Source organism: Oscillochloris sp. ZM17-4 (genome assembly GCF_019599295.1).
In the GTDB taxonomy this organism is placed as follows: Bacteria; Chloroflexota; Chloroflexia; order Chloroflexales; family Chloroflexaceae; genus Oscillochloris.
Map to the genome: position 1 here is coordinate 6125 of NZ_JAIEWN010000023.1, position 48063 is coordinate 54187.

The window sequence follows — 48063 nt, forward strand, 5'->3', positions numbered from 1 at the left end:
GCTTCAGCCGCCAGCCCGCATGCAAGACGTTCCGTCACACCCCCCAATACACAGCCCCCCGCCCTGCGGGTCCGAGATATGCTATACTACCTGTTGGCTCCACATATGCAGCATCGTTGTAGGTGGTGAGATGACGACCCAGGATCCCGATACTCGCGTGATACCCGATGTGACCTTTATTGTCGCGAGCCGCGAGGATCTTGAGAAGCTCTATCGGGTGATTATTGAGAATGACGATGTGACCCCGATGGACTTTGTGGTCATGGTGCTGCGCCTGTTCTTTGGCCTAAGCCTAGAGGACGCGATGCAGGTTATGATCACCGCCCATAATGAGGGCCGCGCCCTCGTCACAACGATGCCGTTTGAAGAGGCGCAGGAGCGAGTCTACAGCGCCCATACGGTCGCCCGTGAGGAGGGCTACCCGCTCACGTTCTACCTTGAGCCCGATGAATAATAGCGCGCGACGAATGACCAGCGACCAATGACGGAGTGATGCCGTCACCCGTCGCTGGTCATTTGTCTTGTTACGGAGTAGAGATGCACACCCGGCCCCGTATTGCCGTACTGCTGCTGTCTGCGCTGCTGATGCTGTCCGCCTGCGGCCCAGCGGTGGCGGCTGTCCCCCACGCCACCGTCGCACCCACCCCAACCGCCGCACCAACAGCCGCCCCCACGGCGACGCCGCCGCCCAGCCCCACGCCCATCCCCGTCTTCGCCGCCGGCTCGCAGGTGGCCGGGGTTGATGTCGGCGGCCTGAGCCTCGCCGACGCCCGCAGCCGCCTGGTCGCTGCGCTATCCGATCCGCCGCAGCCGGTTGAGCTGCGGGCCGGCGACGCATCCCTCTCACTAGACCCAGAGATGATCGGCATGGCCACGCCGGTGGATGCGCTGCTCGACACGGCAGCGGCCGACCTGCGGGCCGGTCGCCCGGCCGATGTGCCGGCCGCCGGCGGCATCGACGAGCAGACTCTGCGCACGCAGATCGCCATCCTCGCCGAGCGCGCAGCCATCCCGCCCGAGATCAGCGTGATCAGCGACACCAAGACGATCTCGCGCAGCTTCGCCTACACGCCCGGCATGGTGCTCGATGTCGACGCCGCCCTCGCCCAGGTCCGCGCCGCGCTCGCTGCGCCGCGTCCCGCCGCCACCATCGCCCTGACCCTCACCGAGAACCCGACGGTGCCGAGGGTGGGCGAGGATCGCCTGCTCGCCGAGGTCGAGTCGATGGCCGACGCGTGGGGCGGCGTGGTCGGCTTCCACCTGTACGACCTGGAGTCCGGCGATGTGGTGCGACTCAACGACAAATCGGTCTTCGCGGGGGCCAGCACGATCAAGGTCGCGATCATGCTGAACGCCTATGTACACCTGCCGAAGTTCAGCGAGAAGCAGGAGTTCTGGCTCGGCGAGATGATCAAGTACAGCGATAATATCTCGGCCAACCACCTGATGGCCGCCGCCGCAGGCGGCACCGGCACCGAGCTGGCCTTCACCGGGGCCGAGCAGATGAGCGCCATGCTCGCCGACGACCTCGGCCTGGAGAACCTCTACCTCTATATCCCCTACGAGTCGGGCGACTTCATCAAGCAGAATAAGATCACGTACAAGTGCGGCCCCAAGGACCCGGTCGGCCCGAAGCCCTACACCGAGACGGGCTGCGCCCTGCGGGCGACGCCCTACGCGATCGCCCAGGTCTATAAGGAGATCGACGCGTGCGCCAGCGGCGGGGGCGTGCTGCTGGAGAAGTTCGACCTGCTAAGCCCCAAGCGCTGCCAGGAGATGCTTGATCGCCTGGCCACCAACGGCGATAAGACCCGCATGGTGGCCGGGCTGCCCAAGGGCACCCTGGCCCAGCATAAGAGCGGCTGGATCGAGGATATGCAGGCTGACGCCGGGATCGTCAGGTCGCCCGGCGGCGACTATGTGCTGGCCGTCTATGTCTATAAGAAGCTCGCCAACGGCGTGCTGATGTGGCCCGACGAGCTGATGGCACCGACGGTGGCGGCCTTCTCACGGATCGCCTACACAGCCTATAACCCGTCACACCCGCGCACCCGCTCGCCTGCTCGCTTGCTCGCGCCCTCCGCGATCCACACGCCCCTACTCGATCTGTATCACCTTGAGGAAGTTCGTTGGCCCGTAGCGGTAGATCGGGTGGCCGCCGGTGAGCACCACCAGGTCTCCGCGCTGCACAAAGCCGCGCTCGCGCAGGGTGCGCTGGATGCGCTTCTCGATCTCGTCGAGCCGGTCGTGGGTCTCGATGTGCAGCGGCGTCACCCCCCAGTAGAGGCTGGTGCGCAGGCAGCTCTCGGCGGTGGGGCAGCAGGCGATGATCGGGATGCTCGGGCGGTAGTGCGAGACGAGGCGGGCGCTGGAGCCGCTCTGGGTGAGCACGGCGATCGCGCGCACCGGGAGCGTCGAGGCGATCGTGCAGGCGGCGGCGGCGATGGCGCGCGGGGTGCTCTGCACCTCGGGCAGCGCCCAGCGCGGCGCGGCGTTATGGTCGGAGTGGCGACCGCTCACCTCGATCGCGTCGGCGATCAGCGCCATCATCTCCACCGACTCGATCGGGTAGCTGCCGGCGGCCGTCTCGCCGCTGAGCATCACTGCGTCGGTGCCGTCGATGATCGCGTTCGCCACGTCGCTGGCCTCGGCGCGGGTGGGCCGGGGGTTCTGGATCATCGACTCGAGCATCTGCGTGGCGGTGATCACTGGGATCAGCGCGCGGTTGGCCGCGTCAATGATCTGCTTCTGCACCAGCGGCACCCGCTCGGGCGGCATCTCGACGCCCAGGTCGCCGCGGGCCACCATGATCGCGTCGGTGACGGCCAGGATCTCCGGCAGCACATCCAGCGCCTCGGGCCGCTCGATCTTCGCCACCACCGGCGTGGTCTTTCCCGCCCGCTTGATGATCTCTTTGACCTGCACGATGTCGCTGGCATGGCGCACGAATGACAGGGCTACGTAGTCCACATCCTGCTCCATGCCAAACTGGAGGTCGATCAGGTCCTTCTCGGTGGCGGCCGGCGCGCTCACCCGCACGCCGGGCAGGTTGATCCCCTGGTGCTCTTTCAGCCGCCCGCCGTGTACCACCTCCGTCTCCACCTCGCTGTCGCTGTGGCTGATCACGCTCAGCTCGATCAGCCCGTCCGAGAGCAGGATGCGGTCGCGCGGGCGCACGTCGCGTGGCAGCGACTGGTAGGTCGTCATCACCCGCTCGGCCGTGCCGATCACCGGCTCGGTTGTGATCACAAAGCGCGCGCCGGCCACCAGATCTACTGGCCGACCGCCCTCCAGCGAGCCAGTGCGGATCTTCGGCCCCTGGAGATCCTGCAGGATGGCGACGTGCCTGCCGCTCTCGGCCGCCGCCCGCCGCACCATCGCAATGCGGGCGGCGTGCTCGGCGTGCGTGCCGTGCGAGAAGTTCATGCGGGCGACGTTCATCCCGGCCTGGATCAGCCCGGCGATCCGCTCCGGTGTGTTGGTCGACGGCCCCAGCGTGGCGACGATCTTGGTCTGGCGCATACTCTCTCCTGGATTGCAGATTGCAGATTGCAGATTGCAGATTGCAGATTGCAGATTGTAGATTGTAGATTGTAGAGCGCAGCGCGCAGAGCGCAGATTACGTCCCAATCTACAATCTGCAATCTACAATCTGCAACTCCTACGGCCCCACCGTCACCAGCGGGCTGATCTTGCTAAACAGCGCGTCGCCCACCCCGGTGACGTTCCTCAGGTCATCGACAGACGTAAATGGCCCCTGGGTCTCGCGGTAGGCGATGATCCGCCCGGCGATGGCCTGGCCGATCCCCGGCAGCTCCTCCAGGTCGACGGCGCTGGCTCGGTTCAGGTCGATCAGGCCGCCGGCTGAGGCTGGCGCGTCCGAGGCGGCCAGATCGGAGGCCGCCGGCGCGCCCTCGCCCAGGCGCGGGATGTGGATGTGCTGGGCGTCAGAGAGCGGCGCGGCCAGGTTCACCCCCTCGCCGGCCGCGTCGGCCAGCAGCCCCCCGGCGGCCAGCACTGCGTCGATCACCCGAGCCCCCTCCGGCAGCCGGTAGACGTCGGGCGCGTCCACGGCCCCGCTTACGTAGACGATCAGGTCGGCCGGCGCGGGGGAGGGCATCTCAGCAGCGAGATCGGGCGCGTCGAGCGGCTCGTCGAACAGCGACATGCCCAGGTCATCGGGCGGCGGCGCGGCCGGCGCCAGCGCCCCGCGCAGGGCCGGCCCGCCGATGATCACCGCCACCCCTAGCGCCACACAGGCCAGGGCCGCCAGCAGCCGCGGCCGCCGCCACCAGATCTCCGCATCGTGCATCACGCGCCCCCTTTCGAGCGTCAGACGGCATACATCACTGCATGTACCGTCCGGGGGCGGCAAATGGTCTCACGCTCGGGCGGCGAGCGATGTTCTTTGTGTCAGAGGGCGCAGCATTGCGGCGTGTCGATTATAGCATCTCCGGGGCGGGCGGTTCCGGCGTCGGCGCAGGCCGACGCCCGGCGCGCAGCGCCTCTACGGCGCGGCTTCAGCCGCCCGCCCCGTGATACGCTGCAAGGACGTTACGCCGCACCCGCACCTCATCATTACCACGAACCACCATCGCCCGCAACCTCGCCCGCGTTTGCGGCGTCCCAGCGGGGCGTAGATTCTATCACTACGCTAACGGGCAGCTAGCGCCGCGCAGATGTGCCTGTGCTACGATGAGCCTAGCACATCACAAGGAGGCTCCTATGTCGATGAACACGAACCGTTTCACTCAGAAGTCATATGAGGCGATCGCGGCGGCCCAGAGCGCGGCCGAGCGCGCCGGCAACAGCGATGTCCAGCCCGAGCACCTGCTCTACGCCCTGCTTGACCAGGGCGACGGCGTGGTGCCCCAGGTCTTAGCCAAGATGAATATCGCCGTCGGCGCGCTCAAGCAGCAGGCCAGCGCCGAGGTCGGCAAGCTGCCGCGGGCCAGCGGCGGCAATATGCAGGTGCAGATGAGCTCGCGCTCGCGCCAGGTGATCCTGCGCGCCCACGATGAGCTCGGCCTGTTTGGCGACGAGTATGTCTCTACCGAGCACCTGCTCCTGGCCATCCTCGACCACGCCGGCGGCGGGGCCGAGCGCATCCTCAAGCAGGCCGGGCTGACCCGCGCCACCCTGCTCGATGCCCTGCGCGCTGTGCGCGGCTCCCAGCGCGTCACCAGCCCCAACCCCGAGGGCACCTACGCCGCCCTTGAGCAGTATGGCCGCGACCTGACCGAGCTGGCTCAGCGCGGTAAGCTCGACCCGGTGATCGGCCGCGACGAGGAGATCCGCCGGGTCATCCAGATCCTCTCGCGGCGCACCAAGAATAACCCGGTGCTGATCGGCGAGCCCGGCGTCGGCAAGACGGCGATCGTCGAGGGCCTGGCCCAGCGCGTCGTCTCCGGCGATGTGCCCGAGTCGCTCAAGCACAATAAGGTGATCTCGCTCGACCTGGGCGCCCTGATCGCCGGGGCCAAGTACCGCGGCGAGTTTGAGGAGCGCCTGAAGGCGGTGCTCAAGGAGATCCAGGACCACGACGATATCATCCTCTTTATCGACGAGCTGCACACCGTCGTGGGGGCCGGCGCGGCCGAGGGCGCGATGGACGCCGGCAATATGCTCAAGCCCATGCTGGCCCGCGGCGAGCTGCACCTGGTCGGCGCGACGACCCTGGACGAGTACCGCAAGCATATCGAGAAGGACGCCGCCCTGGAGCGGCGCTTCCAGCCGGTGACGGTCGACCCGCCCAGCGTCGAGGACACGATCTCCATCCTGCGCGGGCTCAAGGAGCGCTACGAGGCCCACCACGGCGTGGCGATCACCGACAGCGCGATCGTGGCCGCCGCCACGCTCTCCGACCGCTACATCTCCGACCGCTTCCTGCCCGACAAGGCGATCGACCTGATCGACGAGTCGGCGGCCCGCCGGCGCATGGAGAACACCAGCTCGCCCCAGGTGATCGACGACCTGAACCGGCTGATCGTCCAGCGCGAGACCGAGCGCGAGATGCTCAAGCGCGAGAAGGACGCGGCCAGCAAGGAGCGCCTGGAGAAGCTGGAGCAGGACCTGGCCAACCTCCACGAGCAGCGCAGCGCCCTGGAGGCCCAGCGCCAGACCGAGAGCGCCCTGCTCGACCAGATCAAGCAGCTCAAGGAGCAGATCAACGAGACCCGCTTCGCCATCGAGCAGGCCCAGCGCGAGTACGACTACAACCGCGCCGCCCGGCTTCAGTACGACGACCTGGCCCGCCTGGAGCGCGAGGCGGGCATGGCCGAGGCCGCCGCCAGCAACAACACCCTGCTGCGCCAGGAGGTGAACGCCCAGGACATCGCCGAGATCATCGCCCGCTGGACGGGCGTGCCGGTGAGCAAGCTGCTGGAGGGTGAGGTCGAGAAGCTGATCAAGATGGAGAACCGCCTGCATATGCGCGTGGTTGGGCAGGACGAGGCCGTGGCCGCCGTGGCCAACGCCGTGCGCCGCTCGCGGGCCGGCCTGCAGGACCCGCACCGCCCGCTGGGCTCCTTCCTCTTCCTCGGCCCCACCGGCGTCGGCAAGACGGAGCTGGCCCGCGCCCTGGCCGAGTTCCTCTTCGACGATGAGCAGGCCATGATCCGCATCGACATGTCGGAGTATATGGAGAAGCACACCGTGGCCCGCCTGATCGGCGCGCCCCCCGGCTACGTGGGCTACGACGAGGGCGGCCAGCTCACCGAGGCCGTGCGCCGCAAGCCCTACAGCGTCGTGCTCTTCGATGAGGTCGAGAAGGCCCACCCCGACGTGTTCAACGTCCTGCTCCAGGTGCTCGACGACGGCCGGCTGACCGACGGCCAGGGCCGGGTGGTCAACTTCAAAAATGTCGTCGTCATCATGACCAGCAACATCGCCAGCAACCTGATCCAGGAGATGACCCAGGACGGCGACAGCGAGGACGACATCCGGCGGGCAGTGATGGGCGAGCTGCGCGACTCGCTGCGGCCCGAGTTCCTCAACCGGATCGACGAGACGATCATGTTCCGGCCGCTCTCGCGCGAGCAGATCGGCGAGATCGTGACCATCCAGCTCGTCCACCTGGACAAGCTGCTGGCCGAGCGCAAGATCCGCCTGGAGCTGACACCCGAGGCCCGGGCGCGCCTGGCCGAGGAGGGCTACGACCCGGTCTACGGGGCGCGCCCGCTCAAGCGGGTGATCCAGCAGCGCCTGCAGAACCCCCTGGCCGTGCGGCTGCTCCAGGGCGACTTCGTGATGGGCGACACCATCATGGTCGATGTGGACAAGTCCGGCTACGTGTTCAAGAAGGCATCGTAGGGACGCCAGCGCGCTGCGTCTGCGTAGGGGCCGGGTAGGGACGCAGCGCGCTGCGTCCCTACCCGGCCCCCGTGCTGTCCTCGCTGGCACGGATTGTGATATGCGGGTGATACGGATCCGTGATTGTGAAGGCGCATCTTGACATTGCGCATGAACCTTGTATAGTGATGCGGCTATGTCATTATTGAGGGCGAAGTGACCACATGAGCGAGCCCACCCCAGCCTGGCAAACCGAGATCGTCGAGCTGCACGCCTTCTTCGTGGCCTGGCTCGGCGGCGCGCTGCCCGACGACGACGCCACCTTCGCGCGCTGTGCTGGCACGATGGCCCCCGGCTTCGCGATCATCGGCCCGGACGGCCGGCTGATCGCGCGGGAGGAGCTGCTGGCGACTCTGCGCGCCGCCCACGGCAGCCGGCCGGGCCTGACGATCTGGATCGAGCGGCCGGCCCTGCGCTACCGCGACGGAGCCCTGACTCTCGTCACCTACGAGGAGTGGCAGACGGAGGGCGGGCGCACCAGCGGCCGCGCCAGCACCGCCCTCTTCCGCGCCACCCCCGGCGCCCCCAACGGCATCTCCTGGGCGCACGTCCACGAGACCTGGCTCTCTGGCCAGCGCTAGCCCACCTGCCACACCCACCCATAAGCAGAGAACATCACGCCATATGCCAACTACCCACCTCCGCGTATTCCGCGGCGCACGCCTCTATCTCGCGCTCGTGGCGCTGCTCTGCGCGATCAATGTGATCCCCGCCGCCGCCAAGGAGGTGATAACTGTCACCCCCGACGCGCCGCCCCTGCCCGCGATCACGATCGCCGATGGCCGGCTCGTGGCCGGCGATCAGCCCTTCGAGATCCGCGGCGCGAACTATGTCCGGCTCACGGGGAGCAGCGCGATCTGCTCGGACATCCACTTCGGCGCCGATGGGCGCTGCCCCTGGGATCAGGCGGCCATCGACGCCGATATGGATCGCATGCAGGCCCTCGGCGTCAACACCGTGCGGGTCTTCCTGAACTACTATGTCTTCGGCGGCGCGGGCGCAGCCGACCCGGCCTATAACATCAACACGCCCCTGGAGCACCTGGACAGGCTGATCGCCAGCGCGAACCGTCGGGGGATCTACGTGCTGCCGGTGCTGATGGCCAAGTACCCCCAAGACCGCTTCACCGAGGATGGCCTGAGCCAGGCGATCCGCCTGCATATTACCCCGCTGGCCTGGCACCTGGCGAGCCGGACGGGGGTGCTCGCCTGGGATCTCTTCAACGAGCCGGATATCGGCAGCCCGGTGGATGAGCGCTGCTGGGACTGGGACAACGGCGACTTCCCGCCCTGCAAGGAGCTGGCGATCCAGCGGGCCGACTTCCTGACCCGTATCCACTGGCACCTGCGGACGATTGACCCGACCCACCTGACGACGATCGGCATGGGCTTCGCCAAGAGCTACTTCCGGCCCGCCGAGGCCGCCGAGCGCCTTGCCGGCATGGTAGACTTCTACTCGTTCCACTACTACGATAACGACCCCTATGACTCCGGGCGCTATGCCCAGCACTGGTACTATGGCCAGGGCTTCCCCGCCGACCTCCAGCGCGGGATCGATGAGCTGGCGACGATGGCGCAGGCGAAGCCCGTCCTGATCAGCGAGCTGGGGTTCCCCACGGGGCCGGGCGCCCTGCGCGACGAGGCCGCGCTGCGCCACGACCTCGCCCTGGGCCTGCGGACGTCCCGCGAGCGCGGGGCCGCCGGCGTGATCCTCTGGCCCTTCCAGCCCACTCCCGAGGAGCTGATCGGCGACCTGTTCACCGCCCCGTAGGTGCCGACCCGGATCGTGCCAGTATCTATGCATAAAATGGCCAGCACCGCTGGCCATTTTATGCATAGATACTAGTTGACTCGTCACCATGTTCGGCGTATGCTTATAGTCCGCTACCCGCCGATCTAGGGGACATAACCAATGAGCGACGGCCAACAGTACCCGACCATCGTTCTCGCCGGGGCCGACCCGGCATGGATGTTTGATATGCAGGCGCGCATCCGCACGATCGTCGGCTGGGACTACGACCTGCTGCTGACCTTCTCGGCCAGCCAGGCCCTGCGCTATGTGACGGAGCGGCAGGTGTGCCTGCTGATCACCGAGGCGATGTTTATGCGCCACGCCGAGGGCAGCGGCGCGGATCTGGCGCGGCGCGCCCGTGAGCATGTCGCCGGCATCCAGGTGCTGCTCATCCACGATGGCAACGCCTCGGCGCCGGCCTCGCCCGATATCGCCCACGCCTTGGGGCGTAAGGCCTCCCCCGAGGAGATGCAGGCGGTGCTGAGCGCCATCCTCACCCCCGGCGCCCCGAGTCAGGCTGCGGCGCTCTCATCACAGCTTTAACTGACCCTCACAGCCCGTTTATCTAGCGAGGCTATCCTACAGATGTCATCGAAAGCCTGATGCGGGGAACATTTGGCGAGCGGTGGCGAGCATCTCCTCCCTCCTTACCACTGGGGGCGCGCAGCAAAAGCTGCGCGCCCCCAGTGGGTTTTGTGCGCCCCGTGGTATACTTGGCGCATCCGCCATCGCACAAAGACACAGCCTTATGAATGCAAACGAGACAATCATCGCTGCGGAGCAGCAGTGTACCTCGGGGCTCTACCCGAAGCGCCAGGTCGCCATCGTGCGCGGCGAGGGCTCTCGGCTCTACGACGCCGAGGGGCGCATGTTTATCGACTGCGTGGGCGGCCAGGGCGCGGCGAACCTCGGCCACAGCCACCCGACGGTGGTGGCCGCCGTGCAGTCCCAGGCCGCCCGGCTGATGAGCTGCCCCGAGATCTTCCACAACGATGAGCGGGCCGCCTACCTCCAGGAGCTCGCCGCCGCGCTGCCCTTCCCGGCGCGGATCTTCCTCTGCAACAGCGGGGCCGAGGCGGTCGAGGCCGGCATCAAGTTCGCCCGCCTGCTCAGCGGCCGCCAGCAGATCATCGCCACCAAGCGCGGCTTCCACGGCCGCACCATGGGCGCGCTCAGCGCCACCTGGGAGCCGAAGTACCGCGAGCCCTTCCTGCCCCTGGTGCCCGAGTTCGCCCACGTGCCCTACGGCGACGCGGAGGATCTGGCCGAGGCGGTGGGCGCGGGCACGGCGGCGGTGCTGCTGGAGCCGGTGCAGGGCGAGGGCGGCGTGCGCCCGGCCCCGGTCGGCTACCTGGAGGCCGCCCGCCGGATCTGCGACGAGCGCGGCGCGCTGCTGCTGCTCGATGAGGTGCAGACGGGCTTCGGCCGCACCGGGAAGCTCTTCGGCTGCGAGCACAGCGGCGTCGCCCCCGACATCCTCATCCTCGCCAAGAGCATCGCCGCCGGCCTGCCCATGGGCGCGGTGGCCATCCACGCCCGCCACGGTGCCCTGCCCGGCGGCGCCCACGGCAGCACCTTCGGCGGCAACCCGCTGCTCTGCGCCGCCGCCCGCGCCGCGCTGAGGACCTACATCAAGGACGAGATCCCGCGCCAGGCCGCCGAGAAGGGCGCCTGGCTCGTCGAGCGCCTGCGCGCCCTCAACCTGCCCGCCGTGCGCGAGGTGCGCGGCCTCGGCCTGCTGGTCGGCCTGGAGCTGAAGACCCGTGTCCAGCCCTACCTCGCCGCCCTCATGGAGCGCGGCGTGCTCGCCCTCCCCGCCGGGCCGACCGTCCTGCGCCTCCTGCCGCCCCTGGTGATCTCCTACGAGGACCTGGAGACGGTGGTCGCAACCATTCGCGACGTGTTGGGCCGCCCGGCGTAGGGGCGCCGCAGCGGATGCGCAGCGCGCTGCGCCTTCGCTGCGGCGCCCCTACACGTACACATCACCATGCAAAAGATCGGCATCATCGACCTCGGATCGAACACCACCCGTCTGATCGTGATGGCCTACGAGCCGGGCAGCTGCTTCCGCCTGACGGACGAGGTCAGCGAGACGGTGCGCCTGGCCGAGGGAGTCGGCGCCTCGCGCACCCTGCGGGCCGAGCCCATCCACCGCGCCGTCGAGGCGCTCTCGATGTTCGAGCGGTTCTGTAGGAACACCGGGGTTACGCAGATCATCGCCGTGGGCACGAGCGCCATCCGCGAGGCGCAGAACCAGGATGTGTTCTGGCAGGCTCTGCAGCGACAGACCAGCCTGGACCTCCAGATCATCAGCGCCGAGGAAGAGGCCTACCTCGGCTACCTCGGCACGATCAATGCCCTGACGATCCGCGACGGGTTCGTCTTCGACACCGGCGGCGGGTCGACCCAGGTCTCCGCCGTGCGCGACCGCCGGCTGCTGCGCAGCTTCTCGGCCCAGGCCGGCGTGCTGCGCTTCACCGAGCGCTTCGTGAAGTCCGACCCGATCAGCAAGAGCGATATGCGCCGGCTGCGCGAGGGGGCGCAGCAGGCCTTCGCCGGCATCGACTGGGTGCGCGCCGGCGACGGTCTCCAGCTGGCCGGCATGGGCGGCACGGTGCGCACCCTGGCCCGCATGGACCAGAAGCAGCGCGGCTACTCGCTCGACCGCATCCACGGCTATGTGCTCTCGCGCGCGGCGCTGGCCGCGATGATCGAGCAGATGGCCGGGCGCACCCGCCGCGAGCGCGAGTCTATCCCTGGCCTCAAGTCCGACCGCGCCGATGTGACGCTGGCCGGGGCAGTGATCATCGACCAGCTGATGGAGCAGGGCGGCTTCAGCGAGCTGACCGTCAGCGGCCAGGGCGTCCGCGAGGGGCTCTTCTACCAGCACTTCCTCCAGCCCGCCGACCCGCCGATCATGGAGGACCAGCGCGCCTTCAGTATCCTGAACCTGGCCCGCCTGCACGGCTACGAGCCGGCCCACTGCGCCAAGGTCGCCGAGCTCAGCCTCTCGCTCTTCGACCAGCTCGCCCCCATCCACCTCTACGGCGCCTGGGAGCGCGAGCTGCTCGGCCACGCCGCGCTCATCCACGATATCGGCGTGCAGGTGGGCTACTACGATCACCACAAGCACTCGGCATACCTGGTGTTCAACGCCGCCCTGCTCGGCTTCACCCACCGCGAGATTGTCATCCTGGCCTGCCTGGCCCGCAACCACCGCAAGGGGATGGCTGATGTCTCGGAGCACGCGCTGATCCTCCAGCCCGACGACGAGCAGCGGATCGCACGCCTGAGCGCGCTGCTGCGCCTGGCCGAGTACCTGGAGCGCAGCAAGAGCCAGGTGGTGCGCGCCGTCGAGGTGCGCGCCGCCGAGACCTCCATCCAGATCGTCGTCCACGCCGATGGCGACCCGACCGTCGAGATCTGGGACGCCAACCGCCGCGCCGGCCTGATGAAGAAGGCCTTCGGCCGCCCCGTCGAGATCGTCGCCGCCCCATCATGATGTAGGGCAGCATCACCAACGTAAGGGCGCAGCAGGGCGGCGGAGGGGCGCAGCGCGCTGTGCCCCTCCGCCGCCCTGCCGCGCCCCAACAGGATTACCGCAATGAAGCTTTTCTCCATCGCCGGGAAGACTCTCGCCGTCGTCGCCATCCTCGCCCTCGCCCTCGCCGGCGGCGGCTACCTCTGGCTGCGCCGCAGCCTGCCCGTAACCAGCGGCACTGTCCAGGTCGCCGGCATCTCGGCCCCCGTGACGATCGCCCGCGATAGCGATGGCGTGCCCCACATCCGCGGCCAGAGCGAGGCCGATGCGCTCTTCGGGCTCGGCTACGCCCACGCCCAGGATCGGCTCTGGCAGATGGAGTTCCAGCGTCGGATCGGCGGCGGTAGGCTCTCCGAGGTCTTCGGCGAGTCCACCCTCGACACCGACAGGTTCCTGCGCACGCTCGGCGTGCGCCGCGCCGCCGCCAGCGCCGCCGCCGCCCTCAGCCCGGCCACCCGCGCATTGCTGGACGCCTATGTGGCCGGGGTCAATGCCTATGTCGATGGCCACCGCGACGCGCTGCCCGTCGAGTTTGCGATCCTCGGCGTCAGCCCCGAGCCATGGAGCGCCACCGACGTGATCGCCTGGCAGAAGATGATGGCATGGGATCTCGGCGGCAACTGGACCGACGAGCTGCTGCGCGCCCACCTGGAGGCCCAGCTCGGCCCCGAGGCCGCCGCCCAGCTCATGCCCGGCAGCGGCCCCAGCGACCCGATCATCCTGCCGGATGGCGGAGACGCACGTAGAGACGCCCCGGTGGGGCGTCCAGACGCCCCACCGGGGCGTCTCTACGCGGGCACCAGCGGCCTTCTGGCCATCGACCGCCAGATCCAGGAGTCGCTTGGCCTCGGCGGCGAGCTGATCGGCTCGAACAACTGGGTCATCGCCGGATCGCGCACCACCACCGGCATGCCGCTGCTGGCCAACGACCCACACCTGGGCGCGCAGATCCCCTCGATCTGGTACCTGGCCCAGATCACCGGCGGCGCGATCGATGCCATCGGCGCGACCCTGCCCGGCCTGCCTGGGATCGTGATCGGCCACAACGCCCGCATCGCCTGGGGCGTCACCAACACCGGCCCTGATGTCCAGGACCTCTACGCTGAGCATGTCAACGCCCGCAACGAGGTGGAGTACCAGGGACAGTGGGAGCCGCTGACGATCATCCCCGAGACGATCAAGGTGAAGGGCCAGGACGACCTGACGCTCTATGTGCGGGTCAGCCGCCACGGCCCGCTGATCTCCGATGTCACGGCGGGCACCGGCGACCCGCTGGCCTTCCGCTGGACGGCCCTCGACCCCGAGGACAACACCATGGAGGCCTTTCTCGGCATCGACCGCGCCGGCAGCTGGGATGAGTTCACCGCCGCTCTTACCCATTACCACGCGCCGATGCAGAACTTTGTCTTCGCCGATGTGGACGGCAACATCGGCTACTATGCCCCCGGCGCCCTGCCCGTGCGCGCCCAGGGCGATGGCAGCCGGATCGCCCCCGGCTGGGACGGCTCGCACGACTGGACGGGCTACGCGCCCTTCGCCGGCCTGCCCCACAGCTACAACCCGCCCGCCGGGTTCATCGCCACCGCCAACAATAAGGTCGTGCCCGAGGGCTACCCCTACCTGATCGGCACCGCCTTCGCCGCGCCCTACCGGGCCGCCCGCATCGTCGAGCTGATCCAGTCAAAGCCGAAGCTCTCGCCTGACGACATCGCCGCCATGCAGGCCGACGTGGTCTCGCTCCAGGCCCGCGAGATCCTGCCCTATCTGCTGGAGGCCGTGCCGGCCGGCGCTCGCGAGCGGCAGGCCCTCGATATGCTGCGCGGCTGGGACGGCAGTATGGCCGGCGACAGCGCCGCCGCCGCCGTGTATAACGCCTACTACCAGGCCATCCCGCAGCAGCTCTTCGGCGACGAGCTGCGCGACCTGTTCGAGAGCGACTACACCGGCGAGACGGGGTACCATGCCATGGTCATCGCCCAGACCCTGGCCGACCAGGGCGCACCCTGGTGCGACGATGTGAACACGCCCGCCGCCGAGAGCTGCGCCGACACGCTGGGCCTGGCGCTCACCGCCGGGCTGGAGGATATGGCCACAGCCCAGGGCAGCGAGAATATCGCCACCTGGCGCTGGGACAAGGTTCACCTGACGATGTTCCCGCACAACCCCTTCGACAAGGTCGGCGCGCTCAAGCCGATCTTCAGCCGTAGCGTGCCCAACGGCGGCGATGGCTTCACCGTCGACGTTGCCCCGGTGCGGCGCAGCGAGCTCTACAAGCAGTACCACGTGCCCTCCTACCGCGAGATCATCAACCTGGGCGACCTGGACGCATCGCGGTTCATGCACACCACCGGCCAGTCGGGCCAGGCGCTGAGCAACAATTACAGCAACTTCATCACGCGCTGGCAGAAGGTCGAGTACCTGCCCATGCGCTTCAGCCCGGCCGCCGTGGAGGCCGCCGGCGCGGGGATACTGACACTTGCTCCGTAGGAGTTGGGGGTTGGAGGTTGGAGGTTGGCCTCAACTCCCAACCCCCCAACTCCCAACCCCCAACTCCCAACCCCCAGCCCCCAGCCCCTATGTTATAATGCCCCGAAGCACACCGCCGGCCGCTCGATAGGACCCTATGCGCTGCCCCTTCTGCCAGCATCAGGAAACCGATGTCTCCGACTCGCGCAAGATCAACGACGGCGAGCTGATCCGGCGGCGGCGCAAGTGCCGCAGCTGCGGGCGGCGGTTCACCACCTACGAGCGCGTCGAGTCCGTCAGCCTGACGGTGGTGAAGAAGGATGGCAAGCGCGAGCCGTACGACCGCGAGAAGGTCATGCGCGGCGTGCGCACGGCCTGCTACCGGCGGCCGATCTCGGTGCAGCAGATGGAGCAGTTGGTCAACGATGTCGAGGCGGCCATGATGGCCACCGACGACCAGGAGATCAGCACGAACGCAATCGGCGACGAGGTGATGCGCCGCCTGCGTGAGCTCGACGAGGTCGCCTACATCCGCTTCGCCTCGGTCTACCGCTCCTTCGCCGATATCGGCAAGCTGCGCGAGGCCGTGGACGAGCTGCTCGATAGTACTGACGAGTAACGCGGCGAGCTGCCTGGCGTCTCACGCCTGGCACCTCACGCCCTTATGGAGCCTTTGTAGCAATGAGTGTGGACACCACCCCCGAGCAGCGCGGAGATAAGGACACCAGCCCCGCCGATGCTCGCCCGTCGATCGTCCAGCGCGCCGTCGCCGCGCTTCAGCAGGTGCAGTGGGGCGAGACCCTGCTGATCGCCCTGGTGATGTCTGTGGCATGGTGCGGGCTGTTCCTGGCCAACAACATCCTCCAGGTGCTCGCCGGGGTCGTCCCGGTGATGGCCGGGCTCTACCTGGGCCGGCGGGTCAAGGGCAACTACCTGGCCAACGGCATCGTCCTCGGCGTCGCCGGCTTCTTCTTCGGCCTGATCATCGTGTTTGCCTACGGGCTGCTCGGCAGCGCCGGCGTGCTGCCCATGCCCCAGCTCAGCCTCCAGGCCGGGCAGGACCCGCAGACGGCCAGCGCCGGCGACCTGCTCTTCGTCTACCTGACCTTCTCAGTCTTCGCGCTCATCCCCTTCCCGGCCTTCGGCACGGTGATGGCCGGGCGCACCGAGCAGCGCAACCGTGAGCTGAAGCGAGAGGTTGATGATCGCGGCGGGAAGCTGGAGCGCCCCGGCGTCATCCGCACCCTGGAGGATCTGCGCGGGCTCTCCCTGCCCCAGCTCGGCTCCTATATCTCGGCCCTCTACAAGAAGAAGGGCTTCGCGCTCAAGGACTACCGCTTCATCGATAAGGACAAGCACCTCGACCTGGAGATGGAGTATGGCGGTGATCTGTACCTGATGCGGCTCTCGGTCGCCGACAAGGTGCGCGCCGGGACGGTCGAGAGCCTGCTCCAGGATATGCGCCGCCGTGAGATCCGCAAGGGCATCGTGATCACCTCGACGGAGTTCGCCCCCGAGGCCGCCAAGGCGGCCGCGAATAAGCGCAGCCTGGTCGCCATCGACGGCCAGACATTGTTTGATATCGCCGAGGCGTAGGGCCGAAGCATGTGCTCCAGTCGCAAAGCGACTGGAGCACATGCTTCGGCCCTACGGTATGCACGTGGGTACTTTATGAAGATTGACCTCACAGGCCGCGTCGCCCTCGTCACCGGCGGCGGGCGCGGGATCGGCCGGGCAATCGCGATGGCCCTGTCCGGCGCCGGCGCCGCCACGGTGATCAACTACCGCGGTAACAGCGCCGCCGCCGAGGAGACGGTGGCCGCGATCACGGCGGCCGGCGGGATCGCCCAGGCCATCCAGGCCGACGTGAGCCAGGCCGCCGATGTCGAGCGCCTCGTCAAGGCCACCCTCGACGCCCACGGCCGCGTCGATGTCCTGGTGAACAACGCCGGGATCACCCGCGACACCCTGCTGCTCCGCATGAAGGAGGACGACTTCGACCAGGTGATCAGCACCAACCTGCGCGGCGTCTTCCTCTGCACGAAGGCGGTCTTTCGGCCGATGAGCAAGCAGCGCGGCGGGCGGATCATCAACATCAGCTCGGTGATCGGCCTGATCGGCAACGCCGGCCAGGCCAACTACGCCGCCGCCAAGGCCGGCATCATCGGCTTCACCAAGTCCACCGCCCGCGAGATGGCCCCGCGCAGCATCACGGTCAACGCGATCGCGCCCGGCTTCATCGAGACCGAGATGACCGACGTGCTCGGCGAGGAGACCCGCAAGGCGATCCTGGAGACCATCCCGCTCGGTCGGCTCGGCCGGCCCGATGAGGTCGCCGCGCTCGCCTGCTTCCTCGCCTCCGACGCCGCCGCCTATATCACCGGGCAGACCTTCACGATCGATGGCGGCATGGTGATGTCGTGATGACGCTGACGCCCACGCCGATGCCCACGCCGATGTAGGGCCGAAGCATTTTCGGGATGGGCGCTTTGCGCCCATCCCGAAAATGCTTCGGCCCTATGGTGGCACCACGGAATATGTTATGTTAAACAAAGTACTCATCGCAAACCGCGGCGAGATCGCCGTCCGCATCGTGCGGGCCTGCCAGGAGCTGGGGATCCGCACCGTCGCCGCGTTCAGCGAGGCCGACCGCGACTCGCTGGCGGTGCGGCTGGCCGACGAGGCCGTCTGCATCGGCCCGGCCGCGCCCGCCCGCTCCTACCTCAACCCGCCGGCCCTGATCAGCGCGGCCATGATCACCGGCTGCGACGGCATCCACCCCGGCTACGGCTTTCTCTCGGAGAACCCCTACTTCGCCGAGATCTGCGCCGAGTGTAAGCTCATCTTCATTGGCCCCGGCGCCGAGACGATCCGCCTGATGGGCGATAAGTCGATCGGCCGGCAGACGATGCGCGCCGCCGGCGTGCCGATCATCCCCGGATCCGAGGGCGAGCTGCGCTCCGTCGAGGAGGCGATCGACCTGGCCCGCCAGATCGGCTACCCCGTCCTGCTCAAGCCCAGCGCCGGCGGCGGCGGCCGCGGCATGCGCGTCGCCCAGGATGAGAACGACCTGCTGCGGGCCTACCCCACCGCCCGCGCCGAGGCCGAGGCCGCCTTCGGCCGCGGCGACCTCATTCTGGAGAAGTACCTGCCGAAGGTGCGCCACATCGAGATCCAGGTGCTCGCCGACGCCTATGGCCACGCCATCCACCTCGGCGAGCGCGACTGCTCGGCCCAGCGCCGCCACCAGAAGATCCTTGAGGAGGCACCCTCGCCGGTGGTCGGCCCCGAGCTGCGCGCCCGCATGGGCGGCGATGCCCTGCGCGGCATCCAGTCGATCGGCTACCTCAACGCCGGCACCCTTGAGTTTCTCATGGATCCCAACGGGAACTACTACTTCATCGAGATGAACACGCGCATCCAGGTCGAGCACCCGGTGACGGAGCTCGTCACCAACACCGATCTGCTGCGCTGGCAGCTGCTGATCGCCTCGGGCGAACGCTTGACGCTCCAGCAGAATGATATTAGAATAGCCCGGCACGCCGTTGAGTGTCGTATTAATGCGGAAGATCCTGAGCGGGATTTTCTGCCGGCCGGTGGCGAGATTGAGTTCTTCCTGCCGCCCGGCGGGCCGGGGGTGCGGGTCGACTCACACCTGTACGCCGGCTACACGCCGCCCCAGAACTACGACTCGCTGCTCGCGAAGATTATCACCTACGGCGACACGCGCGACGACGCCCTGAACCGGATGCGCCGCGCCCTGAATGAGTGCATTATCACCGGGGTCAAGACAACGATCCCGTTTCAGCTTCGCCTGATCGATGACCCGGCCTTCCGCGCCGGGAATATCTCGACAAGCTATGTCGCCGAGCTCGTGCAGCGCTGGAAAGAAGAGCGCGCTGCAACACGATAGCTTCCGGGAAGCTGTACCCAGGTAAGGCCTTGAATCGCTGCTTAACAAATCATACCGCAGCCCTGGAGGTTGGCCGTGGCTAGTCTCCGCCACCGGGTGCGCATCGCGGCGCTCCAGATTCTCTTTGAGATCGACGCCACCGACCACCCGCTCGACGTGGTCTATGAGCGCAGCCTCGCCGATGAGGAGCTGCCGCCTGATGGCGAGCGATTCCTGAGCCGGATCGTCTTTGGCACATGGGAGCATCGCTCCTACATTGATCGTATTATCGAGGAGGCCGCGCCGAACTGGCCGGTCACCCAGATGCCCGGCATCGATAAGGCGATCCTGCGGATTGCCCTGTTTGAACTGCTGATCGATGAGGATGAGCAGACCCCGGTGAAGGCCGTGATCAACGAGGCGGTCGAGCTGGCCAAGCACTTCGGCAGCGATAACTCCAGCCGCTTTGTGAACGGTGTCCTCGGCACCGCCGTCAGCCGCTACCACCCGGGGAACGACGACCTGCTCGCCAGTGATGGCGATGCGTGAGCGGGATCAACCGCCCAATGCTTGGTTCCGCTCTGCCGCTCGAGGCGGCCCGCCCGCCGCGGCAGCGAACATAGAGACTCAGTACACGAAAGGTAGATAGTCCATGGCTTCTCAGGAGATCCAAGATCGCCTGCGCAAGATCGTCGCCGAGCAGCTCGGCGCCGACGAGACGAAGGTCGTCCCCACCGCCCACTTCACCGACGACCTGAACGCTGACTCGCTCGACCTCGTCGAGCTGATCATGGCCCTCGAGGAGGAGTTCGGCATCGAGATCCCCGATGACGACGCCGAGAAGATCGTCACGGTCGGCGATGCCCTCAGCTACCTCGACGCCCACATGACCGAGGGCGAGTAGCACCACCGTAGCGATCTATCAGGCCCCCCTCTCCCGCATACGGGAGCAGGGGGGCTCTCTATTTTTGATTGCAGATTGCAGATTGCAGATTGGCTGACTCTCATCAGGGGCTGTTGCAACGTCCTGCGCGCCCCCCTGGCTGGCGACTGACGTCGCGCCGGCAGGGCGCGCTGCGCCGGGCGTCGGCCTGCGCCGACGCCGGATCCGCCCACGAAGGTGGGCGGTTGGCCGCAGGCCCCCGCGACGCGGCTTCAGCTGCCAGCGACGTTGCAACAGCCCTGGACTCCCATCAGGGGCCGGCACGTAACGTCGGCGGATCATGGTAAGATACCTGCAATCTGCAATCTGCAATCTGCAATCTGCAATCTGCAATGGCCCGCCGGGGCGAACACACTATGGAGATTTTTAACGTCGGCATCCCTGAGCTTATGATGATCGCCGGGCTGGCCCTGGTGGTCTTCGGCCCTGAGCGGCTGCCTGAGGTCGGGCGCTTCCTCGGCAAGCAGGTCGCCAGAGTGCTCGCCTGGCAGCAGAACTCGCCCGAGCTCCAGATGCTCAACGAGGTGCGCGGCGAGTTCGAGGCCGAGATCGCTAGCCTGCGCGATGAGCTGGTGCGCACCCGCAAGCAGCTCGATGTCTCGAAGGATATCACGGCGATCAAGGAGGAGCTCAGGCCGATGCTCGACCTGCGCGGCAGCGTCAACGGGCTCGCCCCGGCCGCCGCCGCAAACGGTGCCGAGCCGACGATCGCCCCGCCCCGCCCCGCCGACGCCCTGAGCCCGGTCGAGGTCGCGCCGGCGGAGACGGTCGCCGCCCCCGCCGCGACGCCGACGCTCAGCCCCACCCCCGCCAGCCAGACCGTCCCGGCCGCCGCGCGGCCCACCAAGCTCGTCGCCGCCGAGCCGACCGATGTGTTTGCGCCGCTCAGGCCGGCCGCCGAGCCCATCGTCGAGCCGGCCCCTGACCGCGCCGCAGAGGCGTCGCCGGGCGCAGACGAGCAGATCGCCCTGCGCATCCAGCAGATCGCCGCCGACCTTCAGGCCCTGATGGCGGAGCTCCAGGCCCGCGGGCAGCTTGGCCCCGACTGGCAGCCGCCCTCGCAGACGCACGAGCAGGAGGCCGTCTCATCGTGATGACACAGCGGAGTACACCAGCGATGCCCCAGGAGCAGAAGCCCGAAGAAGAAGTCGCGATGAGCCTGATCGAGCACCTGGTCGAGCTGCGCGGCCGGCTGATCAGAGCATCCATCGGCGTGCTGCTCGGGCTCGGGGTCGGCGTCTTCCTCGTCCTCGGGCCGCCGCACCTCGTCGATGTGATTATCGCCACCTTCGCCCCGGTCAACGAGAGCTACGCCCCCATCCAGTCGGTCGGCACCACCGAGTCGTTCACCAGCTACATGACGGTCTCGCTCACGGTGGGGCTCATCCTGGGCATGCCGGTGATCGTCTACCAGCTGCTTGCCTTCATCGTGCCTGGCCTCACCGACAAAGAGCGCCGACTGATCTATATCTCGCTGCCCTTCGTGACGCTGTTCTTCCTGGGCGGGGTGGCCTTCGGCTGGTTCATCACGGTGCCCACGGCCATCCGCTTCCTGATCGGGTTCTCCGACTCGGCGCTCATCCAGACCCAGCCATCGCTCGCCGACTTCCTCGGCACGATCACGACCCTGCTGCTGATCAACGGGGTGGTCTTCGAGCTGCCGATCATCATCTATGTCCTCGCCTTCATCGGCGTGGTCACGGCGAAGCAGCTGAGCTCGTTTCGCCGCTTCGCGGTCGTGATCGTGGTGATCGTGGCTGCGGTCATCACCCCCACCGGGGACCCGATCAACCTGATGCTGCTCGCCATCCCGATGTACCTGCTCTACGAGCTGGGTGTGATCCTGGCCCGCTTTGTCCCCAATCGGGCCTGAGCCCGCGCTGACGCAGGCTCACCCGCCCGCCATGGCTGCCTTGCAGGAAGATCTTGTCGCACGCATCGCGCTTCGGTACCTTGACACTGCACCCTCAGGATGCTACCCTGTACGCATTGTGATCAGCTGGCGCGGAGTCCCGCGATGTGTGTCGTCTCGCTTCTGCCCTACACCATCAAGCTCGCCCATTACTTTGGCGATGGCCCATCTGCCCGATGTATCCTCGGCTGTAATCCCACCGGCGCGATCCATCTGCCCCTATCTCTATCCTTAGGTCTGTCTCTGCGCAGGCGGCCCAGAGGGCGTGTGTCCTGAGCGCCCAGTAGGATGTCGGCGCGCCGCAGGGCGCCCGGCACCGTATGGGAGTAGTGTCATGTCGAACCAAGAGCCGACGATCGCGAGTATTCTGCGCGTGCTCGCCCGTGAGTATGATGGGCCGGTTGACGAGCGCCAGGTGCTCGACCAGGTGCTTGCGCGTCGCCCGAGCGCGGCGAAGAACCCCTACGCGACGATCCGCGAGCGGCTGCGCTGGGATGGGCTTGTCCTTGGCTGGCTGCGCCTGAGCCGTGGCACGCTGATGCCGCTGCACGTGGCCCTCCAGGGCCTTCGCTTCCGCTGCATCCCCCGCGCCCGCGATGTCGAGGCCGGGATGCTGCCGCTCGCCCACATCCAGCCCTTCGCCGGGCTGCGCAGCGCGGTCCTGCGTATGGCTGATGAGGCAGGCGCCCTGATGCCCTTTGTGGATCTTGACCTGGACGATGTCGGCGGGCCATCCCTCGCCTCCCCCGGCTTTAACCTGAGCGCCTGGTATGATCGCGTCGGCTTTGTGGCCGGCGATAGCATTCTGGTGACGGTTGTTGAGACGGATGTGCCGACCCTGCGCATCATCCGCGAGCCCGCCGCCGACGTGCGGCGCGCGGCCATTGATGCCCAGGACGCCGAGCTGCTCGATGCGATTGTGTCTCGGGTGAGCCGCGCGCAGGTGGCCCTCATCCCCTGCGATGAGGTGGTCCTGCCGATCTTCGCCGCCGCCCCCTGGCGCGCCGGCTACCCCGGCAGCCCCTGGCAGCACCTCGTCACCCGCGATGGCCGGCTCCAGCTGGTGGACGATATCTTTCTCACGAGCCAGAATCTTCCCTCGCTGCGCCTCTTCGCCTCCGCCGAGGTCTTTGAGCCGATGCCTGTGCCCGAGGATGATCGGCTCGCCGCCGATACGGCCCTGCTCTCTGAGATCGATGCGCTCCAGCGCGACCTGCGCCGCTCGCGCGAGCAGGACGCCGACACCGGCCTGTGGAACGGCCAGATCCAGCGGGCATCGGCGGCCTACTCGACCTTTGATTACTACGGCGATGAGGCGCACGCCCGCGGCGGCTCGATCAGCTCGGTGGATCGCTACGACGACCTTGATGGGGATGATGACCTTGGCCTCGGCGGCTTTGAGTCGGACGACCTCCTCCTGGAGGACGATGATTTTGTGCGGCTCCAGGCGGCCCACGATGAGCTGATGTCGGCCCTTCCCCCCGGCGTCGCCGACTCGATCGAGGCGGCTCGCCCCGAGGAGGCTGAGGTGATCATCGCTCAGCACCTTAACATGCTCCTTGTCAAAAAGCCGCACCTCTTCCCGATCCTCGACCTGAGCGCCGACGCGGATGCGAGTGGCCTCGACCCGGTGTCCGAGAGCCTCTTTGACGCGTCAATCTGGCAGGAGGATGTCGATGATGATGAGTGGGGCGAGATCGACGACGATCTGCTCGATGCCGACGATGAGTCGGCGAGCGTCTACGCTGAGAGCAGCGACCTGATCGGCCAGTTCCACGACTACCTGTCTGAGCTTGGGAAGAGCAGCTCCACGGCGCGCGCCCGCTCGCGGAATGTGCTGATCTACGCCGAGTTCCTGGCATCGTACTACAACCGCACCCTCGCCAGCGGAGACTACGCCACCCTCGACGAGTGCCTGTTCTACCACTACCCGCGCCGGGTGCTGAACACCTCGCCGCGCCAGGTGCGTGAGATCTGCACCTCGGTTAAGCAGTTCTACAGCTTCATGAAGGAGCGCGGGGTCATCGCCGATGACCGCTTCGCCCACGCCCTCTGGCGTCGCCGCGACCAGGCCTCCCGCATTGTCCAGATCTATGACCGGATCACGAGCGACTCGCCGAACTTTGAGGCGCTCTTCTCCCGGCTGTTCCACCCCTACACTGAGTAATGTTGAATGTTGAATGCTGAATGCTGAATTGAGCGGCATTCAACATTCAACATTCAACATTCAACATTACTATGCACCTCGCCCCCAACGATCTCCTCCAGGGCCGCTACCGTGTGCAGTCGCTGATCGCCCAGGGCGGCATGGGCGCGGTCTACCGGGCGGTCGATGAGCGCCTGGGCAATACGGTCGCCCTCAAGCAGACCCTGATGAGCGACCCGCAGCTGCGCGCGGCATTTGAGCGCGAGGCGCGCCTGCTGGCCGGCCTGCACCACCCGGCGCTGCCGGTGGTGAGCGACCACTTCACCGAGGGCGAGGGCCAGTTTCTGGTGATGCAATACATCCCCGGCGACGACCTGGCCTCGATGCTGGCCAGCCGGGGCGGGCCGTTCCCCCTCGCCGAGGTGCTGCCCTGGGCCGACCGCCTGCTCGACGCCCTCGACTTTCTGCACACCCAGCGCCCGCCGGTCATCCACCGCGACCTGAAGCCCCAGAACCTGAAGCTCACTCCGCGCGGCGAGATCGTCCTGCTCGACTTCGGCCTAGCCAAGGGCGAGCTGGGCAGCGGGGGGGCCACCGGCGGGCGCAGCCTCTTCGGCTACACCCCGCAGTACGCGCCGCTGGAGCAGATCCAGGGCACCGGCACCGACCCGCGCAGCGACCTCTACTCCTTCGGGGCGACGATCTATCAGCTGCTCACCGGCGAGACCCCGCCCGACGCGCTCACCCGCGCGTCGGCGCTGGTGGCCGGACAGCCAGACCCGCTGCGCCCGGCGCACCTGCTGCGCCCGCAGCTCCCCGCCGCCCTGGGCGATCTGCTCCAGCTGACGATGGCCCAGTCCGCCGCGCAGCGCCCCGCCTCGGCCGCCGATCTGCGCCGTGCGCTCCAGCATGCCGCTGCCGGGGCGTCGAGCTTCCCGCAGACGCTGATCGCCGCCGGCCAGGCCGGCAGCGCCGGCCAGCCGACGATCAATATGGCCCGGCCTGGCGCCGCGCCCACTGTCCAGTCCCATCCCGCCGCGCCCGCGGCGGCTGGCCCCAGCGCGGTAAAGTGGCGGCTGATCGGCGGGGCAGCCGCGCTCAGCGTGGGCGTCCTGGTGGCGGCGGTCTTCTTCCTGCTCCAGCTGTTTATGGGCGGCGCGGTCGGCGGGCAGGATACCTCGGCGACGGCCATGAGCGCGCTGAAGCCGACCCCCGTGATGATCTCGGCCACTGCGGGCGCTGCACCCGAGCTTGGGGCCGGGGTGAGCCGCGCAGACCCGCTGCCCGCCGGGGCGACCGCTCAGATCGCCAGCTGGGCGGTGCTTGTCACGGGCGTGACTCGCGGCGACGATGCCTGGAACCTGCTCTATGAGACGAACAGCAACAATAAGCGGCCCCCAGAGGGCCAGGAGTATCTGGTCGTCCACGTGCGGGCGCGGGCGCTGGCGGGGAGCGAGGCGAACCGCGAGCTCTACCCCCGGCTCACCGGCGACAGGCTTATCCTTTACTCGCCGGTGGCCGCCGTGACGCCGAAGCAGCGCCCCGAGGAGTACGCCGCCGAGAGCGAGCACGACATCGACTTCCCGTATCTGGTGGCGCTCGGCGAGGGCGATCTGATCCTGAATGTCGATGACCTGGCGAGCTCGGACACGCAGCCGATCTTCGTCGCGATCGATGAGGGCGCCGCGATCACGGTAGACCCCGCGCTGCGCTCGATCAAGCCCACGTCGCTGGGCGCAGACCCGCGCGAGCCGGCGGGCATCGGCGAGACGGTGACGACTGAGGACTATGAGGTGACGGTGCGCGAGGTGCTGCGCGGCGACGCGGCCTACCAGCGGCTGATTGAGGCGAATAGATATAACGACCCGCCTAAGGATGGCACCGAGTATCTGCTGGCCCTCGTCGAGGTACGTTTCATCGGCGCGAAGGATGAGCTGGTGATGGTCTCTGACAGCAACTTCTACTCGGCGGTCGGCGACGCGCAGGATGTCGAGGCGACGGCCATCAAGTATACGTCGGTCGTCGAGCCCGAGCCGGACATGCCCTTCTATCTCTACCCCGGCGGGCAGAGCGCCGGCTGGGTGGCGGTCGCTATCCCCAAGGACACCCCGAGCGCGCTGCTGGTCTTCGGCCCGAGCTTCGGCAGCAGCGACCTGAACACGCGTTACTTCGCGATTGAGTGAGGGGAGGATTTGGGAGGGCGAAGCCCTCCCAAATCCTCCTGCTATGACTCCTATGATCACCTACACGATCACTATGCCCGAGCCGCACACCCACCTCTTCCACGTTGAGGTGGTGATCGACGCCGTGACATCTTCTGTGCTGGATCTTGTGCTGCCGGGGTGGACGCCCGGCTCCTACATGATCCGCGAGTACGCCCGCCACGTCCAGGAGTTTGCGGCCCTCGGCCCCGACGGCGCGGCGCTGCCCTGGCGCAAGACGGCCAAGGACACCTGGCGGGTCGAGGCCGGCGCCGCGGGCGCGGCGCTTGTGCGCTACAAGGTCTACGCCAACGAGCTGACGGTGCGCACCAGCCACCTCGACGCGAGCCACGGCTACTTCAACCCCTCGACGCTCTGCATGTATGTGCCCGGCCGCACCGAGGAGCCGCTCGGGGTGCATGTGGATGCGCCCGAGGGCTGGCGGGTGAGCACGGCGCTGGAGCTAGGGGACAGGGGACAGGGGACAGGGGACAGGGGACGGGAGGTATTTGTCGCCCAGGACTACGACGAGCTGGTGGACAGCCCCTTCGAGTGTGGGACGCAGCGGGTGCTGCCCTTTACGGTGGACGAGGTGCCGCACGAGATCGTGATCTGGGGGCGCGGGAATGAGGACGAGGCCCGCCTGGTGGCCGACACCCGGCGGATCGTCGAGGTGCAGCGCGATATGTTCGACGGCCTGCCCTACCCGCACTATAGCTTCATCCTCCACCTGACCGACGGGCGCGGCGGCGGCCTGGAGCACCGCAACAGCGTGACGAACATGGTCGACCGCTGGACCTTCCGGCCCGAGCGGTCGTATGAGCGCTACCTGTCGCTGACCAGCCACGAGCTGTTCCACGTCTGGAACGTGAAGCGGCTGCGCCCGGCGCCGCTCGGCCCCTTCGACTACCGCAGCGAGAACTACACGCGCCTGCTCTGGTTTGTGGAGGGGGTGACGAGCTACTACGACGAGCTGCTGCTGGTGCGGGCGGGCCTGATGCAGCCGGGGCGCTTCCTGGAGAAGCTGGCCGACGAGATCCTGGCGCTCCAGGGCCAGCCCGGCCGCCACGTGCAGAGCCTGGAGGAGAGCAGCTTCGACGCCTGGGTGAAGTTCTACCGGCCGGACGAGAACACGGCCAACAGCAGCATCTCCTACTACCTGAAGGGCTCGCTAGTCTGCCTGCTGCTGGACATGGAGATCCGCCGGCGCACCGGGGGCGAGCGCAGCCTGGACGACGTGGTGCGCGAGCTGTATGGGCGCTACCCGATCAGCGGGCCGGGCATCCCCGAGGAGGGCGGCGTGATCGCCGCCGTGGAGGCGGTGGCCGGCGCGCACGACGGCGCGTTCCGCGACTTCTTCGCCCGCTACATCGCCGGCACGGACGAGCTGGACTACGCCGCCGCGCTGGCCGCCGCCGGGCTGGAGCTGCGCTGGGGCCATCGCCAGCCCCGGGCCGGCGGGGCCGCGCCGGCCTGGCTGGGCCTGAAGCTGAAGCGGCAGGGCCGCCCTCATCGACCAGCAGCTCCTGGACCCGCCCGGAGACCTCGCTGCTGATCAGCACATTCTCCGCCTCGATCGTGCCCGAGCCGGTGAGCGCCGCACCGCTGGCCGAGACGCTCCGCTGGCTCCACCACCAGGAGCCGCCGCCGATCAGCGCGGCCAGCAGCAGGACAGGGATGACGATACGTGCGCGATGTTCCATATAGGTACTCTCTTCTCGTGGGAGGGACACCTCAGTGTGTCAGTGCCTCAGCGCATCAGCGATCTAGTCGAGCCGCTTGCGGAAGCGCGCCGACGCGAGCACGATCAGCACCGTGCCGAAGATCGTCAGCGCGAAGATCTGCGTGGTGAGCGAGGGGATGCCGATGCCCTTGACCACAATGCCGCGCACCACCACCAGGAAGTAGGTGAGCGGGATGAAGCCGCTGAAAAACTGCAGCACCGCCGGCATCGCGGCGATCGGGTAGATGAAGCCGGAGAGAAAGATCGACGGCAGCAGGGTCAGGAAGGTCAGCAGGAACGCCTCCTGCTGGGTCTGGGCGATCGTCGAGATCAGCAGCCCGATGCCCAGCGCGGAGACGAGGAACAGGCATGAGATGCCGAGCAGCAGCAGCACGCTGCCGCGGATCGGCACGCCGAACCAGAAGGTGCCGATCAGGAGCACCTCCCCGGTGATCAGCAGGGCCACCAGGGCGAAGGGCAGGATCTTGCCGACCATTAGCTCCCAGGGCCGGATCGGCGTGACGATCAGCTGCTCGATCGTACCGCGCTCGCGCTCGCGCACGATCGCCGAGGCCGTCAGCAGCGTGGCCTGAAACTGCATGATCAGGCCGATCAGCGCCGGCACCATAAAGTAGGCGCTGGCCATGTCCGGGTTGTACCAGACGCGGGTGCGCACCTCGACCGGGGCCACAAGCGTGAGGTTGCCGGCCCGTCGCGCCAGTTGCTGCTGCTGGATCTGCGTGGCCTGGACCTGGCCGATCAGGCGGGCCGAGGAGAGCGAGGAGGCGGCGACCGTCGGGTCCGAGCCGTCGAGCACAAAGGCGGCCTGGGCGCTGCGCCCGCTGAGCACATCCGCCGCATACGAGGGCGGGATGATCAGGCCGGCCCGGACGAGGCCGGCGTCGACGAGCCGCGCCAGATCCTGCTCGCTCGTCGCGGCCTGGGTGACGGCGAACTGGCCTGAGGCCACAAAGGCCTCGACCAGCGCGCGGCTCTGCGGCGTGCGGCTCTGGTCGTAGACCGCCAGCGGCACGTTGCGCACGTCGGAGCTGGCCGCGTAGCCCAGCAGGATCAGCTGCATCAGCGGCATCACGAACATCACCGCTAGGGTGCGCGGGTCGCGGATAATGTGGATGAACTCTTTGCGGATGATCGGTAGTAGATGCGATCCCATGCCGCCCTCGCTTCCCGAGCATGTGTGCGAATATTGATTGACCAGTCAATCAATGGAACTATCATACCACGACCTGCGCCGCTGTCAAAGAGATTCTGGGGGCCTGCGGCCGCAGAATCTCTTGTTGTGTAGGTGCCACCATGGCCAGCTTCGCTGCACGGTGAGGGTGTGGGAGAGCTTCGCTCTCCCACAAAAAAACTGATGATGCTGCGGCGCGGCTACGCCGCGCCGCAGCATCATCAGTGCATCAGAAGCGCGCATCTTCCTGTATCATGGGGGTAGCCCAACGCTGGGCGCCCGCAAGGAGGACGCGATGGCTGCGCACGACGGCGAGCTCTTCACCGTGCTGGACGACCGCTTCAAGGCCTGCTTCAAGGGCAGCGCCCGGCTTGAGCAGCTCTACACCGGCTGCCGCTGGGCCGAGGGGCCGGCCTACTTCCCCGCCAGCCGCTCGCTGGTCTGGAGCGACATCCCCAACGACCGCATGCTGCGCTGGGACGAGGCCACCAGCGCCGTCGGCGTGTTCCGCCAGCCCGCCGGCTACAGCAACGGCAACACGGTGGATCGCCAGGGCCGCCTGGTCAGCTGCGAGCACGGCGGGCGCCGGGTCAGCCGCACCGAGCACAGCGGCGCGATCACCGTGATCGCCGACAGCTACCAGGGCCGCCGCCTGAACAGCCCCAACGATGTGGTCGTCGCGTCCGATGGCGCGGTCTGGTTCACCGACCCGACCTACGGCATCGACAGCGACTACGAGGGGCACCGGGCCGAGAGCGAGATCGGCGCATGTTATGTCTACCGGGTGGACGTGCAGAGCGGCGTGATCGCGGTCGCCGCCGACGACTTCGTGCGGCCCAACGGGCTGGCCTTCTCGCCCGACGAGCGCCGGCTCTACGTGTCCGACACCGGGGCCAGCCACGTGGCCGACGGCCCGCGCCACATCCGCGTCTTCGACGTGGCCGAGGGCGGGAAGCTCTCGGGCGGCGATGTCTTCGCCACCTGCACCGTCGGCGCCTTCGACGGCTTCCGCCTCGACACCGCCGGCCGGATCTGGACCAGCGCGGGCGACGGGGTCCACTGCTACGACCCCGACGGCACCCTGATCGGCAAGGTGCGCGTCCCCGAGCCGGTGGCCAACGTGGTCTTCGGCGGGCCGAAGCGCAACCGGCTCTTCATCTGCGCCACCACCTCGATCTACGCGATCATGCTGCCGGTCAACGGGGTGGCCACGTTCTGATTGTAGATTGGGCGATTGCAGATTGCAGATTGCCACCCCATCGTCAGCTAATCCACCCTCAGCCCTATACCGGTGCCCAACCAGCTGCATACAATAGAAACAGCCCAATCTGCAATCTGCAATCTGCAATCTGCAATCTGCAATCTGCAATCTGCAATTCAAACACTATGACCACAGAGCCCCCGTCGATCCGCGTGGCCGAGCTGCGCAAGTCCTTCCAGGTGCCCGTGCGCGAGGCCGGCCTGGGCGCGTCGATCCGCAGCCTGGTGCGCCGGCAGACCCGCGAGGTGCGCGCGGTGGACGGCGTGAGCTTCACGATCGCGCCCGGCGAGGTGGTCGGCTTCCTGGGGCCGAACGGCGCCGGGAAGACCACCACGCTGAAGATGCTCTCGGGCCTGCTCCACCCCGGCGGCGGCGAGCTGAGCGTGCTCGGCCACCTGCCGCAGCGCCGCGAGCGCGCCTTCCTGCGCCAGATCACCCTGGTGATGGGCAACCGCAACCAGCTCCAGTGGGATCTGCCGGCCCTGGACTCCTTCGAGCTCCAGCGGGCGATCTACCGGCTGCCCGCCGAGTCTTTCCGCCAGACCCGCGACACGTTCATCGAGCTGCTAGAGGTGGGCGATCTGGTGAGCAAGCCGGTGCGCAACCTCTCGCTGGGCGAGCGCATGAAGATGGAGCTGATCGGCGCGCTGCTGCACCTGCCGCAGGTGCTCTTCCTCGACGAGCCGACGATCGGGCTAGACGTGACGATGCAGCGGCGCATCCGCAGCTTCATCGCCGAGTACAACCGCCAGCACGGGGCCACGGTGATGCTCACCAGCCACTACATGGCCGATGTGGAGGCCCTCTGCCGGCGGGTGATCGTCATCCACCACGGCCAGGTGCTCTACGACGGCGCGCTCACCGGGCTGGTCGACCGCTTCGCCGCCTACCGCCAGATCGGCGTGGCCATGGCTGAGCCGGCCGACCTGAGCGGCTACGGACAGGTGATCGCCGCCGAGGGCGGGCGCATCACCCTGCGCGTGCCCAGGGCCGAGGCCGCGCGGATCACGGCGCGCATCCTGGCCGATCTGCCGATCATCGACCTGACGATCGAGGAGCCGCCGATCGACGATGTGATCGAGCAGGTGTTCGCCGGGTAGGGCCGGGTCTGATGCAAAGCCCTGGGGCTTCGCCCCAGACCCCCGCCGGGAGGGGTAGGGCCAGGGCGCTGCAGCGCCCGGCCCAAGCGGTGGTACAATACATACACATTCTATGTATGTTATGAAGGAGCTGCGACGATGGCCGTGATCATGGCAACATTCACCGACTCGCGCGACGCCGAGCGCGCCGCAGCGGCCCTGCGCGAGAGCGGCTTCTCGGGCGCGACGGTCGGGACCTCGGCGGGCGATGTGGGCGACATCGTGGGCATGGGCGCCACCGAGTCGAGCTTCCGCAACCTGGTGGTGATCGGCTCGGCCCTGGCCGGGGCCGCCGCCCTGGGCGCGATCGGGTTTCTGCTCGGCATGTTCTCGATGGACACCCCGGACATCCGTGGACAGGGCACCATCGACAGCATCGGCCCGGCCCTCACCTCTCTGGTGATGTTCGCGGCTGGCCTGGCCGTCGTCGGCGGCATCGGCGGCCTGATCGGCGGGTTCCTCAGCGCCGGCATGGCCGGCGGCTTCGTGCGCAAGGCCGTGGCGAACGGTGAGGCTCCGCGCCGCCCGCTGATCACGGTGCCGGTGGGCAGCCGCCAGCAGGAGGATGTCGTCCACGAGGTGCTGCGCCAGGTCGGCCCGCCCTTTGAGGTGATCGTGCGCTGACGCTGCGTGTCAGCACAAAAGGCAGAAGGTAAAAGGCAAAAGGTAACATGTTACCTTTTGCCTTTTACCTTTTGCCTTTCATCCGGAGGATATATGCTCGACTACTACTGGACCGTGATGAAGACGGCGGTGATGACCCAGTTTCAGTACCGCACGGCGAACTACTTCTACATGGTCGGCATGGTCGCCGAGCCGGTGATCTACCTGGTGGTCTGGAGCATGATCGCCGCCGCCCAGGGCGGCAGCGTCGGCGGCTACACGCCCGGCGCCCTCGCCGCCTACTACATCGTCTGGACGCTGGTGCGCAACATGAACATTGTGTTCACGCCCTACGGCTGGGAGTGGCGCATCCAGCACGGCGAGCTCTCGGCGGCCCTGCTGCGGCCCGTCCACCCGCTGCACTTCGATATCGCCTACTTCGCCGGCTGGAAGCTGGTGGTGATCATCCTCTGGCTGCCGCTGGCCGCCGCGCTCTCCCTGATCTTCCGCCCCGAGCTGAGCCCGAGCTGGCAGGGCGCGATCACCTTCGCCCTGGCGATCTGGGGGGCCTACCTCATCCGCACCATGCTCCTGTGGGCGCTGGGCATGATCACCTTCTGGACGACCAGGGTCAGCGCGCTCTACGAGCTGTTCTTCGCCGCCGAGCTGCTGCTCTCCGGGCGGCTCGTGCCCATGAGCCTGCTGCCCGACTGGGCGCAGCGCCTGTCCAGCTACCTGCCCTTTCAGTGGACCTTCGGCTTCCCGATCGAGGCCCTGGTCGGCCAGCTCTCGCCCGCGCAGCTGCTGGCCGGGCTGGGCATGCAGCTGCTCTGGATCGCCGTCGGCGGCGCCGCCGTGGCCCTGATCTGGCAGCGGGGCGTGCGCGCCTTCACCGCGGTCGGCAATTAGGGAGGATTGGCAGGAGGGCATGGCCCTCCTGCCAATCCTCCAGGGGGTCGTATGTCACTCCTCCGCCTGGCCTACCACTTCTTCCGCGTCGGCGCGATGAACGAGCTCCAGTACCGGGCGAACTTCTTCGTGCAGCTGCTCCAGTCGGCCGTGGCCCTGGCCGTGGGGCTGATCGGCCTGGGGCTGGTGTTTAGCCACACCAGCGCGCTGGCCGGCTGGTCGCAGCCGGAGCTGCTGGCCGTGATGGGCGTCCACATCCTGATGGGCGGGGTCATCCAGGCGATCATCCAGCCGAACATGATGCGGCTGATGCAGGATGTCCAGCAGGGCACCCTCGACTTCGCCCTGACCAAGCCCGAGGACGCCCAGGTGCTGATCAGCGTGCGCGAGATCCGCATCTGGCAGCTGGTGAACGTGCTGATCGGCGCGGCGGTGCTGGGGGTGGCGATCGTCCAGATCGGCGACCGGGTCGGCCTCGGCGAGGGGCTGATCTTCGGCGTCGCCCTGCTGCTCGGCGGCCTGATGATCTATAGCTTCTGGCTGATGCTCACCAGCGTCTCGTTCTGGGTGGTGCGGGTCAACGAGATGGTCAACCTGTTCGAGGGGGTCTACGCGGCCGGGCGCTGGCCGGTGGGGATCTACCCCGGCTGGCTCCAGGGCCTGCTGACCTTCATCGTGCCGGTGGCCTTCGCGATCACCGTGCCGGCTGAGGCGCTCACCGGCCGGCTGAGCGGGCTCACCCTGGGCCTGGCCGCCGCCGTGGCCCTCGGGCTGCTCCTGCTGGCCCGCCTGGTCTGGCAGGTCGGCCTGCGCCAGTACTCCGGGGCCTCAGCGTGATTGCAGATTGCAGATTGCTGATTGCTGATGATCGCCTGCCCCTGATTTTGACTGGGCTTGCGGATCTGGCCCGGCAGGTGTACATTGCGACCGCAAGTACAATCGCCCCCTGACACCTCACACCGACCGCCGGGGGATCTTGAGGAGACCACATGGACTCACTGATCGCCGCCCGCTCGCAGATGGAGGTCTCGCTGGCCTTCCATATGATCTTTGCCGCCATGGGCATCGGCATGCCCCTGCTGATGCTGATCGCCGAGGGGCTCTACCTGCGCAGCGGGCAGGAGCACTACCGCGACCTGGCGCACAAGTGGGGCAAGGCCACCGCGCTCACCTTCGCCGTCGGCGCCGTCTCGGGCACCGCGCTCTCCTTCGAGCTCGGGCTGCTCTGGCCGCGATTTATGGCCTTCGCCGGCGAGATCATCGGCCCGGCCTTCGCCCTTGAGGGCTACGCCTTCTTCATCGAGGCGATCTTCATCGGCCTCTACCTCTACGGCTGGGAGAAGCTCTCGCCGCGCGCCCACTGGCTGGCCGGCGTCCCCGTCGCCCTCAGCGGGATGGTCTCGGGCGTGCTGGTGGTGGCCGCCAACGCCTGGATGCAGACGCCGACCGGATTCACGCTTGACGGAGCCAGGGCCGTCGACATCAACCCGCTCGCCACCTTCCTCAGCCCATCCTGGTTCCAGATGGCGCTGCACTCGACCCTCTCATGCTACATCTCGACCGGCTTCGCCGTGGCCGGGGTGTACGCGCTAGGCATGCTGCGCGGACGGCGCGACGCCTACCACCGCTCGGGGATCGCGATCAGCCTGGCCGTCGCCAGCATCGCGGCCATCCTCCAGCCGCTCAGCGGGCACATCAGCGCGCAGAACGTGGCCGCCTACCAGCCGGCCAAGCTCGCCGCGATGGAGTCGCACTTCAGGACCGAGGCCTGGGCGCCGATCATCATCGGCGGCATCCCCGACACCGCCAGCGGCACGGTGCGCGGGGCCATCCAGATCCCCGGCCTGCTCAGCGTGCTGGTGGGTGAGAACCCGAACACTGTCGTGACCGGCCTCAACGACATCCCGCGCGACCAGTGGCCGAACGTGCTGATCAGCCACATCGCCTTCCAGACGATGGTTGGCGCGGCCTTCGCCATGATCGGCCTGGGGCTCTGGTACTGGTGGGCGCGCCGCCGCCGCGCCGCCGAGGGGCGCTGGCTGCTGCGCGCCCTGCTGGCCGGCTCGCCGCTGGGCTTCATCGCCCTAGAGGCGGGCTGGCTGGTCAGCGAGGTCGGCCGGCAGCCCTGGGTGATCTACGGGGTGATGCGCACCTCCGCCGGGGTGACGCCAGTGGCGGAGGTGCCGATCACCTTCTTCGGCTTCAGCCTGCTCTATATGGGCCTGGGGGTGGCCCTCATCTTCCTCCTGCGCGGGCTCGCCACCGGCGCGCCGGAGCACTCGGGCCAGACACAGCCGCAGGAGGCCCCCAATGCCGCTTGAGAACCTGGTCGCGGGCGTCGGCCTGCTGGCCGTGATCGCCTACGCCGTGCTGGGCGGGGCCGACTTCGGCGGCGGGATCTGGGACGTGTTCGCCAGCGGGCCGCGGCGCGAGGCCCAGCGCACGGCGATCGCCGGCGCGATGGGGCCGGTCTGGGAGGCCAACCACGTCTGGCTGATCTTCGTGATCGTCATCCTGTTCACGGCCTTTCCGACGGCCTTCGCCGCCCTGAGCGTGGCCCTGTTCATACCCTTCCACCTAGCGCTGCTGGGGATCATCCTGCGCGGCACGGCCTTTGTGTTCCGGGCCTACAGCCCGGTACACGGCGGGGCCGGCGCGCGCGGCTGGGGCGTGATCTTCGGGGTGGCCAGCGTGATGACGCCGCTGGCGCTGGGCATGGCCCTCGGCGCGGTGTCGGCGGGGCAGCTGCGGGTGAGCGGCGGCGAGGTGCTGCCGGGCGGCGCCTCGTCCTGGCTGACGCCGCTCTCCCTGGCGATGGGCGCGCTGGCCCTGGCCCTCTGCGCCTACCTGGCGGCGGTCTTCCTGTCCAACGAGACGGCGGGCGCGCTGCGCGAGGACTTCCGCCGGCGGGCGCTGCTGGCGGGCACGGCGGTGGTGGGGCTCTCGGCGCTGGCCCTGCCCCTGCTGTACATCGCCGCGCCCCACCTCTGGGGGGGGCTGCTCAGCCTGCGGGCGGCGCCAGCGCTCGGGATCGGCACCATCGCGGCCCTGCTCTCGGGCTGGGCGCTGGCCCGGCGGCGCTACCGGCTGGCCCGGATCAGCGCCGTGGCCCAGATCATCTGCCTGCTGGCCGGCTGGGGCCTGGCCCAGTACCCCTACCTGATCTTCCCCGACGTCACCCTGTCCGCCGCGGCCGCCGGGCCTGGCACGCTGGCCTTTGTGCTCTACTCGCTGCCCATCGGCATGGCCCTGCTGCTGCCCTCGCTCTGGCTGCTCTTCCGCGTGTTCAAGGGCGAATACATCCGCTGAGTGCGCCACGCAAGAAGGGGACAGGCGGCAGGCTCAGCTGAGCCTGCCGCCTGTCCCCTTTTGCCCCTCTGGGTCGGCCTCGGCCAGGTCGGCATCTACGCTCCCGGAACTCCCTACGGATTTTCGGAACCGTGTACTAGCATGATGCGTGGCAGTGGGCTGGCGGCGAATTCGCCAGCCCACTGCCACAGCCGGCCGAGCGCCAGGTCATACCAACTGGAATTGAGCAAGCCGCATGCGCGCCGCCGCCAGAGCACGTTGGAACGCCATGCACGGCAATCTGCAATCCAAAATCTGCAATCTGAAATGGTATCAGTCGGCCGGCGTGGGCAGACGCGACAGGGCGAGGAGGACGAGGGCGCCGCCGCAGACCAGAGCGCCGATCATGCTGAACACCGTTGGCAGCGGCACACTCGCCGCGACCAGGCCGATCAGCAGGGGGCTGATCGTCGCGCTGAGCCCGCCGGCCGTGTTATAGGTGCCCAGGGCCGCGCCAAGCTGCGCCGGCGGGACGTGCTGGCTCACGAATGCCTGGCCGGCCGTCAGGAACATACCGAAGGAGATGCCCTCAGCCGCGAGCAGGATCATCATCGCCGGGTAGTCGGCGCGCAGGGCGAGGCCGAGCAGCGCCGCGCCGCTGAACGCCATCGCCGCGATCATCAGGCGCCGGCTGCCCGCCGGCGTGCAGAAAACCCCGATCGGCAGGCGGGTGGCAGTCGAGGCAAGGGCGCGCACGGTGTAGAGGCTGCCGATGGCGACGGCGTCCATGCCCAGCGACGCGGCGCGCAGCGGCAGCACCATCACGACCACGGCGCTGAAGACCGGGCTGAACAGGAAGTTCGCGAGGCAGGCCAGCAGCAGGGCCCGGTTCTGGAGCAGCAGCCCCATACGCGGCCCGCGCGACCGGGCGATGCGGACCATCGGCGCGCGACGCGGCAGCAGCAGCCAGGCCAGCGCCGCGGCGCCGGCGGACAGCATGGCGGCGATCTGTAGGCCCGTCCGCACGCCGCCGGCGCGGTGGACCAGCCCGCCGAGCAGCGGGCCGATCGCAAAGCCGAGGCCCATGGCGGTGGTGAGCAGGCCCATGGCGACGCCTCGGTCGGCGGGCGCGCTGGCGTCGCCGACCAGGGCCGCGGCGATGAAGAAGGTGGCCACGGTGGCCACGCCGGTGAGCGCCTGGGCGGGCAGCAGCCAGGCCGGCGATGGCGCGGCCGCCAGCAGCGCCGCGACGAGGGCGAACAGCATCAGGCCGGCGGCGATCACCGGCACGCGCCCCCGACGGTCGGACAGAGCGCCGATCGGCACGGCGCTCAACACCTGGGCCGCGCCGTTGAGCGACGTCAGCACGCCGATCAGGCCGAGCGAGGCGCCCAGCTCACGGGCCAGCAGCGGGAACACCGGCAGGATCATGCCGACGACGACATCGGCGCAGCAGATCACCAGGTACAGCACCAGCAGCTCACGGCTCAGCACCCGCCGCGCGCGCCCCATCCACACGTGTGCCGGGCGCTGCCCGGTGAGGCCCAGGATCGGATCAGCCATATATCCTCTCAGTACTCACGCGCGTCGCAACCCTCAGCGGGCGACAGCTGTCGGCTGCGGCCTATGATACTCGAAGGATGCTGGCCGCGCAGCGTGTGACTCTTGGCCTGGACAGACGCCGCCGCCGGTGCTACCATCCTGGCATGCCACCCTTTCTCTATACACCGAGCCACAGCAATGAGCGATAACGCCATCCCCACAGAGCTCCCCTGGAAGCTCTGGATCTACACCAACTACGACTGCAACCTGCGCTGCTCCTACTGCGTGGCCGAGTCGAGCCCGCGCGCGCCGCGCCGGGCGATCGGCCTCGACAACGTGCGCCGGCTGGTCGATGAGGCAGTTACTCTCGGCTTCAGCGATGTCCTCTTTACCGGGGGCGAGCCATTCATCCTGGGCGAGATCTATGAGATGCTGGACTACGCCTCGGCGCGGCTGCACACGACGGTGCTGACCAACGCGATGCTGCTGCGCGGATCGCGCCTGGATCGCCTGGCCGCCGTCGCCAGCGACAGGCTGACCGTGCAGGTCAGCCTGGATGGCGGGCGGGCCGAGGACCACGACGCCTACCGGGGGGCCGGCAGCTGGGCGAAGACGCTGGAGGGCATCCGGGCGATCCAGGGGCGCGGCATGCGGGTGCGGCTCTCGACGACGGAGACGCCGGCCAACAGCGCGCGCCTCGCCGAGATCTGCGCGCTCCACCACAGCCTGGGCATCCCCGAGGAGGATCACTTCATCAGGCCGATGGCCCGGCGCGGCTTCGCCAGCGAGGGCGTGGAGGTGGGCATGGCGAGCCTGTCCCCCGAGCTGACGGTGAACGTCGACGGGGTGTTCTGGCACCCGCTCTCCACCGACGCCGACATGCAGGTGAGCAAGGCGATCTTCCCGCTGGCGGCGGCCTGCGAGCGGGTGCGGGCGCAGATGGAGGTGATCGCGCGCACGGGCGCCGCGCCGCCGATGACCTTCACCTGAGGCTAGCCCCTGCGGCCCCCGTGCGGGGCCAACACACCGTAAGGGCGCAGCAGCGTCGCGCTGCTGCGCCCTTGCCGCTATACGCTCAGCGCTGCGAGATCCTCCGGCGTCAGCCGCAGACCCACGGCGCCGATCAGCTCGGTCGTCTGCTGGGGGCTGGTGGCGCTGGCGATCGGCGAGGTGACGGCGGGCTGGGCCAGCAGCCAGGCCAGGGCGACCTGGGTGGGCGTGGCGTCGTGGGCCTCGGCGACCTTGAGCACCGCGTCGAGCACGGCGAAGCCGCGGTCGTTCATGTAGCGCTGCTGGACGCCGCCGGCGCGGGCGCTCGTCGGCATGGGGCCGCCCCGCCGGTACTTGCCGGAGAGGAAGCCGCTGGCCACCGACGAGTAGCCGATCACGCCGACGCCGAGCTCCTGGCACATCGGGCCAAGCTCGCGCTCGAAGTCGGCGCGGTCGATCAGGTTGTAGCGCGGCTGGACGCAGATGTAGGGCGCGTAGCCGCGGCGGTCGCTCTCCCAGAGCGCGCGGGTGAGCCGCCAGGCGCTGTAGTTCGATGCGCCGAGGTAGCGCACCTTGCCGGCGCGCACCAGGTCGTCGAAGGCGCGCAGGGTCTCATCGAGCGGGGTCTCGTCGTCGTCGATATGGGCCTGGTAGAGGTCGATGTAGTCCGTCTGCAGGCGGCGCAGCGAGTCCTCGACGCCGGCGATGATATGGCGGCGCGAGAGGCCGCGCTGGTGGGGCGCGTCGCCCATGGCCGAGCCGACCTTGGTGGCCAGCACGATCTCGGCGCGGTTGCGGCGCTCCCGCATCCAGCGGCCGATGATCAGCTCGGAGTCGCCGCCGCTGTTTCCGGGCGCCCAGCGCGAGTAGACATCGGCGCTGTCGATGAAGTTGCCGCCGCCGGCCACGTAGGCGTCCAGCACGGCGTACGAGGCCGGCTCGTCGCATGTCCAGCCGAACACATTGCCGCCGAGGCAGATCGGCGCCACCTTCAGGCCGCTGCGGCCGAGCGTTCGCATCTCCATGTGTGTCATTCCTTTGTGCGCTCACATTGGCGGGAGGAGCTCTCCCGCGCTCACATATGCAGTATACGTCAGGTTCGTTGGCTTCAGCTTAATGGCCAGGATGGCCAGCCTGACGACGAGGGCGCCCTCTCGATCATCCTCATAGTTAGCGCACTATCTCTATTCAGCAGCGAAAGGGCTACTATATCCGGTAGACATGAGCATATCTCTGTGTATAATATGATGACCATTTCCTGCCCCCACTAGCCCAGGAAGGTCATGTATGAGTAACACGAAACACGTGTTTACCCCGGTCGTCACACTGGTCGGACTTGTCCTCATCTCCGGAGCGCTCGCCGCCGCCTTTACGGAGGAGAACCGGCTCCTGCTCTCCATCGTGATCTTTCTGTCCGCGACCCTGCTGCTCCTGCTCGTTTCCATCCGCCCCCAACGCGTCGAGCAAGGCACATTTGTGGTGCGAAAGGATATATTCGGCAACATCGAAACCTTCGATGATGGCGTCTTCTTCTACACACCCTACATCCACACCATCGAAGCGATGATGCCAAACTACCCGCTGCGCTATGAGTTCTCTGTCGGTGAGATCGACACCAACACGCCGGGGCTCAAGCGGATCCAAAGCATCAAGGTGCGAGTCATCTACCGGCTCGTAGCCCGCAACTTCTGCAACTGGATCTATCCCTCGCTCTTCCACATTGACCAGCAAGCGCGGAGAAAAAATGCGTCGCCCCATGGTGAGAGCGATCAGAAGCAGGTTGGCCCCTACGCCTTTATCAGGCGTCGGATCAAGGATCTCCACACGTCGGAAGAGTTGAATCCTGACAACCCGGAGCTATGGGCGCGGGTTACCGCCGAGGCCCTGGAGCATATCCTCGACGATATGATCCGCGACTGGATCTGGGACTGGAAGCAGCGAATGGGTGACACGCCCGAAACCCCGGTTGAAAACGACCCCTACGCGCTGAACCTCAATCGTAAAGAGATAGCCGGGCAAGTACGGGCCGACCTGGACAGCCGCACCCAGTTCTGGGGGCTGCGGGTAGATGACATCGTATTTGAGAATGTGGTGATCGACGAGGAGATCATCAAGGGGAAGACGCGCAACAAGCAGCGCGAGATAGAGAACGCCGAGCACGATGCGAAGAAGGAAGCAATCGCTATCAGCACAAAGGGCATAGCCGAGGCCGAGGTGCGCGCCGAGGCGGTGGCCCAAATCATCGCGAGGCTTGTGGGAGAGAAGAAGATCGAGATCAGCGACGAGATGATCTACAACATCGTGCGCGCCGCCATGTACAGCGACGGGAAGATGATCTGGAATGCGACGATGGAGAAGGGGCCGGAGAGCCGCTGAGCTGCTGGCAAACCTGGGAGCGCGGGCGGGACACCCGCGCTCCCGGCATGCGGCAAAAGGTGATTGCCAGCAGTATCGGTGCATCACCCCTGACGCACCTGCCCCTTACGCGCCCCAACCCCAACCCCCAACCCCTAACCCCCAACCCCCAGCTCCTCATACAGTGCCTGCACCAGATCGGCTGAGGCCGCCAGCTCGTCGCGGTGGGTGGAGACGCTCTCGATGTTGACCCCCAGCGGGATGGACTGGGCCGCCGCGCGCTCGCGGATGGCCCGCAGGTTGGCCCGGCAGATCTGGATGGAGGTGGCGAAGGGCGTCGCCGAGCCCATGATCGCCTGCTCGACCCCTGGGGCGATGGCGACGCCGAGCCACTTGAGGAAGGTCATTGTCCCCGGCCGGCCGCAGGGCGAGAAGGTCAGGATCACCCGCTGCGGGGCGACGCCCTCGCGCCGGCACGCCTCGGCGTAGTCGGCGAGCAGCCGCAGGGTCGGCGCGGGGTCGTAGACCACCTGCGAGATGAAGAAGCGGCTGCCCTGGGCGGCCTTGAGCAGCAGCCGCCGGCTCTCGTCGTACGCGGGCGAGTGGCGCTCGGCGATCGCCACGCCGCCCAGCATCGCCGTGGGCATCTGCTCGCGGGCCAGCTGCATGGCCCGGTCGACGAACAGCGTGCCCGGCGGCGGAACCGGCACCGACGAGCCGACCAGGATGAGCTGGCCGATGCCGTAGTCCTGGTGGGCCTCGCGCAGCCAGACGAGCCAGCCGGCCTCGCCGAGCTCGCCGACGCTCTTGTAGGTGATGGCCTGGGCGCCGGTGCGCTCCTGGATCTGGCGGGCGTAGATGCGCGGGTCGATCGTCGGCTGGTAGGGGAAGGGCCGTGTCTCCTCGGTGCGCCCGCTCTCGTCCTGCACATCGTAGACGACCAGGCCGTCGAGGGGCAGTCCGCGCACCCGCTCGGCCAGCCGCTCGGCGGCGAGGGCGATCTGCTCGTCCGAGGATCCGGCGCGCGGCGGGGTCGATCCGTAGAGGGTGACAAACTGCTGCGGGTCGGTCAGCTTTGCCTGGAGGTTGATCATGGCGGTATCCTGTTGGGGCGCAGCGCGCTACGCCCTGACGATGAGTGTTCGCACGATGATAGCCGATCTTTGGTCAGGCGCATGCAGCCCTAGCCGTTCAGGTATCCCCGCCGGCGCAGCTCCTCGACGAAGCGGGCGTAGGGCGCGTCGTAGCGGCTGGCGTCGGGGCGGGGGTGAACCTCGGCGCGGGCGTGGCTCATGGCGCGGGTGGCCGCGCCCAGCCCGGGGTGCGCCCCGGCGGCAGCGGCGATCACCGCCGCGCCGAAGGCCGCCTCGACCTCGCGGGGGACGAGCAGCGGCCGGCCCAGCACGTCGGCGCGGATCTGGAGCCAGATGGGGCTGCGCGCGCCGCCGCCGGCCGCGTGGACCGGCCCGTCAACCGCGTAGCCGAGCGCCTCTAGCTCGGCGAAGGCCAGCCGCTCCAGGTAGGCCACGCCCTCTAGAACTGCCGTGTACGCGGCCTCGCGGCCCGCGCCCGCGCCCAGCATGAAGCCCTCGGCCTGGGGGGCCACAAAGGGGAATCGCTCGCCCCGTCCCTCCAGCGGGTAGCAGATCGCGCCGGACGGCGTCAGCGCGGCGGCCCGCGCGTCGAGGGCGGCCAGATCCTCGCCGGGGAAGCGGGCGGCCAGGGCGGCCCCGCCGGTGCTGCTGGCGGCCCCCGGCAGCCAGTGGCCGTCCGGGTGGCGGTGGGCGTACACCCGGCCCTGCGGGTCGCGCGGGAGCTGGGCGCTGACGCCCTTGAGCACCAGGGTGGTGCCGAGCACGCTGAGCCACTGGCCGGGCGCGGCGGCCCCGCCGGCGATCTGGGCGGCGCAGCCGTCGCTCATGCCGGCCACGACGGTGGCCCCGGCAGGCAGCCCGGTCGCCTCGGCGGCGGCGCGCGAGACCTGGGCGATCGGGCTGGCCGGGGCCACGACGCGCGGCAGCTTCGCCAGGGGCAGGCCGAGCGTCTCTAGCAGCTCCTCCGGCCAGCGCAGCGCGATCAGGTCGTAGCCGCTCTTCAGGGCGTGGCTCCAGTCGGACGTGGCGTAGTCGCCGGTCAGCCGGCCGACGACAAGGTCGGCGGCGTGGCAGATCTGGGCGGCGGAGGCCAGCTGCTCTGGCATATGCCGGCGCAGCCAGAGCAGCTTGGGCAGGCCGAAGGAGGCGTCGAAGCGGTAGCCGAGCCGCTCGCAGAGCCCGGCGGCGGCCAGGTTCAGGTCGGCGGCCTCCTGGGCGGCCCGGCGGTCGCGGTACATGATCGCCGGGGCGACGGGGCGGCCCCGCGCATCCAGCAGGCAGATCGTGCCCGAGGTGGCGGTGACGGCCAGGGCGGCGATGCGCTGGGCCTCGGCGCCGAGGCTGGCCGTGGCCGCGCGCAGGCAGGCGACGGCGGCCAGCCACCAGTCGTCGGGGCGCTGCTCGGCGCGCCCGCCGGGGCCGTCGGCGGTCTCCAGCGGCGCCGAGGATCGGGCGCGCACCTCGCCCCCCGCGTCGGCGACGACCACGCGCACGCCCTGGGTGCCCACATCTATGCCGGCGAAGAGCGATCCGCTGAGGGCTGAGGGCTGAGGGCTGAGGGCTGAGGGCTGCGTGTTGAGCATGAGATGATCCCTTGCGACTCGGGAAGGCTGCTACAATCTGCAATCTGCAATCTGCAATCGAGAAGGGAGACAGCGGTGACCGCACTCAGGGCCGGGCACGACTATGTCGGGGTGGGGGGGGGGGCGATGGTGTTCGACGACGCGGGCCGGGTCTTCCTGGCGCAGCGCGGGCCGCTGGCCAAGAACGAGCGCGGCTGCTGGGAGTTCCCCGGCGGCTCCCTCGACTATGGCGAGCGCCTTGAGGATGCGATTATACGCGAGTTCGAGGAGGAGTACGGCATGCGGATCGGCGAGCTGCGCCTGCTCGGTGTGGTGAACCACATCCTGCCCGACGAGGGCCAGCACTGGGTCTCGCCGACCTACCTGGCCCGCCACATGGGCGGCGAGCCGCACATCCGCGAGCCGGGCAAGTGCAGCGCGATCGGCTGGTACTCGATGGGCGATCTGCCCGCGCCGCTGTCGCTGGTGAGCGTGGAGGATGTGCGCCAGGCAGAAGCCCTGGGAGACGGCGCGCTGCGCCCCTACACGACCCCGAAATAGGGTATGATAGTCAGGGTGTGCTGGCATTGCTGGCACACCCTGACTATCAGAGGGGGGCGTATGAGGCAGCCGGGCTTTCTGGGCACCGAGGCGTCGCTGGGGGCGGACATCGCCCTGGTCGGCAGCGTCCTGGTGATGATCGCCTTCACCGTCGGGGCCTACCTCGCCCTGCGCGGGCGCTACGAGGCCCACCGCTGGGTGCAGACGGGGGCGGCCGTCGCGAACGTCCTGCTCGTGCTCGGGGTCATGATCCCCTCGCTGCTGGCGGTCGCCCCGTCGGACAACGTGGAGCTGCCGGCGGCGGCCTTCGTGGCCATGCCCGCCCACGAGCTGCTCGGGCTGTCCGGGCTGCTCTTCGGCCTGTTCGTGGTGCTGCGCGGCAACGGACTGGTGCCGGCCCGGCTCAAGTTTACGCGCTACAAGCTGTTTATGCGCGCGGCCTACGGGCTCTATCTGGCCGCCACCCTGGTCGGCGTGGCGGTCTACATGGTGCTGTACACATGAACATGATTGAGACACCCACGATCGCCGCCCACGAGCGCATCCTGGCCGCCCTCGACGTGCCCGACCTGCCGAGCGCCCTCAGCCTCGTGGAGCAGCTGCGCGGCCGCGTCGGCGGCTTCAAGGTCGGCCTGGAGCTCTGCACGGCCGCCGGGGCGCCCCAGGTGGTGCGGGCGGTGGCCGAGGCCGGCGGCAGCGTCTTCCTCGACCTGAAGCTGTCGGACATCCCGAACACGGTGGCCGGCGCGGTGCGCTCGGTCTGCGCCCTCGGCCCGGCGGTGCGCATGCTCACCCTGCACTGCCACGGCGGCGCGGCCATGCTGCGGGCCGCCGTCGCGGCCGCCCGCGAGGCCGGCCCCGCCCGCCCGCTGCTGCTCGGCGTCACCGTGCTGACCAGCATCGACCAGAACGCCCTGCGCGACGATCTGGAGATCGCCGCCGGCCTACAGGATCACGTCGTCCACCTGGCCCGCATGGCCCAGGAGTGCGGCCTGGACGCGGTGGTCGCCTCGCCCCACGAGATCGCGGCCATCCGCGCGGCCTGCGGGCCGGACCTGCGGATCGTCACGCCGGGGGTGCGCCCGGCCTGGGCGGACAGCGGCGACCAGCGCCGGGTGATGACGCCGGCCGAGGCCCTGCGCGCCGGCTGCGACTATATGGTCGTCGGCCGGCCGATCACCGCCGCCCCCGCCGAGGTCGGCGGGCCGGCCGAGGCCGCCGCGCGGATCGCCGAGGAGCTCAGCGCGGGCTGAGCAGTATTTTTTTGTTGGGTGAGGGCGGCTTCGCCGCCCTCACCCAACAAAAAACCGGGTCTGGGGCGAAGCCCCAGGGCGTTGCAACAGCCCTGGCTGATTAGAGCTCGGCCACGGCCGGGATGATCTCTTTGCCGAAGAGCTCAAGCGGCGTCAGTGAAGAGACATTGGGCATGTTGAAGATCGCGTGCTGGACGCCGAGGGCGGCCAGGCCCGTGCAGTGGGCGATGATCTCGGCGGGCGTCTGGGTGCCGGGGATGAAGGCCGTGCCAAGGGTGGTGACCTCGATCTCCTCGAAGGGCCGGCCGAGCCGCTCGCAGTGGCCCTTGAGCACATCGAGCTTGTGGGTCAGCGCCTCGGGGCCGAGCCGGTCGAAGAGGTTGCAGGCGTCGGCGTACTGAGCGACCATGCGCAGGGTCTTCTGCTCGCCGGTGCCGCCGATCATGATCGGCGGGTGGGGCTTGCGGATGGCCTGCGGGCTGTTGAGCGGGCGCTCAAGCTGGTAGTGCTTGCCGGCGTAGGGGCTCTCATCGCCGCGCCACATCTGGTGGACGATCTGGAGGGCCTCCTCCAGCTGCTCGAAGCGGTCCTTCAGCGGCGGGAAGGGCACGCCGAGCCCCCGGGACTCCTGCTCGTTCCAGGCCGCGCCAATGCCCAGCCAGGCCCGCCCGCCCGACAGCACATCCAGGGTCGTCACCGTCTTGGCGAGGATGCCGGGGTTGCGGTAGATCACGCCGCTGACGAGGGTGCCCAGGGTAGCCCGCTTCGTCACGGCGGCGAGGTAGCTGAGCGCGCTGTAGCCCTCCAGCATCGGCTCCTCGGGCTTGCCGACGAAGCCGATCTGGAAGAAGTGGTCCATCACCCAGATGCTGTCAAAGCCGGCCTCATCGGCGGTGTGGCCGATCTCGCCCAGCCGCGGGCCGATCTCCGCGTCGCCGCCGGGCCAGGTGAAGCTCGGGATCTGTAGTCCGATCTTCATGGTATCTCCTTTGTGTTGATAATCCGTTATGTAACGTAAACCATATATAAGTGGGTGTGGGCGGCGAATCCGCCCACACCCACTCATATCTCCCCCTACGCCCCCCAGGTCTTGCGCAGCACCCTGACCCAGTTCTCGTGGGCGATCTTGCGCAGGTCGGCCTCGGAGAAGTGCGCGGACAGGGCGTCCACGAGCTTCGGCAGGCCGGAGACATCGCCGATCGCCTGCGGGATCGTGGCCCCGTCGAAGTCGGACCCGAGGCCGACCCGGTCGATGCCGAGGCGATCCACCAGGTAGCGCACGTGGGAGACCATCGTCTCCAGAGGCACATCGGCGGCGTTGCGGCCGTCCTCGCGCAGGAAGCTGACCGCGAAGTTCAGACCGACCATGCCGTCGGACTCCTTGATCGCGTCGAGCTGCCTGTCGGTCAGGTTACGCGTGCTCTGGCAGAGGGCGTGGACGTTGGAGTGGGTGGCGACAAGGGGCGCGTCGGAGAGCCGGGCCACGTCCCAGAAGCCGGCCTCGTTCATGTGCGAGAGGTCGAGCATGATCCGCATGCGGTTGCAGGCCTTGACCAGCTCCTTGCCGGCGTCGGTCAGGCCGGGGCCGGTGTCGCCGGTGCGCGGGAAGGCGAAGGGCACCCCGTGGCCGAAGGCGGTCGGCCGGCTCCAGACCGGGCCGAGCGAGCGCAGGCCGGCCGCATAGAAGACCTCCAGCGCCTCCAGGCCGGGGTCGATCGCCTCGGCGCCCTCGAAGTGCAGGATGGCCGCGATCGTGCCAGACTCCAGGCAGGACTCGATCTCGGCGGCGCTGCGCACCACCTTCAGCCCGCCCTGCGACTCGGCCTCCAGCTTGAAGAGCAGCCCAGCCATGCCCAGGGCGATGCGCTGCGCGTAGCCGAGCTCCAGCGGGTCGGGCAGCGGCGCCTCGTACGACCCGCCGTCGGGCAGGCGGTCGGTGGGCGACGCGCCGCGCTCGCCGGGGATGAAGACGGCGAAGAACCCGCCGCCGAAGCCGCCGGCCCTGGCCCGGGGCAGGTCGATGTGGCCGTGCTCGCTCTGGCTGAAGAAGCTGCGCTCCTTGCCCGGCTGCGGCCTATACAGGTCGAGCAGGGTGTCGTTATGTCCGTCGAAGATCGGGATGCGCGGGGTGGATGGCATCGGTTGGCTCCTTGCATTGGTGGGAGGGCTCGCTCTATCATACCATCCCGGTAGGAGTGTGGGGGCGGCTGCGCCGCCCACGATATATTTGTTAGACAAGATTGCAGATTGCAGATTGCAGATTGCAGATTTGGTGCAATAGAATGCCATTCACGGCATCAAACTGTAAAGCAACCTGAAACCTTGGCTTAGCGCGAATAAGCGCTGGGT

Annotated in this window: 41 protein-coding genes and 1 pseudogene; 32 read left to right on the forward strand and 10 right to left on the reverse strand. The window is 68.3% G+C overall.

Annotated features, from left to right (window positions below; translation table 11 throughout):
• Positions 1–130 precede the first annotated feature (130 nt).
• A complete protein-coding gene (locus tag K2Z83_RS16600) occupies positions 131–454 on the forward strand; it encodes an ATP-dependent Clp protease adaptor ClpS (protein ID WP_220596308.1) in 324 nt (107 codons plus the stop codon).
• A gap of 392 nt (positions 455–846) precedes the next feature.
• On the opposite strand, the gene K2Z83_RS29110 is transcribed toward K2Z83_RS16600, so the two are convergent.
• Positions 847–1260, reverse strand: a complete 414-nt coding sequence (locus K2Z83_RS29110) for a hypothetical protein (RefSeq protein WP_255604099.1) — start codon at positions 1258–1260, stop codon at positions 847–849.
• 252 nt (positions 1261–1512) lie between these two features.
• On the opposite strand from K2Z83_RS29110, the pseudogene K2Z83_RS29115 reads away from it, so the two are divergent.
• Positions 1513–1926, forward strand: a pseudogene (locus K2Z83_RS29115) (serine hydrolase); the annotation flags it as partial.
• A 171-nt stretch (positions 1927–2097) separates the two neighbouring features.
• Here the strand turns inward: K2Z83_RS29115 and pyk are convergent.
• Positions 2098–3522 (reverse strand): pyruvate kinase, encoded by a 1425-nt coding sequence (pyk, locus tag K2Z83_RS16610; RefSeq protein WP_220596378.1) that lies wholly within the window; start codon positions 3520–3522, stop codon positions 2098–2100.
• Between the two features lie 139 nt (positions 3523–3661).
• Positions 3662–4312, reverse strand: coding sequence for a helix-hairpin-helix domain-containing protein (locus K2Z83_RS16615; RefSeq protein WP_220596309.1), 651 nt, complete (start codon positions 4310–4312; stop codon positions 3662–3664).
• 413 nt (positions 4313–4725) lie between these two features.
• Between K2Z83_RS16615 and clpB the strand changes: the two genes are divergently transcribed.
• The 18 genes from clpB to K2Z83_RS16705 all read left to right on the forward strand — a co-directional run bounded on the left by clpB (position 4726) and on the right by K2Z83_RS16705 (position 27797).
• The gene (gene clpB, locus K2Z83_RS16620; protein WP_220596310.1) at positions 4726–7311 is read left to right on the forward strand and encodes an ATP-dependent chaperone ClpB; all 2586 of its coding nucleotides are present in this window, start codon (positions 4726–4728) and stop codon (positions 7309–7311) included.
• Between the two features lie 203 nt (positions 7312–7514).
• Positions 7515–7931: a DUF4440 domain-containing protein gene (locus tag K2Z83_RS16625; protein WP_220596311.1), complete on the forward strand. Its 417-nt coding sequence runs from the start codon at positions 7515–7517 to the stop codon at positions 7929–7931.
• Between the two features lie 43 nt (positions 7932–7974).
• The gene (locus tag K2Z83_RS16630) at positions 7975–9120 is read left to right on the forward strand and encodes a cellulase family glycosylhydrolase (protein ID WP_220596312.1); all 1146 of its coding nucleotides are present in this window, start codon (positions 7975–7977) and stop codon (positions 9118–9120) included.
• 141 nt (positions 9121–9261) lie between these two features.
• The gene (locus K2Z83_RS16635) at positions 9262–9684 is read left to right on the forward strand and encodes a hypothetical protein (protein WP_220596313.1); all 423 of its coding nucleotides are present in this window, start codon (positions 9262–9264) and stop codon (positions 9682–9684) included.
• A gap of 205 nt (positions 9685–9889) precedes the next feature.
• Positions 9890–11062 (forward strand): aspartate aminotransferase family protein, encoded by a 1173-nt coding sequence (locus K2Z83_RS16640; protein ID WP_220596314.1) that lies wholly within the window; start codon positions 9890–9892, stop codon positions 11060–11062.
• Between the two features lie 66 nt (positions 11063–11128).
• A complete protein-coding gene (locus tag K2Z83_RS16645) occupies positions 11129–12643 on the forward strand; it encodes a Ppx/GppA phosphatase family protein (protein ID WP_220596315.1) in 1515 nt (504 codons plus the stop codon).
• Between the two features lie 102 nt (positions 12644–12745).
• Entirely contained in the window at positions 12746–15169 is a 2424-nt protein-coding gene (locus K2Z83_RS16650) for a penicillin acylase family protein (protein WP_220596316.1), read from the forward strand.
• A 136-nt stretch (positions 15170–15305) separates the two neighbouring features.
• Positions 15306–15767 carry a transcriptional regulator NrdR gene (gene nrdR, locus K2Z83_RS16655; protein WP_220596317.1) on the forward strand — a complete coding sequence of 154 codons (462 nt, stop codon included), beginning with the start codon at positions 15306–15308 and terminating at the stop codon, positions 15765–15767.
• A 62-nt stretch (positions 15768–15829) separates the two neighbouring features.
• The gene (locus K2Z83_RS16660; protein ID WP_220596318.1) at positions 15830–16744 is read left to right on the forward strand and encodes a restriction endonuclease; all 915 of its coding nucleotides are present in this window, start codon (positions 15830–15832) and stop codon (positions 16742–16744) included.
• Positions 16745–16819: 75 nt separating this feature from the next.
• Positions 16820–17572: a 3-oxoacyl-[acyl-carrier-protein] reductase gene (fabG, locus tag K2Z83_RS16665; RefSeq protein WP_220596319.1), complete on the forward strand. Its 753-nt coding sequence runs from the start codon at positions 16820–16822 to the stop codon at positions 17570–17572.
• A gap of 118 nt (positions 17573–17690) precedes the next feature.
• Positions 17691–19061 carry an acetyl-CoA carboxylase biotin carboxylase subunit gene (gene accC / locus K2Z83_RS16670; RefSeq protein WP_220596320.1) on the forward strand — a complete coding sequence of 457 codons (1371 nt, stop codon included), beginning with the start codon at positions 17691–17693 and terminating at the stop codon, positions 19059–19061.
• Between the two features lie 75 nt (positions 19062–19136).
• Entirely contained in the window at positions 19137–19589 is a 453-nt protein-coding gene (gene nusB / locus K2Z83_RS16675; RefSeq protein WP_220596321.1) for a transcription antitermination factor NusB, read from the forward strand.
• A 103-nt stretch (positions 19590–19692) separates the two neighbouring features.
• Complete coding sequence (locus tag K2Z83_RS16680) at positions 19693–19944, forward strand: acyl carrier protein (RefSeq protein WP_220596322.1); 252 nt, start codon at positions 19693–19695, stop codon at positions 19942–19944.
• A 395-nt stretch (positions 19945–20339) separates the two neighbouring features.
• On the forward strand, positions 20340–21077 hold the full coding sequence (locus K2Z83_RS16685) for a twin-arginine translocase TatA/TatE family subunit (protein WP_220596323.1): 738 nt from the start codon (positions 20340–20342) through the stop codon (positions 21075–21077).
• 23 nt (positions 21078–21100) lie between these two features.
• Positions 21101–21856: a twin-arginine translocase subunit TatC gene (gene tatC, locus K2Z83_RS16690; protein ID WP_220596324.1), complete on the forward strand. Its 756-nt coding sequence runs from the start codon at positions 21101–21103 to the stop codon at positions 21854–21856.
• A 373-nt stretch (positions 21857–22229) separates the two neighbouring features.
• The gene (locus K2Z83_RS16695; RefSeq protein WP_220596325.1) at positions 22230–24062 is read left to right on the forward strand and encodes a hypothetical protein; all 1833 of its coding nucleotides are present in this window, start codon (positions 22230–22232) and stop codon (positions 24060–24062) included.
• A 71-nt stretch (positions 24063–24133) separates the two neighbouring features.
• Positions 24134–26224, forward strand: coding sequence for a serine/threonine-protein kinase (locus K2Z83_RS16700; RefSeq protein WP_220596326.1), 2091 nt, complete (start codon positions 24134–24136; stop codon positions 26222–26224).
• A 52-nt stretch (positions 26225–26276) separates the two neighbouring features.
• Positions 26277–27797: a M61 family metallopeptidase gene (locus K2Z83_RS16705; RefSeq protein WP_220596327.1), complete on the forward strand. Its 1521-nt coding sequence runs from the start codon at positions 26277–26279 to the stop codon at positions 27795–27797.
• A 211-nt stretch (positions 27798–28008) separates the two neighbouring features.
• Here the strand turns inward: K2Z83_RS16705 and K2Z83_RS16710 are convergent, their stop codons facing one another.
• A complete protein-coding gene (locus K2Z83_RS16710; protein WP_220596328.1) occupies positions 28009–29139 on the reverse strand; it encodes an ABC transporter permease in 1131 nt (376 codons plus the stop codon).
• Between the two features lie 313 nt (positions 29140–29452).
• On the opposite strand from K2Z83_RS16710, the gene K2Z83_RS16715 reads away from it, so the two are divergent.
• The 7 genes from K2Z83_RS16715 to K2Z83_RS16745 all read left to right on the forward strand — a co-directional run bounded on the left by K2Z83_RS16715 (position 29453) and on the right by K2Z83_RS16745 (position 36378).
• Entirely contained in the window at positions 29453–30376 is a 924-nt protein-coding gene (locus K2Z83_RS16715) for an SMP-30/gluconolactonase/LRE family protein (RefSeq protein WP_220596329.1), read from the forward strand.
• Between the two features lie 167 nt (positions 30377–30543).
• On the forward strand, positions 30544–31518 hold the full coding sequence (locus tag K2Z83_RS16720) for an ATP-binding cassette domain-containing protein (RefSeq protein ID WP_220596330.1): 975 nt from the start codon (positions 30544–30546) through the stop codon (positions 31516–31518).
• A 138-nt stretch (positions 31519–31656) separates the two neighbouring features.
• Positions 31657–32181 (forward strand): hypothetical protein, encoded by a 525-nt coding sequence (locus K2Z83_RS16725; RefSeq protein ID WP_220596331.1) that lies wholly within the window; start codon positions 31657–31659, stop codon positions 32179–32181.
• A gap of 93 nt (positions 32182–32274) precedes the next feature.
• Positions 32275–33069 carry an ABC-2 family transporter protein gene (locus K2Z83_RS16730; protein WP_220596332.1) on the forward strand — a complete coding sequence of 265 codons (795 nt, stop codon included), beginning with the start codon at positions 32275–32277 and terminating at the stop codon, positions 33067–33069.
• Positions 33070–33120: 51 nt separating this feature from the next.
• Entirely contained in the window at positions 33121–33906 is a 786-nt protein-coding gene (locus tag K2Z83_RS16735) for an ABC transporter permease (protein WP_220596333.1), read from the forward strand.
• 152 nt (positions 33907–34058) lie between these two features.
• The gene (locus K2Z83_RS16740; protein ID WP_220596334.1) at positions 34059–35390 is read left to right on the forward strand and encodes a cytochrome ubiquinol oxidase subunit I; all 1332 of its coding nucleotides are present in this window, start codon (positions 34059–34061) and stop codon (positions 35388–35390) included.
• Positions 35380–36378 (forward strand): cytochrome d ubiquinol oxidase subunit II, encoded by a 999-nt coding sequence (locus K2Z83_RS16745; RefSeq protein WP_220596335.1) that lies wholly within the window; start codon positions 35380–35382, stop codon positions 36376–36378. The genes K2Z83_RS16740 and K2Z83_RS16745 overlap by 11 nt, the downstream gene beginning before the upstream one ends.
• 312 nt (positions 36379–36690) lie before the next feature.
• Here K2Z83_RS16745 and K2Z83_RS16750 read toward each other — a convergent pair whose 3' ends face one another.
• Complete coding sequence (locus tag K2Z83_RS16750) at positions 36691–37920, reverse strand: MFS transporter (RefSeq protein ID WP_220596336.1); 1230 nt, start codon at positions 37918–37920, stop codon at positions 36691–36693.
• 177 nt (positions 37921–38097) lie between these two features.
• Here K2Z83_RS16750 and K2Z83_RS16755 point away from each other — a divergent pair, with 177 nt between their 5' ends.
• The gene (locus K2Z83_RS16755) at positions 38098–38889 is read left to right on the forward strand and encodes a radical SAM protein (protein WP_220596337.1); all 792 of its coding nucleotides are present in this window, start codon (positions 38098–38100) and stop codon (positions 38887–38889) included.
• A 77-nt stretch (positions 38890–38966) separates the two neighbouring features.
• Here the strand turns inward: K2Z83_RS16755 and K2Z83_RS16760 are convergent, their stop codons facing one another.
• Positions 38967–39914 carry an aldo/keto reductase gene (locus K2Z83_RS16760; RefSeq protein WP_220596338.1) on the reverse strand — a complete coding sequence of 316 codons (948 nt, stop codon included), beginning with the start codon at positions 39912–39914 and terminating at the stop codon, positions 38967–38969.
• A gap of 262 nt (positions 39915–40176) precedes the next feature.
• Here K2Z83_RS16760 and K2Z83_RS16765 point away from each other — a divergent pair, with 262 nt between their 5' ends.
• Entirely contained in the window at positions 40177–41265 is a 1089-nt protein-coding gene (locus tag K2Z83_RS16765) for an SPFH domain-containing protein (RefSeq protein WP_220596339.1), read from the forward strand.
• 134 nt (positions 41266–41399) lie between these two features.
• On the opposite strand, the gene K2Z83_RS16770 is transcribed toward K2Z83_RS16765, so the two are convergent.
• Positions 41400–42338 (reverse strand): hypothetical protein, encoded by a 939-nt coding sequence (locus tag K2Z83_RS16770; RefSeq protein ID WP_220596340.1) that lies wholly within the window; start codon positions 42336–42338, stop codon positions 41400–41402.
• Between the two features lie 89 nt (positions 42339–42427).
• Positions 42428–43921, reverse strand: coding sequence for an FGGY-family carbohydrate kinase (locus K2Z83_RS16775; RefSeq protein WP_220596341.1), 1494 nt, complete (start codon positions 43919–43921; stop codon positions 42428–42430).
• Positions 43922–43996: 75 nt separating this feature from the next.
• Between K2Z83_RS16775 and K2Z83_RS16780 the strand changes: the two genes are divergently transcribed.
• The 3 genes from K2Z83_RS16780 to pyrF are packed head-to-tail and all read left to right on the forward strand — an operon-like array spanning position 43997 to position 45714.
• Positions 43997–44461 carry an NUDIX domain-containing protein gene (locus tag K2Z83_RS16780; protein WP_220596342.1) on the forward strand — a complete coding sequence of 155 codons (465 nt, stop codon included), beginning with the start codon at positions 43997–43999 and terminating at the stop codon, positions 44459–44461.
• A gap of 60 nt (positions 44462–44521) precedes the next feature.
• Positions 44522–44965, forward strand: coding sequence for a hypothetical protein (locus tag K2Z83_RS16785; protein ID WP_220596343.1), 444 nt, complete (start codon positions 44522–44524; stop codon positions 44963–44965).
• Positions 44962–45714, forward strand: coding sequence for an orotidine-5'-phosphate decarboxylase (pyrF, locus tag K2Z83_RS16790; protein WP_255604104.1), 753 nt, complete (start codon positions 44962–44964; stop codon positions 45712–45714). Before K2Z83_RS16785 ends, pyrF begins: the two co-directional genes overlap by 4 nt.
• A 100-nt stretch (positions 45715–45814) precedes the next feature.
• Here the strand turns inward: pyrF and K2Z83_RS16795 are convergent, their stop codons facing one another.
• Positions 45815–46693 (reverse strand): LLM class F420-dependent oxidoreductase, encoded by an 879-nt coding sequence (locus K2Z83_RS16795; protein WP_220596344.1) that lies wholly within the window; start codon positions 46691–46693, stop codon positions 45815–45817.
• A gap of 95 nt (positions 46694–46788) precedes the next feature.
• The gene (locus tag K2Z83_RS16800; protein WP_220596345.1) at positions 46789–47853 is read right to left on the reverse strand and encodes a dipeptidase; all 1065 of its coding nucleotides are present in this window, start codon (positions 47851–47853) and stop codon (positions 46789–46791) included.
• Between the last annotated feature and the right edge of the window lie 210 nt (positions 47854–48063).

What these genes read in the sequence shown, in the direction of transcription:
- K2Z83_RS16730 (WP_220596332.1), top strand. Translation starts at nt 32,275, where the DNA reads ATGCTCGACTACTACTGGACCGTGATGAAGACGGCGGTGATGACCCAG.
- K2Z83_RS16765 (WP_220596339.1), top strand. Translation starts at nt 40,177, where the DNA reads ATGAGTAACACGAAACACGTGTTTACCCCGGTCGTCACACTGGTCGGA.
- K2Z83_RS16625 (WP_220596311.1), top strand. Translation starts at nt 7,515, where the DNA reads ATGAGCGAGCCCACCCCAGCCTGGCAAACCGAGATCGTCGAGCTGCAC.
- K2Z83_RS16680 (WP_220596322.1), top strand. Translation starts at nt 19,693, where the DNA reads ATGGCTTCTCAGGAGATCCAAGATCGCCTGCGCAAGATCGTCGCCGAG.
- tatC (WP_220596324.1), top strand. Translation starts at nt 21,101, where the DNA reads ATGCCCCAGGAGCAGAAGCCCGAAGAAGAAGTCGCGATGAGCCTGATC.
- K2Z83_RS16750 (WP_220596336.1), bottom strand. Translation starts at nt 37,920, where the DNA reads ATGGCTGATCCGATCCTGGGCCTCACCGGGCAGCGCCCGGCACACGTG.
- K2Z83_RS16635 (WP_220596313.1), top strand. Translation starts at nt 9,262, where the DNA reads ATGAGCGACGGCCAACAGTACCCGACCATCGTTCTCGCCGGGGCCGAC.
- pyk (WP_220596378.1), bottom strand. Translation starts at nt 3,522, where the DNA reads ATGCGCCAGACCAAGATCGTCGCCACGCTGGGGCCGTCGACCAACACA.
- K2Z83_RS16600 (WP_220596308.1), top strand. Translation starts at nt 131, where the DNA reads ATGACGACCCAGGATCCCGATACTCGCGTGATACCCGATGTGACCTTT.
- clpB (WP_220596310.1), top strand. Translation starts at nt 4,726, where the DNA reads ATGTCGATGAACACGAACCGTTTCACTCAGAAGTCATATGAGGCGATC.
- K2Z83_RS16695 (WP_220596325.1), top strand. Translation starts at nt 22,230, where the DNA reads ATGTCGAACCAAGAGCCGACGATCGCGAGTATTCTGCGCGTGCTCGCC.
- K2Z83_RS16640 (WP_220596314.1), top strand. Translation starts at nt 9,890, where the DNA reads ATGAATGCAAACGAGACAATCATCGCTGCGGAGCAGCAGTGTACCTCG.
- K2Z83_RS16715 (WP_220596329.1), top strand. Translation starts at nt 29,453, where the DNA reads ATGGCTGCGCACGACGGCGAGCTCTTCACCGTGCTGGACGACCGCTTC.
- K2Z83_RS16720 (WP_220596330.1), top strand. Translation starts at nt 30,544, where the DNA reads ATGACCACAGAGCCCCCGTCGATCCGCGTGGCCGAGCTGCGCAAGTCC.
- K2Z83_RS16700 (WP_220596326.1), top strand. Translation starts at nt 24,134, where the DNA reads ATGCACCTCGCCCCCAACGATCTCCTCCAGGGCCGCTACCGTGTGCAG.
- K2Z83_RS16770 (WP_220596340.1), bottom strand. Translation starts at nt 42,338, where the DNA reads ATGATCAACCTCCAGGCAAAGCTGACCGACCCGCAGCAGTTTGTCACC.
- K2Z83_RS16685 (WP_220596323.1), top strand. Translation starts at nt 20,340, where the DNA reads ATGGAGATTTTTAACGTCGGCATCCCTGAGCTTATGATGATCGCCGGG.
- K2Z83_RS16650 (WP_220596316.1), top strand. Translation starts at nt 12,746, where the DNA reads ATGAAGCTTTTCTCCATCGCCGGGAAGACTCTCGCCGTCGTCGCCATC.
- K2Z83_RS16760 (WP_220596338.1), bottom strand. Translation starts at nt 39,914, where the DNA reads ATGGAGATGCGAACGCTCGGCCGCAGCGGCCTGAAGGTGGCGCCGATC.
- nrdR (WP_220596317.1), top strand. Translation starts at nt 15,306, where the DNA reads ATGCGCTGCCCCTTCTGCCAGCATCAGGAAACCGATGTCTCCGACTCG.
- fabG (WP_220596319.1), top strand. Translation starts at nt 16,820, where the DNA reads ATGAAGATTGACCTCACAGGCCGCGTCGCCCTCGTCACCGGCGGCGGG.
- K2Z83_RS16645 (WP_220596315.1), top strand. Translation starts at nt 11,129, where the DNA reads ATGCAAAAGATCGGCATCATCGACCTCGGATCGAACACCACCCGTCTG.
- pyrF (WP_255604104.1), top strand. Translation starts at nt 44,962, where the DNA reads ATGAACATGATTGAGACACCCACGATCGCCGCCCACGAGCGCATCCTG.
- K2Z83_RS16755 (WP_220596337.1), top strand. Translation starts at nt 38,098, where the DNA reads ATGAGCGATAACGCCATCCCCACAGAGCTCCCCTGGAAGCTCTGGATC.
- K2Z83_RS16795 (WP_220596344.1), bottom strand. Translation starts at nt 46,693, where the DNA reads ATGAAGATCGGACTACAGATCCCGAGCTTCACCTGGCCCGGCGGCGAC.
- K2Z83_RS16705 (WP_220596327.1), top strand. Translation starts at nt 26,277, where the DNA reads ATGATCACCTACACGATCACTATGCCCGAGCCGCACACCCACCTCTTC.
- K2Z83_RS16615 (WP_220596309.1), bottom strand. Translation starts at nt 4,312, where the DNA reads ATGCACGATGCGGAGATCTGGTGGCGGCGGCCGCGGCTGCTGGCGGCC.
- K2Z83_RS16785 (WP_220596343.1), top strand. Translation starts at nt 44,522, where the DNA reads ATGAGGCAGCCGGGCTTTCTGGGCACCGAGGCGTCGCTGGGGGCGGAC.
- K2Z83_RS16740 (WP_220596334.1), top strand. Translation starts at nt 34,059, where the DNA reads ATGGACTCACTGATCGCCGCCCGCTCGCAGATGGAGGTCTCGCTGGCC.
- K2Z83_RS16630 (WP_220596312.1), top strand. Translation starts at nt 7,975, where the DNA reads ATGCCAACTACCCACCTCCGCGTATTCCGCGGCGCACGCCTCTATCTC.
- K2Z83_RS16745 (WP_220596335.1), top strand. Translation starts at nt 35,380, where the DNA reads ATGCCGCTTGAGAACCTGGTCGCGGGCGTCGGCCTGCTGGCCGTGATC.
- K2Z83_RS16775 (WP_220596341.1), bottom strand. Translation starts at nt 43,921, where the DNA reads ATGCTCAACACGCAGCCCTCAGCCCTCAGCCCTCAGCCCTCAGCCCTC.
- K2Z83_RS16710 (WP_220596328.1), bottom strand. Translation starts at nt 29,139, where the DNA reads ATGGGATCGCATCTACTACCGATCATCCGCAAAGAGTTCATCCACATT.
- K2Z83_RS16800 (WP_220596345.1), bottom strand. Translation starts at nt 47,853, where the DNA reads ATGCCATCCACCCCGCGCATCCCGATCTTCGACGGACATAACGACACC.
- K2Z83_RS16735 (WP_220596333.1), top strand. Translation starts at nt 33,121, where the DNA reads ATGTCACTCCTCCGCCTGGCCTACCACTTCTTCCGCGTCGGCGCGATG.
- accC (WP_220596320.1), top strand. Translation starts at nt 17,691, where the DNA reads ATGTTAAACAAAGTACTCATCGCAAACCGCGGCGAGATCGCCGTCCGC.
- K2Z83_RS16660 (WP_220596318.1), top strand. Translation starts at nt 15,830, where the DNA reads ATGAGTGTGGACACCACCCCCGAGCAGCGCGGAGATAAGGACACCAGC.
- K2Z83_RS16725 (WP_220596331.1), top strand. Translation starts at nt 31,657, where the DNA reads ATGGCCGTGATCATGGCAACATTCACCGACTCGCGCGACGCCGAGCGC.